General features: G+C 44.2%; 49 protein-coding genes and 3 tRNA genes. 19 read left to right on the top strand and 33 right to left on the bottom strand.

Annotation, left to right across the window (positions count from 1 at the left end; genetic code table 11):
- Nucleotides 1-197: 197 nt before the first annotated feature.
- The 21 genes from CXF65_RS01445 to CXF65_RS01335 all read right to left on the bottom strand — a co-directional run bounded on the left by CXF65_RS01445 (nucleotide 198) and on the right by CXF65_RS01335 (nucleotide 25,042).
- Nucleotides 198-707: a pilin gene (locus CXF65_RS01445; protein WP_101210768.1), complete on the bottom strand. Its 510-nt coding sequence runs from the start codon at nucleotides 705-707 to the stop codon at nucleotides 198-200.
- A 329-nt stretch (nucleotides 708-1,036) separates the two neighbouring features.
- Nucleotides 1,037-1,510: a type IV pilin protein gene (locus CXF65_RS01440; protein ID WP_101210767.1), complete on the bottom strand. Its 474-nt coding sequence runs from the start codon at nucleotides 1,508-1,510 to the stop codon at nucleotides 1,037-1,039.
- Nucleotides 1,510-2,058, bottom strand: a complete 549-nt coding sequence (locus CXF65_RS01435) for a type IV pilin protein (RefSeq protein WP_101210766.1) — start codon at nucleotides 2,056-2,058, stop codon at nucleotides 1,510-1,512. The genes CXF65_RS01440 and CXF65_RS01435 overlap by 1 nt, the downstream gene beginning before the upstream one ends.
- 12 nt (nucleotides 2,059-2,070) lie before the next feature.
- Nucleotides 2,071-5,949, bottom strand: coding sequence for a pilus assembly protein PilY (locus CXF65_RS01430; RefSeq protein WP_101210765.1), 3,879 nt, complete (start codon nucleotides 5,947-5,949; stop codon nucleotides 2,071-2,073).
- A gap of 42 nt (nucleotides 5,950-5,991) precedes the next feature.
- Nucleotides 5,992-6,849: a PilX N-terminal domain-containing pilus assembly protein gene (locus CXF65_RS01425; protein WP_101210764.1), complete on the bottom strand. Its 858-nt coding sequence runs from the start codon at nucleotides 6,847-6,849 to the stop codon at nucleotides 5,992-5,994.
- 22 nt (nucleotides 6,850-6,871) lie between these two features.
- Nucleotides 6,872-7,843, bottom strand: coding sequence for a PilW family protein (locus CXF65_RS01420; protein ID WP_227523176.1), 972 nt, complete (start codon nucleotides 7,841-7,843; stop codon nucleotides 6,872-6,874).
- A 26-nt stretch (nucleotides 7,844-7,869) separates the two neighbouring features.
- On the bottom strand, nucleotides 7,870-8,436 hold the full coding sequence (pilV, locus tag CXF65_RS01415; RefSeq protein WP_101210762.1) for a type IV pilus modification protein PilV: 567 nt from the start codon (nucleotides 8,434-8,436) through the stop codon (nucleotides 7,870-7,872).
- On the bottom strand, nucleotides 8,436-8,942 hold the full coding sequence (locus tag CXF65_RS01410) for a GspH/FimT family pseudopilin (RefSeq protein WP_227523175.1): 507 nt from the start codon (nucleotides 8,940-8,942) through the stop codon (nucleotides 8,436-8,438). Before CXF65_RS01410 ends, pilV begins: the two co-directional genes overlap by 1 nt.
- 304 nt (nucleotides 8,943-9,246) lie before the next feature.
- The gene (locus CXF65_RS01405; protein ID WP_198551940.1) at nucleotides 9,247-10,050 is read right to left on the bottom strand and encodes a ComF family protein; all 804 of its coding nucleotides are present in this window, start codon (nucleotides 10,048-10,050) and stop codon (nucleotides 9,247-9,249) included.
- Nucleotides 10,051-10,092: 42 nt separating this feature from the next.
- The gene (locus CXF65_RS01400; RefSeq protein ID WP_101210761.1) at nucleotides 10,093-11,538 is read right to left on the bottom strand and encodes a phospholipase A; all 1,446 of its coding nucleotides are present in this window, start codon (nucleotides 11,536-11,538) and stop codon (nucleotides 10,093-10,095) included.
- 663 nt (nucleotides 11,539-12,201) lie between these two features.
- The gene (locus CXF65_RS01390; RefSeq protein WP_101210759.1) at nucleotides 12,202-14,412 is read right to left on the bottom strand and encodes a protein-disulfide reductase DsbD domain-containing protein; all 2,211 of its coding nucleotides are present in this window, start codon (nucleotides 14,410-14,412) and stop codon (nucleotides 12,202-12,204) included.
- A gap of 128 nt (nucleotides 14,413-14,540) precedes the next feature.
- Nucleotides 14,541-15,110, bottom strand: coding sequence for a protein-disulfide reductase DsbD N-terminal domain-containing protein (locus CXF65_RS01385; protein WP_101210758.1), 570 nt, complete (start codon nucleotides 15,108-15,110; stop codon nucleotides 14,541-14,543).
- A 396-nt stretch (nucleotides 15,111-15,506) separates the two neighbouring features.
- Nucleotides 15,507-16,046, bottom strand: a complete 540-nt coding sequence (gspG, locus tag CXF65_RS01380; RefSeq protein WP_101210757.1) for a type II secretion system major pseudopilin GspG — start codon at nucleotides 16,044-16,046, stop codon at nucleotides 15,507-15,509.
- Between the two features lie 887 nt (nucleotides 16,047-16,933).
- Nucleotides 16,934-18,136 (bottom strand): type II secretion system inner membrane protein GspF, encoded by a 1,203-nt coding sequence (gene gspF / locus CXF65_RS01375; RefSeq protein ID WP_101210756.1) that lies wholly within the window; start codon nucleotides 18,134-18,136, stop codon nucleotides 16,934-16,936.
- 109 nt (nucleotides 18,137-18,245) lie between these two features.
- Nucleotides 18,246-19,325: a hypothetical protein gene (locus CXF65_RS01370; RefSeq protein ID WP_025651741.1), complete on the bottom strand. Its 1,080-nt coding sequence runs from the start codon at nucleotides 19,323-19,325 to the stop codon at nucleotides 18,246-18,248.
- A 301-nt stretch (nucleotides 19,326-19,626) separates the two neighbouring features.
- Nucleotides 19,627-20,562 (bottom strand): helix-turn-helix domain-containing protein, encoded by a 936-nt coding sequence (locus CXF65_RS01365; RefSeq protein WP_101210755.1) that lies wholly within the window; start codon nucleotides 20,560-20,562, stop codon nucleotides 19,627-19,629.
- Nucleotides 20,563-21,374: 812 nt separating this feature from the next.
- Nucleotides 21,375-21,450: transfer RNA gene (locus tag CXF65_RS01355), tRNA-His, on the bottom strand.
- A gap of 39 nt (nucleotides 21,451-21,489) precedes the next feature.
- A tRNA-Arg gene (locus CXF65_RS01350) sits at nucleotides 21,490-21,566 on the bottom strand.
- Nucleotides 21,567-21,674: 108 nt separating this feature from the next.
- A tRNA-Pro gene (locus CXF65_RS01345) sits at nucleotides 21,675-21,751 on the bottom strand.
- A 225-nt stretch (nucleotides 21,752-21,976) separates the two neighbouring features.
- A complete protein-coding gene (locus tag CXF65_RS01340) occupies nucleotides 21,977-23,542 on the bottom strand; it encodes an McrC family protein (protein ID WP_227523174.1) in 1,566 nt (521 codons plus the stop codon).
- Nucleotides 23,543-23,557: 15 nt separating this feature from the next.
- The gene (locus tag CXF65_RS01335; protein ID WP_101210753.1) at nucleotides 23,558-25,042 is read right to left on the bottom strand and encodes an McrB family protein; all 1,485 of its coding nucleotides are present in this window, start codon (nucleotides 25,040-25,042) and stop codon (nucleotides 23,558-23,560) included.
- A gap of 353 nt (nucleotides 25,043-25,395) precedes the next feature.
- Between CXF65_RS01335 and CXF65_RS01330 the strand changes: the two genes are divergently transcribed.
- Both CXF65_RS01330 and CXF65_RS01325 read left to right on the top strand, forming a co-directional pair.
- Nucleotides 25,396-26,109, top strand: a complete 714-nt coding sequence (locus CXF65_RS01330; RefSeq protein WP_025651745.1) for a DUF4442 domain-containing protein — start codon at nucleotides 25,396-25,398, stop codon at nucleotides 26,107-26,109.
- A gap of 202 nt (nucleotides 26,110-26,311) precedes the next feature.
- Entirely contained in the window at nucleotides 26,312-26,800 is a 489-nt protein-coding gene (locus CXF65_RS01325) for a RidA family protein (RefSeq protein ID WP_101210752.1), read from the top strand.
- A gap of 105 nt (nucleotides 26,801-26,905) precedes the next feature.
- Here the strand turns inward: CXF65_RS01325 and gspE are convergent, their stop codons facing one another.
- Nucleotides 26,906-28,444 (bottom strand): type II secretion system ATPase GspE, encoded by a 1,539-nt coding sequence (gspE, locus tag CXF65_RS01320; RefSeq protein WP_037025520.1) that lies wholly within the window; start codon nucleotides 28,442-28,444, stop codon nucleotides 26,906-26,908.
- Between the two features lie 396 nt (nucleotides 28,445-28,840).
- Here gspE and CXF65_RS01315 point away from each other — a divergent pair, with 396 nt between their 5' ends.
- Both CXF65_RS01315 and CXF65_RS01310 read left to right on the top strand, forming a co-directional pair.
- Nucleotides 28,841-29,662: a thiazole synthase gene (locus CXF65_RS01315; RefSeq protein WP_101210751.1), complete on the top strand. Its 822-nt coding sequence runs from the start codon at nucleotides 28,841-28,843 to the stop codon at nucleotides 29,660-29,662.
- A 318-nt stretch (nucleotides 29,663-29,980) separates the two neighbouring features.
- A complete protein-coding gene (locus tag CXF65_RS01310) occupies nucleotides 29,981-31,372 on the top strand; it encodes a WS/DGAT/MGAT family O-acyltransferase (RefSeq protein WP_101210750.1) in 1,392 nt (463 codons plus the stop codon).
- Nucleotides 31,373-31,561: 189 nt separating this feature from the next.
- Here CXF65_RS01310 and CXF65_RS01305 read toward each other — a convergent pair whose 3' ends face one another.
- Together CXF65_RS01305 and dxs are read right to left on the bottom strand one after the other, a co-directional pair.
- Nucleotides 31,562-32,389: an inositol monophosphatase family protein gene (locus CXF65_RS01305; RefSeq protein WP_025651750.1), complete on the bottom strand. Its 828-nt coding sequence runs from the start codon at nucleotides 32,387-32,389 to the stop codon at nucleotides 31,562-31,564.
- A 391-nt stretch (nucleotides 32,390-32,780) separates the two neighbouring features.
- Nucleotides 32,781-34,865 carry a 1-deoxy-D-xylulose-5-phosphate synthase gene (dxs, locus tag CXF65_RS01300; RefSeq protein WP_101210749.1) on the bottom strand — a complete coding sequence of 695 codons (2,085 nt, stop codon included), beginning with the start codon at nucleotides 34,863-34,865 and terminating at the stop codon, nucleotides 32,781-32,783.
- 524 nt (nucleotides 34,866-35,389) lie between these two features.
- On the opposite strand from dxs, the gene ribA reads away from it, so the two are divergent.
- From ribA to CXF65_RS01285, 3 genes are all read left to right on the top strand, one after another.
- Complete coding sequence (gene ribA / locus CXF65_RS01295; protein ID WP_025651754.1) at nucleotides 35,390-36,061, top strand: GTP cyclohydrolase II; 672 nt, start codon at nucleotides 35,390-35,392, stop codon at nucleotides 36,059-36,061.
- Nucleotides 36,062-36,069: 8 nt separating this feature from the next.
- The gene (gene hemF, locus CXF65_RS01290; RefSeq protein ID WP_101210748.1) at nucleotides 36,070-37,074 is read left to right on the top strand and encodes an oxygen-dependent coproporphyrinogen oxidase; all 1,005 of its coding nucleotides are present in this window, start codon (nucleotides 36,070-36,072) and stop codon (nucleotides 37,072-37,074) included.
- A 374-nt stretch (nucleotides 37,075-37,448) separates the two neighbouring features.
- On the top strand, nucleotides 37,449-37,919 hold the full coding sequence (locus CXF65_RS01285; protein ID WP_101210747.1) for a c-type cytochrome: 471 nt from the start codon (nucleotides 37,449-37,451) through the stop codon (nucleotides 37,917-37,919).
- Nucleotides 37,920-38,015: 96 nt separating this feature from the next.
- Here CXF65_RS01285 and CXF65_RS01280 read toward each other — a convergent pair whose 3' ends face one another.
- The 3 genes from CXF65_RS01280 to CXF65_RS01270 form a co-directional block, all read right to left on the bottom strand.
- Nucleotides 38,016-38,972, bottom strand: a complete 957-nt coding sequence (locus CXF65_RS01280) for a mechanosensitive ion channel family protein (protein WP_101210746.1) — start codon at nucleotides 38,970-38,972, stop codon at nucleotides 38,016-38,018.
- Nucleotides 38,973-39,049: 77 nt separating this feature from the next.
- Complete coding sequence (gene gloA, locus CXF65_RS01275) at nucleotides 39,050-39,496, bottom strand: lactoylglutathione lyase (protein ID WP_413772490.1); 447 nt, start codon at nucleotides 39,494-39,496, stop codon at nucleotides 39,050-39,052.
- Nucleotides 39,497-39,891: 395 nt separating this feature from the next.
- Nucleotides 39,892-40,530 (bottom strand): carbonic anhydrase, encoded by a 639-nt coding sequence (locus CXF65_RS01270; protein WP_025651940.1) that lies wholly within the window; start codon nucleotides 40,528-40,530, stop codon nucleotides 39,892-39,894.
- Between the two features lie 736 nt (nucleotides 40,531-41,266).
- Between CXF65_RS01270 and potA the strand changes: the two genes are divergently transcribed.
- The 6 genes from potA to CXF65_RS01240 all read left to right on the top strand — a co-directional run bounded on the left by potA (nucleotide 41,267) and on the right by CXF65_RS01240 (nucleotide 46,951).
- Entirely contained in the window at nucleotides 41,267-42,535 is a 1,269-nt protein-coding gene (gene potA / locus CXF65_RS01265) for a spermidine/putrescine ABC transporter ATP-binding protein PotA (RefSeq protein WP_051395110.1), read from the top strand.
- Complete coding sequence (potB, locus tag CXF65_RS01260) at nucleotides 42,535-43,422, top strand: spermidine/putrescine ABC transporter permease PotB (RefSeq protein WP_101210744.1); 888 nt, start codon at nucleotides 42,535-42,537, stop codon at nucleotides 43,420-43,422. The genes potA and potB overlap by 1 nt, the downstream gene beginning before the upstream one ends.
- Nucleotides 43,422-44,249: a spermidine/putrescine ABC transporter permease PotC gene (gene potC, locus CXF65_RS01255; RefSeq protein WP_101210743.1), complete on the top strand. Its 828-nt coding sequence runs from the start codon at nucleotides 43,422-43,424 to the stop codon at nucleotides 44,247-44,249. The genes potB and potC overlap by 1 nt, the downstream gene beginning before the upstream one ends.
- 100 nt (nucleotides 44,250-44,349) lie before the next feature.
- Nucleotides 44,350-45,240 carry a LysR family transcriptional regulator gene (locus CXF65_RS01250; RefSeq protein ID WP_101210742.1) on the top strand — a complete coding sequence of 297 codons (891 nt, stop codon included), beginning with the start codon at nucleotides 44,350-44,352 and terminating at the stop codon, nucleotides 45,238-45,240.
- Nucleotides 45,241-45,803: 563 nt separating this feature from the next.
- Nucleotides 45,804-46,555 (top strand): IS5 family transposase gene (locus CXF65_RS01245; RefSeq protein ID WP_145990073.1). Its coding sequence is split into 2 segments (ribosomal slippage): nucleotides 45,804-46,032 and nucleotides 46,032-46,555, totalling 753 coding nucleotides; the frame shifts between segments, so codons are not numbered across the junction.
- Nucleotides 46,556-46,651: 96 nt separating this feature from the next.
- Nucleotides 46,652-46,951, top strand: coding sequence for a hypothetical protein (locus tag CXF65_RS01240; protein WP_101210741.1), 300 nt, complete (start codon nucleotides 46,652-46,654; stop codon nucleotides 46,949-46,951).
- Between the two features lie 143 nt (nucleotides 46,952-47,094).
- Here the strand turns inward: CXF65_RS01240 and crcB are convergent, their stop codons facing one another.
- The 4 genes from crcB to CXF65_RS01220 form a co-directional block, all read right to left on the bottom strand.
- Nucleotides 47,095-47,466, bottom strand: coding sequence for a fluoride efflux transporter CrcB (gene crcB / locus CXF65_RS01235; RefSeq protein ID WP_101210740.1), 372 nt, complete (start codon nucleotides 47,464-47,466; stop codon nucleotides 47,095-47,097).
- A gap of 55 nt (nucleotides 47,467-47,521) precedes the next feature.
- The gene (gene tsaD, locus CXF65_RS01230) at nucleotides 47,522-48,580 is read right to left on the bottom strand and encodes a tRNA (adenosine(37)-N6)-threonylcarbamoyltransferase complex transferase subunit TsaD (RefSeq protein ID WP_101210770.1); all 1,059 of its coding nucleotides are present in this window, start codon (nucleotides 48,578-48,580) and stop codon (nucleotides 47,522-47,524) included.
- Between the two features lie 137 nt (nucleotides 48,581-48,717).
- Nucleotides 48,718-49,227: a c-type cytochrome gene (locus tag CXF65_RS01225; protein ID WP_025651932.1), complete on the bottom strand. Its 510-nt coding sequence runs from the start codon at nucleotides 49,225-49,227 to the stop codon at nucleotides 48,718-48,720.
- A gap of 84 nt (nucleotides 49,228-49,311) precedes the next feature.
- Entirely contained in the window at nucleotides 49,312-49,710 is a 399-nt protein-coding gene (locus tag CXF65_RS01220; RefSeq protein WP_227523173.1) for a hypothetical protein, read from the bottom strand.
- 405 nt (nucleotides 49,711-50,115) lie between these two features.
- Between CXF65_RS01220 and rpsU the strand changes: the two genes are divergently transcribed.
- The gene (gene rpsU / locus CXF65_RS01215; protein WP_025651930.1) at nucleotides 50,116-50,331 is read left to right on the top strand and encodes a 30S ribosomal protein S21; all 216 of its coding nucleotides are present in this window, start codon (nucleotides 50,116-50,118) and stop codon (nucleotides 50,329-50,331) included.
- 186 nt (nucleotides 50,332-50,517) lie between these two features.
- Nucleotides 50,518-50,967 carry a GatB/YqeY domain-containing protein gene (locus CXF65_RS01210; protein WP_101210738.1) on the top strand — a complete coding sequence of 150 codons (450 nt, stop codon included), beginning with the start codon at nucleotides 50,518-50,520 and terminating at the stop codon, nucleotides 50,965-50,967.
- Nucleotides 50,968-51,056: 89 nt separating this feature from the next.
- On the opposite strand, the gene CXF65_RS01205 is transcribed toward CXF65_RS01210, so the two are convergent.
- Nucleotides 51,057-52,745, bottom strand: coding sequence for a M48 family metalloprotease (locus tag CXF65_RS01205; RefSeq protein WP_227523172.1), 1,689 nt, complete (start codon nucleotides 52,743-52,745; stop codon nucleotides 51,057-51,059).
- Between the two features lie 416 nt (nucleotides 52,746-53,161).
- Here CXF65_RS01205 and CXF65_RS01200 point away from each other — a divergent pair, with 416 nt between their 5' ends.
- The 4 genes from CXF65_RS01200 to thiS all read left to right on the top strand — a co-directional run bounded on the left by CXF65_RS01200 (nucleotide 53,162) and on the right by thiS (nucleotide 55,496).
- Complete coding sequence (locus CXF65_RS01200) at nucleotides 53,162-53,653, top strand: sulfurtransferase TusA family protein (protein WP_025651927.1); 492 nt, start codon at nucleotides 53,162-53,164, stop codon at nucleotides 53,651-53,653.
- A 241-nt stretch (nucleotides 53,654-53,894) separates the two neighbouring features.
- Entirely contained in the window at nucleotides 53,895-54,758 is an 864-nt protein-coding gene (gene rpoH, locus CXF65_RS01195; RefSeq protein ID WP_198015432.1) for an RNA polymerase sigma factor RpoH, read from the top strand.
- 62 nt (nucleotides 54,759-54,820) lie between these two features.
- Nucleotides 54,821-55,195: a DUF423 domain-containing protein gene (locus tag CXF65_RS01190; protein WP_101210736.1), complete on the top strand. Its 375-nt coding sequence runs from the start codon at nucleotides 54,821-54,823 to the stop codon at nucleotides 55,193-55,195.
- 100 nt (nucleotides 55,196-55,295) lie between these two features.
- Nucleotides 55,296-55,496, top strand: a complete 201-nt coding sequence (thiS, locus tag CXF65_RS01185; protein WP_025651924.1) for a sulfur carrier protein ThiS — start codon at nucleotides 55,296-55,298, stop codon at nucleotides 55,494-55,496.
- Between the two features lie 408 nt (nucleotides 55,497-55,904).
- Here the strand turns inward: thiS and hpf are convergent, their stop codons facing one another.
- Entirely contained in the window at nucleotides 55,905-56,285 is a 381-nt protein-coding gene (gene hpf / locus CXF65_RS01180; protein WP_025651923.1) for a ribosome hibernation-promoting factor, HPF/YfiA family, read from the bottom strand.
- Between the last annotated feature and the right edge of the window lie 261 nt (nucleotides 56,286-56,546).

Here is a 56,546-nt window from a genome sequence, read left to right as displayed (position 1 = left end):
TTGAATCAAAAATCATAATGACGTTACCTAAATTAAAGAAATCAATTAGATATAGCTATTTATTAGAATAGAGATAAATCAAGATAACTGTTAGTATTCTCACATTTAGTCTATAGTACTAAGTCATTCTCCCATTAAAAAAGCCAAACGTTATGTTTGGCTTTTTTAATGGGGTAATAAAGGCTAATTAGATATTACTATCTGCAAGATGATGGTAAGTATTTAGATGCAATACCATTAGTCGCACTTGATTTACATTCCCATGCAACAACTGGCTTAACAGTTGCGCGGTTGAAATTTGCTGCTACTGCTTTATTTGTATCTACTGCAGTGTTAGCGTCAGTATATGGAATTAAATCCAAGTTCACACCAGTACCTAATTGGTTAATATTTTGAGCAGTTACGGTAATAACTCCATTTGCATCGGTAGCAATTTTCTCTACATATTTAGAAACACCACTTGCACCTGCACCCGAGCCTGTTTCACCACAGCCAAAATCATTACCTGCAGGAGTAGTTCTTAAACCTGTTTGAGAAGCTTCAGTAATAGCAGTACGACATGTCGATGCTGCCAATACTACTTCACTTACTTTTGCACGAGCTGTATAGTCTTGATATGCCGGCAGAGCGATCGCAGCCAAAATACCGATAATAGCAATAACGATCATTAGCTCGATTAGGGTAAAACCTTTTTGTGCAGTGTTCATAAGAATTCCTTTTGGGGTATATAAAGATAAAGTGGCTAATTGTTGATATTGGCGCATCTTATCATTAGGGATATGATAAATTTCTTTCTTACTATAACTGCTGCAGGTAGCGTGCCAAAACGTCGCTATTATTGTTTTTATAGCCCAAATAAGGTTATAACTCCTAATTTTGGCATCACTTAGACATTTATTGTCTTATAATACTTACATAGAGCTACCAATGTTACTGCTAACCTACTGAAAATTGTCAATCTGGCTATATTCTGGGAGTGAAAAGTAAACGCATCTGACAATTTTTGTCAGTTTCTACATTACTGATACAATAATCGTCATTTATTCCAGTCATCACCAGTGCTGCAATTGCTCCCACGGCATTTAATCCCCTGATAGTTGAGACTAAGATTGCCGTCATTGGCCATTTGACCACCAGTTCTTGGCGTGGCAGTGATTATCCATTTGTTAGTCAATATATTATTAGGGGGTGTTAGCGGGGTTGGATTAATAGTAACATCATATAGTGCAGTACCCTGCCTTGGGTATGCAGTGGCAAAGTTTGTTTTGACAGCGGCACTAATCGCACTATAACTACCTTGTGCCAATTTACGACTTTCGATCTCTGAGGCGATGTTTTGCATCTCGCTCATCATGTCAGTACGTTTAGTCTTAATAACGTACTGCTGATAACTGGGATAAGCAATCGCCGCTAAAACACCAATAATAGCGACGACTATCATCATTTCTATCAATGTAAAGCCACGCTGATTTTTTATAATCTCTTTATGACTATACTTCACTGCTATCATCACCAATCCCCCTGACCTGTGCCGCAATTAGTCGAAGCAGCGGTGATTGTTCTATCTTTGCTTTTACAGCGTACGCCAGTACTACTGAGCAGAAAAATTTGCGCACTTGAATTCTCAAGGGAGGTGCTTGGCTCGGCTAATATGCGCCATGAGCTACCCGCAGTAGAATAACCCGTACCTGCCGGAGCCAAGGTGTTACCCGTACTACCATCGACTAAGGTAATCATATAGTAGAAATTGGTACTATCACTACCTCTAGGGACATAGATAGTCTGGTTATCAGTCTCATCGTATGCATAGCTAAAAGTGCCGTCACTTGCTTGTTTTTTTGGTATAAAACCTTTATAAGTCAGAGCACTAGCACGCCAACGGTTTAGTTCTATATCCAACTGTTGCATACTTGCTTGCGCTTGTGACTCAGCATTACGTACCACAAACTGCCGATAAGATGGAATCGCGATCGCCGCTAGGATAGCCACTATCATAATGACTACCATCAGCTCTATAAGCGTAAATCCTAACTGTCGTTTTAACGCTTTCACATTCATTCGACTATCCTATCAGTCTACTTCATACCAAGTTTTAGGCTGTAGCGTATAACGTTCGTTAAATATCAACTCAGGAGCGCTACCACTGCCGAGAATCTCCTCTGCTAAGCCCTGTACTTCATTGAGCGGACTATAGGCGTCTTTTCCAGTATCCGTTCCGAAGTCCACCCGATCTGTCGCACGCTCTGCCAGTGTACGAGTACCGATGAGCAAACGCTGGTTCGACAATGTCGAGCTACGAGGGCCTAGGGTCAGCTCTTGTAGCCCTTTACCTGCTCTGACAAAGCCGCCGGTACCGTTTTTGGACTTGGGATCGGTACAGATACCGTATGGTAGGCAGTATAGCTGACGCTCTGAGCCACCGACGATTTTGGCTGAGCAAGTGTTTGTTGAGCCATAGCTCATGTCTGGATTATATGCTGTCGTATATAAGAAGCTATCGATGACTTCTGATTTACCAATACCTTTGGTATAGCGTACATTGCCATAGCCATCGAACCGAGTCAGTGGATAATACCAACCCTGCTTGGTACCCTGACGCATCAGATCACTGACTACGTTTTTTTGCGCTAGTGTATATCCTGCTGCACCGAGAGTGCCTATGCTACTCGGTAGCTCGACTAGATTACTGGTAGTGGTATTATCAGCAGTTAAGTCTGATATCATCTGACCGCCATCAGCCGCTGCTGTCGTGGTAAAGTTACTCGCATAAAAGAAGCTATCTGGTTTGGTCACATCGGTATCCATAATCCCATATAGTCTATCTGACTTACTCAGATCACGTATCTTTGAGAGTGGTGAGCTACGATCACCTGAGATGACGTTTACGAGCGCAAATAAACTGTTACTTTGAGCGTTACGATGGAAGCTGACCACCGGACGCTCATAGAACCGATGATTGAATTTGGTATCGGTACCGCTATAAGCCCCTTTGAGGATGCGCGTCACTCGCGTATTGGCAAATGCGGTCGTCGGCGTTGGTGTACCCGCTGGCGAGCCAATGGCGCTTGGCGTTTTGAACCCAGCATTGGTAAAGTCAGCACGGAACAGCTGACCACCTAAATCGGCAAAGTAGATATGATCCATAAAGCCATCATTATCACGATCGAGGGTAGTAATACCTGCGACGACACTGTTTGTCATCGTACTGATTGTCGTTGATGGAGAGCCATTACTAGATGCTGACCATATCAGGTCACCTGTGATAGCGTTGACGATGTATACGTCATTACCTTTTACATTAGTCTTACCTGAGCAAGTGCCTAAACTGGTATCGGTTACGCCAACTTGGAATTTTTCATACTCATAACACATGTCATAGCCACCGCCGAACACTAAGACATTAGTGCCTTTATCATTAGTACTGTTGCTAGTTCTTATCTTTGCCTTGGTAGGCTTAGACCATATCTGACCCATACGGCCAAAGCCTGCCTTGGCTGGCGTGATCGTGAACATCATGCTTGGGCTGGTTCTAGTCGTCAGGTCAAGACCATATAAAGCCTCGCCACCCATACGCAGACCACCATAAGCATAGAGACCTTTATTACCATCCGTTGCGATATTCACGACGTTATTGGTTAGATCGTATCTATAGTCCGCACTGACCAGCCAAGGCGCATCGATACCGAAGTTCGGTGAGCCTATCTCCGCTTTGTTTGAATCATTAACTAAGGCGAGAGATTTGCTCTTATCTATGAGCATCTCTCTTGGGATCACGACGAAATCTTCTTTTCCGCCATCTCCGCCAGCACTATAATTATCAGCATCTACGAGATGCAGACCACCTTCGCTCGAGCCAAATAATACGTAATCATCACGCGTCGCCGTGACCTTACCATTATCATCTAACGTGGCGGAATACGATACCGCAGCTGGCGTTGAGTGAATGGTTGCCCCAACCACTCTAATTGCTTCAGTTGCATTAGCAGTTGTGAGAGTCATATCTTTGACTGTTGTATTCGGCAGATTATTGAATCCTAATAAGTTCAACAGTCGTTTTAAAGTGATTTCGTCAAAGGTAGCCGTATCGCTAAATGAGGTAGTGGTCAATGCTGCATTATCTACTACGACTTTGCCCAAGGCATTCACCCCAAACCTTCGTAGTACTGGCGTCGTACCGTTTAAATCTTCGACATATAGGGTTCTGGTCGATGTTACACCAGTGTTTGGGGTGTTCAGTAGCGCATAGAAGCCACCCGATTTCACTTCATTATTGGCACCGCCATAGTCCTTGTCTGACCATAAATCCTGAGTACTTGGGTTTAGGTCGCCGGCTACATTAGTAAATAGCTTTGAGTTGCTCTTGCCATAGAGCGTGCCTTCATTTAGGAGGTATTTTTTCATATTACCACCCCAAATGACTGAGTTACCTGCCACATCGGATTGCAAGGTTGGATAGTAGGCAACCGCGAGTTGGCTGTCCGCACGATACGGATCGTCAGGGATAATGATAGTGCCTGAGGGCGTAGAAGGAAGGTTCTGATTTAAGCCACTGATAAAGCTCGTAATACTCTTGACGATATCATCTGTGGACTGCGCTGAGTAGAAGCCGCCCTCTCCATAGCCGCCAACTCCTGGCAGATCAGGATGTGCTTTTTCACCCCAGTTACAGGCATTTCTCGCATCTAGGTCTGTGATGCTTGCACAATTATAAAAGTCACGGTTGGCAGTGATACCGGTCTTGGGGTTGGTATAAGGTAAGTTGACGATATCTGATGCATTGACATTAAACACTGAACCAAAGCCCACGACTGCGGTATATATCTCTCTATCTGTGCCTAGCGGATTGATCGCCGGATTACGTAAGGCTTTGGCAAATGCGCCGACTTGTGGCATGGCATTATTATTTTCACTACCACTAGGAAGCGTAACTGATGGTATGCTAAATGAATTGGCACCTAACGCTAATTGCATTACATAGTTAGGATTAGGAGAACTGTTAGGGTTACCATCAGTTAAGAAGTAGATACCGCGTCCATCACAAGATGAGGGTGATGACAGAGGACTATTATAACGACCACCGCTTTTTGAGGTAGAAACCGAATCGTCATAACCACTATAAGAAGAAGCAGAGGTATTAGTACCTAACATATAAGCACCTACTTCTGCATAGGCATTGGCGGTTGGCGTACCCTTATCACCAATTAATTTACCAATCTCTGTCTTGATTAAGCTACGCTGTGTAGTATTCACTAAAGCGGCTGGTACTAATATCTTGCCAGTACTTCCATCAGCTCCTTCGTAATCATTATCGTCATCGCTCTGAGTCGAGTACTGACCAATACCTATCGCTACTTTATTAGGATCTAATAGGCTACTATCCAATAGGGTGAAAATAGCATCTTTTAGGCGAGTTAAACGATCATAATACTTAGTAGAGGTATAAAAATACCTGTTGTTAGAACCAGAGGTGACAAAGCTATACTCACTACCTAAGGAAGGATTAGTGATTGTAGTATTACAGATTGAAAAATTATAACTGCTATCGCCAGAGCCATTACTAGGGCCGCAGCGATACCATTGACCTTCAGGAGATAATCGATAATAGTATCTCTTGCTGTTGTTTAGCTCACAGTATCTTTTAGTATAGCTAGGCGTGGTAGTAGAAGGTTGAGTATCGACACTGACTTGGTTATTTGAAACACCTGAAGGCAAGTCACAGGCCTCTTTAGTGACATTCGCTGCCATACTACCCGAAGTATCGAGCATCATGGTGATCGTGGTCTTACCGCCTTCAGCCGCTTTATAGATCTCTAAATCGCCTATTTTTTTGCCCGCGACATCAGCTTGTGCAACAGGCAGCACCATCATCGATGCCATGACCACGACCAGATACTTGAGTGGTAATACCTTACTATCGCGAGCTGGCGATACATTATTGAGTCGTTTCATGACATCTATCCTTTTATGGAAATAATAAAATGAGTAGGGAGACTAAGGTGAGGATGCTAATACACATCCTGCTTGTCCCCCTCTACCGAATGGGATACATTCTGTAGAAGAAGATAGATTTGCAACATCTGCTTGCTCATACAGCATTTTGCTGGGTGTGCTAGCGGCCAGTAGGCATTCATTTAATGATTTTTTACCTGAAGCAACGTTGGCACTGATACTGGTCTGTTCAAAACACTTATCACTCCCTACCTTAGGCTCACTATAAGCTGGTAGCGCAGATGTTGCTCGAATATCAAACTGATACTTTTTACTGGTTCTATCTTCAATTTCTTTACCAATGACAACATGTTTAAATGGAGTAGCATCATTACTAGGAGGTGTTAGAGCAATACTCATCTGCGTCATAACAGCCTGTCTAGCACTGGTATAACCGGATGCATTTGCATAATTACAGACGCCGTTATTAAGACCATCAACATACCCCCCAGCAGGCGCTCTAACTGTCGCCACTTTTGTCAGATACCTCTGTGTACGCGGATTGAAGCAATAGATAAATTCATTTGTCTTATTATCTTCAAATAACAAAAAATGACCAAGTGCGCCCGTTGCGCTTGTGACATCTCTGTAACCTTCAGAATTTGCACCACCATTTACCATCATCTCCAGCTTTTGGTTGGCACTATCCGCTGACTGTAATAATACCGTATTGATTTGATCACTAGTCGCTACCTTGAGATCGGTCGTACTTTGTCTCACTGCGATAGCGCCTGCCAACATAATGAGCACTAAAAACAATAAGACTACTATTAGCGTCGCCCCTCGCTCGGTACTCCGATATGCCAAGCCAATATTGATACGCTTTTGTGTCGAACTTGATAAATCCTGATGTCGAATCACTTTTAGTTTCCTTACCAATAGGCTATAGGCTAGTATTTATATTTACGACACGAGCGTTACGTAACAATGTAGTAGTCTCATACGTGCTACGGACTTTCTTTTTACTACTGCTATCTGTTTTCAGTTTATTATTTGCAGGCAACTGTCCTAACAGGGCAAATTCCGACTGCTCAGCACTCCCTATAATGGGTGTACTGCCATGCACAATTAAGCCAATCTTGACAGAGGTAATGACTGGCTTATCAGTCGTTATCGCTAAGTAGGCACTACTCGGTAGATATATAAGCTGTCCTGCATTAGTCCCAGTTGTGTACTGTGCCCCTAATAACACCTTAAACTGATCAACGTTTACGATAAACTCTTGACCTGCTTGACCAAAATTTTTGGAATCAGATGAAGGTGTGAAAGTAGCTATATCACCAGTTTTATTTGCGCGTCCGGCATCACAGGCTAAGACTAGGTCCTTAATAGCGGTAGTGCTGGTGTTACTTGTTGCCAGACGTACAAAATAGCGCTCAATAACGATATCATTGACAGCAGCAGTTGCCCCTTCACAATCTATCATTGGAGCGCCTGTTATATTGGTATATTGAATTGTCAGCTGATCACTATTGGTATTGGTATTTGATATACCTGTCCACCCGTTCGTACCGACAGCTGTATCGCCTGCTCGTCTGGTCAAATACCCTGTATTGGGATAAGGAGTCGGTGCATTCGGAACGCCAATATTCAGACCCGTTAAAACAATACCGCCATTAGGAGTGGTGCCATCAATTCTAGTAGTTGGATTACCAAGATTTGCTAAGCGAATACTTTTTTCTAATTGTTGTAAGCCGAACACACTAGCGTCCTGTAACTCACTACCGCTGGCCTGAATACTGCTTGTCTTCACATTGATCAGGTATACTTGGATAACGGCTGCAGATACGATTAAACCAAGTACTAAAGAAATCATTAGCTCTATTAACGTAAAGCCTACTTGATGATCATTCATATACCTGCTTTGATAATTATATGACATCAGTAAGCCTCCATAATAAAGCACTCAGCACCATTCTTATAACTGCCATTTGCCTTGGCACAGGCCTTAGCTTCAGTATCACTTAATTCAACTGTAGTGTCTCCCCAACTTGCCACAAAGCATTGAAGTTCTTGATTGCCAGATGTACCAGGACAACCGTTTGGTACCATACCAATATTAATGTCATTAGCACTTGCATATGACTTTAGTAATAACGCATCACGCGTCGCTAATTGTTTGATATTACAACTGGCTCCAGCCGTAGGTGCAGTATTAGCGCTTGTTATACAACTATTTTTGGTTATGGTTTTGCTATCGACACTGATACTGTCTGAAGTACCGTTTATCGCTGCCTTAAAAGCAGCAATACCGCTAGGATTCGTACGCATCGTCTCTGCGCCGCCTCGCATAATAGCTAATGATCGAGTGCGCATCAGACTTTCATCTGTCGCCTTAATCGCTGACATTTGCATGGCACTAAAACCTAACACAGCCACAGCTAGCAGCAGTAATGCAACCATCACTTCTATTAGTCCTACGCCTGCCTGTGTAGATTCAATCTTCATTAACAGCTCCCAGCATTTACAACATTCACATTAGCAATGTTAGTAAGACTTATTTGTTTAGGCGTCTCGCTATTAGAGCCGCTATCACAGACGGTATATACTACTGTGGCATTATTGGCTATTTTCTTATTAGGTTGAAAAACAATACTGGTTACTGTAGATGGAGTAATTGTTTGAGTAACAGTACTTTTAGCGCTAAGATTATAGGTAGATATATCTTCACTACCAGCTTGCAACTTTATTGTTTTAGGTGTGCTAGTACTCGTGTATATAACAGTTATATTTTGACGACGGAGTATACTCTCAACCTTTGCTTCCTTTAACGCATTAGCAAGAGTAGCTGTAGTCGACTTTACGCGCTGATTGGCTAGTTGGGTACTAATACTAGGCGCTGCTATACCGACAATAATGGCAAGCACAGCAATCGTTACCATCAGCTCAATCAGGGTAAATCCTGAGCTGGTCATTCGCAATTGGTAGGGTAAAGTTTTCGCAGATGCGTTCACATCAAATCCTATTTATGGCTGTGTGCAGCTCTAATTTCTTAAAGGCAATAAATACCTAATTTTTATAGTAATGAAGCCGGTATAGCTCGCCTCATGTTTTTGATTATCTATAAGGCTTCTATACAATATTGCACTGCAATTTTTATTCCATTTAAATTGATAAATGGTGTTGTAGTAACGGTTATGTTAAAAAATACAGAGAAATAACAAATTTAGCTAAGGTATATTCATAATATAGCGGTAAGGTAACACATTAGCAACATAATAGTAGATACCAATAGAACAGTAGATTGGTGGCAATCTATCACTGATTACCGTGCGCTAATGCATAGGCAAAAAGATGATATCCATGGGAGGGTTGATGCTGATCAAGCGGTGCAGCGCCGAATGAGCTGTGCAGTGTACGTCCTAATGCTTGCAAACTAGCACCAGTGGTGGCGACATCATCGAATAAAATTAAGCGCTTAACGGGTGGCTTGTCGGTTAATGCAAAAGCGTTGTCTAAATTACTCAAGCGTTCGGCACGGCTCAGTCCTTGCTGGCTGATAGTGTTATCAATACGCTGTACCCCGTGCCACAGTGGTATCTGCCAATGCTTAGACAAATGCGCTGATAGAATACTAACGGGATCAAAGCCGCGTTTGACCAAGCGTTGAGCGGTGGTCGGCATAGCGACAATCACACTGTTATCATGATGACAGCCGTGCGGGCGTGGCAGCTGCCGCAGAGCGTGTAGCAGTAATGGCAGCTTGGTCATGTCCTCAGAATGCTTAAAAGCACGAATCGCTTGGCGCATGGGATAATCGTAATAAGTCGCGGCTTGAATAGAGAGCGTATTGCCAGCGGCAATGTCTATCTGAAAGGGCTTGGGCAACCAGCTTATACTCTGATGACAATGCGAACAGAGCAGACCGTGGTTTAAACGTTTATCAAAAAAATGACGCAAATTGGCAATCAGTGCATGATTGCTAGGCAAAGAATCAGAGAAGGAATTGGGTGTATTTGCTGAGTACTGAGAGGTGCTGCGATGAACGCGGCATAACTGGCAGCGTATACTGAGATACTCTGCCAGCCATAGTCCGGTTTGATAAGGGGCTAGGTGCTGCATACTTTGGCGCTGCATGCTTTATGGTCAGGATAAGTATTGATACTAAAAACCCTTCCAATCGTTAAGCACGATACCAAAGCCAATCGAGGTGTTTTCATGGTTATAATCGATAATAGATTCGCCATAGCCTTGGAACAGCTGCACAAAGCCATTGACGTTTTCTGATAATGGATAGGTATAGTCGATTTGTGCGGCCCCTTTATTAGTGCTTGGGTTATAACGTAAAGTACCGCTTAGGCTCTGCTGATTGGCCAAATCATATAAAAATTTGACATCGCCATAGCCCATATAATCTTCGATATCTGGGTTGTCTTCACTACTGTCATCTTCGTTATTCACGCGAGCCCATAGACGCGGTATGACCGACAATTTACCCCACTCTGCGCCTGCCATCAGATAAGCACGGTTCCATGAGCGTGATAACGGATCTCCCTGTCCATTAGAATGGTGAATAGCGCCTACCCCTAACATGCGTAAACGACCACCAAAAGGCAAGTCTGCTGTCACAGGTTGGGTCAAAAATATTTCAGGCTGATAATCAGTGGCGCGGAATTCTCGTGAGTTATCCTCATTATAGACCTGCCAGTGCGACTCTTGGGTATAACCAAACCATAAATCTGCACTGGTATCAAATAAATCTTGAGCCACTTTCGTCTTCAAAGACAACTGAAACTTCAGCTCGGTCTCGCGTATGTCGTTCGAAGAGAAAGACTCTGTTTCTTGAGACGGCGTCCCTGGGTTTAAGTTGGGATCAAAGGTATAAAATAGCGGCAACACGTAGGTTGGTCGGTACGGTCTGACCGTCCAAGTACCACGTTCGCTGTTTTTATCAAGGTCATAGGCTAAGCTTAGCGGCGTATATTTTTCAATATCGCTTTGCGTGACACCAATGTTTTCTAAGACTTTTGCTTCTCTTTGCGTCAAGCCAACCGTATCTAAACTTTCAGTAGAATCTGATTGATTGGTCAGTAGACCAGTATCTGTCTTGTTGGTCTGTACAATATTAGTCGTATTCTCTTCAGCAAAGACAACTTGCGGATTACCGGAAATAGTCGTTTTAAATGTTTTTGCCAAATCTAGCGGTTGTTTGGTATTTATGTAGCTCGGCGTTTCGCCTTGCTCAGCAACCTTATCGAAGCAAGCAAGACGGGCAGCACTGGTCTGTACTTGCGTACATTCAAAAAACAATCCCGCCTGCTTGGCGACGAAGTCCTTATCCGACAGCTTACTGCGATCAAGCAGTTTATTAGGGGTTTTTAAACGCTCAGAAACCACTTGCTGAGCATTGTCGTTTTCATAATTGTCACTTTCATACTCAACCGCGGCGTCTGCTACAGGTATCTCATTATAAACTTGACCGTTATTCGCCGCTTGTACTTGCAGAGCCGTACAACTTAAAGCAATGCCCATAGCGATGCTGAGCTGAGTCTTTGACCCTATAACCATGGTGCGCCGAGTATGATGCTGGGGTGTAAGATAGGCAAACATATATGTCCTTTGTCATGGTTGGCATTGATGCCAGCAGATTATCTAATGCAGATGGCATCAATAACAGGTAAGCTAAAGTTGGTAGAAAAAGATATTGATATATTATTGGAAATAATTAGGACGTGTGGCTCACAACCCTTCTTAGTAAAAATTGGTCACAGCGTTATTGCTTCAATATTGTTGCGTTATTGTAATAAAATTATCTTCATTATACTAGCGTTATCAGAACTTAATCTAGTACATGTTCAATTAATAACACCTTAATAACTATAATTATATTTTTGCTGCTACCAAATAATTCACACCATCATTGCTCAGATTATTATTCACCTTGTCCCTATCGGCTCAGGAATACAGCAACGCGCTCTTTGTTCGTGCAAGTGTGCTTTGCTATCCGTTATTTATTCAAGAGAAACACCAATTATTAGTCATAAGAAACCGGATTATAAGCGATAAAAAAGCCAGCATCTTTCTCAACCGGTTAGGCCGAGGGAGATGCTGGCTTTTCGCTTGTTTTTAGTTATATAGTCAGTGAAAAATAATATCGAACCATCACGCATAACTGATATCCATTTTTTTGCTTGCTGTGCCTGCGCAGACAGAGGCGACAAAAAATGGATATCAGCAGCCCCGTCGCGTTTTTAGGATATTTTGACTAGGGCGTTAGAGTGAGTTGGTATTATTCAACTCTGTTAAGGTTTGCTCAAACTCTTGGCGACCGATTTCACCGACTTGCTTATTTACCAATTGACCGTTTTGATAATACAACAGCGTCGGCGGACCAAACAATTGATAACGCGCCAAGATAGCTTTTGAATCATCCGTAGTTTCTGTGATATCTAAGCGCACCAATTGCCAATCTTGCATTTGCATAGGACGATTGTGGAATAGGTTTTTATCCATAATGCGGCACTCAATACACCATTCGGCGGTCACATCGACAATGACTTTGGGATTAGCCGCAGTAATTACATCTAGCTCTGCAAGGGTAGTAATGCGTACATCATTAGCATTACGACTGGCGTTATTCACTCCTGTCGTCTGACTTGTCGTTTGCCCCATCATAGGTGAGCTTAATGAAGCCAAAGGGTGTAGACTGTCATCATTTCCCAATGCTGCCCCGATAACCAGCGTCGTCGCCCAAATACCCGCAATCAAAGCCAATGCTTGGGTCAGCATACGACCCTTACCCATCCAGCTCCACGCCCATGTCGCCACGACCATAAACCATAACGCCCAAACCAGTAGCATCACTGGTGAGATGAAGACGCGCTCAATCAATAATAGCGCCACAGCGAATAATAATAAGGCAAAACCTAGCTTAACCCAATTCATCCACTCACCAGCTTTTGGCATGATTTTGCCCTGCGTCGCGCCAATTAAGATAAGCGGTGCCGACAGACCAAAGCCCAGCATAAATAACGCAGCGAACCCTAACAGTGGGCTACCGATGGTCGAGACCGCTAGTAACGCCCCAAATAACGGTGCAGACACGCAAGGCGATACCACCAAGGCTGATAAGAAACCAGCCACCAAGCTGCCGCCCGTACTGCCCAACTTACTATCACCGGCTTGGCTCAAGCCTTGCATCTTACTGCTAATGGCACGCGGTAAACGAATCGTAAAAACGCCGAGCATATATAGTGCCAGCAGCACAAATACAATGGCGAAGCTGATTAGAATAACGGGGTTTTGTAGCCAGCCAATGATACCTAGTGACTCGCCAAAGACGGCAATGACCGCGCCCAAAATACCGTAAGCAATAGACACGCCTATCGCATAGCTGGTGGTTAAGATTACGCCTTTTTTGACCGTTGGGTTTTTCTGCCGAGCGACGATGTTAGCAACAATGGGCAGCATCGGTAATACGCAAGGCGTCAATGCTAAGCCCAAACCTGCTAAAAATAACAAGCCTAATGCCAACCAAGGATGGGTCGACAAACCAAAGGGGTCGCTTTCTTCTAAGCCATTGGCAACCACATTTTTGCTATCAATATTAGTGACATTGTTATTGTTATTGTTATTATCGAGCGCTCCATTATTGCTGGCTATCCCGCCTACGACGCTGGTATCCGCGCCAGAGAGGGTGTTAATAGCTGTGATTTCGCTGTCTAAAGTACCTTCATCCATCAAGGCATAGTCAATAACCTCGTCATCTACCAGCGACCGCTCGGCTTCAGAGGGTACAGCATTCGCCTTATTTGCCTGAGCTGTTACGGGCAATGTGGTTGCAATGGCAGCCTTGCTATTATTTTGGCTGGCTGGATTATTAGCGTTCTTAGCAGTACCGGCAGCGGACTGTTGTAAGGCCACAATATTAACGGTCGTTTTAATCTTTTCAGGCGGATAACATAGACCGGCTTTAGCACAGCCCTGCCAGCCAATCGTCACAGCGGCGTCACTGATACTCTGACCATTACTGCTGGTTAATATCGTCGTCGCGACCATATTGGCTTGGTCAAAGACAGCTACTTTGCCATAGGTAGGATCGTCAATTGCAACCGGTGATTGGCTAAATTTGAATGGTGCGGCACTCACGCCAGCTGGTAAATTTAGCTTGATTTGATCTCTATAAACATAATGCTCAGGCGTAATATCAAAGTTAATCGCTAAGCGCGTGCCTGATGTTGTGCCTTTACTGCTGCTAGTGACTTGAAAGGCTTGATCAACCGGCAAAAACTTCGACTGTTCAGCGCTTTTATCGCTACTAAAAAGGTCGCTAAGCCCAGCCGCTTGTACCGTCATCGAGGTCGCTGTCATACTAGCAAGCAGCGAGCCACTAGCGATAGCAAATGCCAATAGATGGTTTTTGGCAGCAGACGTTTTGGCGGCAGACGTTGATGATGATTCTGTTATTGACGTCTTTTTAGACATTAAGAACTACCTTTTTATAGCGAATGTTGGGGCAGACTGGCTTTTTGAGTAAGCGGCTTAACTACTCAACTAAGGCGCATCATCAATGAACACATAGACTAATTGACGACACGCCCTAGCGTTAAATGCTATTTACGTGGCGTAGCGATATTAACCGTGGTTTTAATTTTTTCTGGTGGATAGCACAAGCCAGCTTTAGCGCAGCCTTGCCAACCAATAATCACTGGTACATTCTTGGCACCTTTACCGTTATTAGTGGTCAACGTAGTAGTCGCCACTACGTTTTTTTGGGTAAATACAGGTACCTTACCAAAAGTAGGATCATCAATTGAGACGGGCGATTGACTAAAGGTAAATGGTGTCGCGCTCACGCCCTTAGGAAAATTCAAGGTAAGCTTGTCTTTATAGACATAATGACCGGGCGTAATCTCAAAAGCGATCGATAGGCGCGTACCGTTGCTGGTTGCTTTGCCGCTACTGACGACTTGAAAGGCCTGATCGACTGGCAGAAACTTCGACTTCGCAGCACTGTTTTGATTACCAAATAAATCACTCAAACTAGCCGCTTGCGCCGTCACTGAAGTCGCCATTAGGCCCGTAAATAGCGTACTGGCCGCTAAAACAAAAGACAATAAGTAAGACTTTTTCGCACTGGCTTTGCTTGCTACTACTGTAGTGGCTGGCGTAAAAATGATCATGAGTGGCTACCTTTGATTACAACTGTCGATGTTTGGGGTCTGTTGAACATTCAAATATTAGGACTGCCAATGCCACATTTGAATGTTCAACAAACCCTAATAGTGTGCTCATTATATGCCAAACACCTAACGCTACGATTAATGCTCTTAAAGCTAAATGTAGAGACGCACCTATATTGAGTGAAAAGTAATATCAATACATCACTCACTGCTGACATCAATATTGCTTGCTGTGCCTGCGCAGACAAAGCCTACAAAAAATTGATATCAGCAATACCGTCGCGTTTTTAGGATATTTTGACTGTAGAACAAAGCATCTGCTCTATGAATAAAAAATATCAACCAATAACACCTTATTGATTGATATGCAGCACTCATTAATAGCGTCAAATGATTCTATAGCTTGGCATAAATATCCGCATCTTGACCTTCGCCGCCCTGCTGACCGTCTGCCCCTAACGAAAACAAGTCATAAGGGCGACCTTCGTTACCGGGTGCAACATATTGCATCTCGTTTTCCCAACCATCAGTCGGATAGCCACCTTTAATATAGCCACCGTCAGGATAGTTTTTGGCATCGGCAGGCGGAGTAGTAAGAGCATCTAGACCTTGCGCGGTGGTCGGATAGCGCGAGTTATCCACCTTATACATATCCAAAGCATTTGAGACGGTCGCTAATGCGGTCTCAGTGGTTTTAACGCGGGCTTTATCACTTTGCCCGACCACTTTTGGCACAACTAAACCAGCCAAAATCGCCAAGATTACAATGACGACCATGATTTCAATAAGGGTGAACCCTGACTGCTGATACGCCTTTGACGGACGGCGCTGCTCCGACAATGGCGTCTTATCATTAATTGTATCTGAATAATTATTGGCTTGGCTTTTCGCAGGTTGTGGCATTGTCTTTATTTGAATATTGTCAATCATAGTCATCGCTTTTATCATCGCTTTTAGTATCAAGATAGTATAAACCGTAAAATGGTGGTCAAGTCGTATTGATTAATTTTAAGACGATTATCACTATAGACCATGATTTTATTTTTATCCAGCTCTGCAAGTAGATTATCAATATAGACGTTGCTAATTTACCGTAAGAGACAGTGACAAGTTTTAAGCAGTATTAAAAAACAGCGACAAATTTAAGACAAATTTTAGTTAGCATTAAAAGACATGATATCTGCTTAGATGTGACTTATTGAATATGACTGTTAAATGTCACTTACTATAGCCTAATGCCTAATGTCTAATGTCTAATGTCTAATGTCTAATGTTACAAAAGCAGAGACGGCAGCGCTTCAACAATAGGCAACAGTAAGTAAATCTTAAGAAAGCTGGCGTAAGTTTTAGAAAGATATTAGGGCGTGTCCTCATTTTAAAAATGGTGATAAAAATGAGGTAAATTGCAGTCAAACAAGGAAAATAGTGCAGACAATATCGAGATATTACCTAGCTATTTGACGACGTTTGGCAAGATTTAACAATTTTTAGCCCATTTAGATTACTATCGGTTGAATTGAGGACACGCCCTAGGGTCTGTTAAACATTCAAATGTGGTACTGGCAGTGGCTATTTTTTAGACAATACGCAGTGAAATTTTTGACGCCTAGTCGTTCTAGGTTAGACAATTTCGCCATGTATTGGCAAAAAATAGCCCTGCCCCTGCTTGTATACTTGGGGCTGATACTAAAATCACCTCAAACGTTGTTGTAAACCTAGCTAAGGTCTCGACATTATCGTCGGTTTACGCCTGATTTGATAAAAGGTTTAGGGCAACTTTAGGGATCAGCAGTCCCAATATTTGAATGTTTAACAGACCCTAGCTAGCCCGCCAAATCATTCATATTCACAATCGGTAGCATGACTGCCATCACAATAATCATCACTATCACGCCCATGAAAACCAACATCAAAGGCTCAAGTAATGATAGCAAGGTACTGATAAAGTTGGTGGCTTCCGCTTCTTGCATGTTGGCCGCACGGCTGAGCATATTTTCAAGCTCGCCTGAGTTCTCGCCACTTTTGATCATCTGTACCATCATCGGCGGAAAGTATGAGGATTTTTCTAATTGACTGGATAAGCTTGAGCCTTCTGTCACTCTATCGGCAGCAGTGATAATGGTTTTTTGAATATGTAAGTTGGTCGCAACGGCTGCGCCAATATGCAGCGCCTCAATCAGTGGTACGCCTGAGCGCACCAATATCGCAAGAGTACTGGCAAAACGCGCGGCATTAAGCCCCTTCGATAGCCGCGCCAATATCGGCAGTCTTAGCACGATACTATCTATCGTCAGCTTACCTGCTTGCGTCTGGGCAAAGCGATAAAATAAGAAAGCCGTTCCTGATAATACTAGCAGCATGAGCCACCACCACTGGGTAATGAGGTTCGATAGGCTAAGTACAATTTGGGTAATCAGCGGTAGCGCCTGCTCTGACTGCTCAAATACTTTGACAATTTTAGGCACGACGAAGCTCATCAAGCCCATGATGACCCCGACCGCCATGACCATCAGTACAATCGGATAGACCATCGCCCCTTGGATTTTCTTTTGTAGCGCAAAGCGGTTTTCGGTGTAATCAGCCAACTGATTCAGGATCAAATCTAAGTGACCTGACTTCTCCCCCGCTGCAATGGTAGCAATATATAGCGGTGGAAAACTGGCCGCTTGTTGCAAGGCACGCGCGAGGCTTAGACCCTCTAACACGTGTGAGCGCACGGCGAGCATCAAGGATTTGATATGGGTTTTTGGGGATTGTTTAGCAACAGCAGCCAGCGTTTCCTCTAAAGGAATACCAGCCGCGAGTAATACTGATAGTTGACGGGTGAGCAATGCCAACTCATAAGCCGACGGTTTTTTATAACGGCTTTTATGTTGGCTTTGTCGGTCATTGACCGCACTGACTTCAACGGGCGTCCACTGCTTATCACGCAGCTGCTGGCGTACTTGCCGCGCAGAATCGCCTTCGAGTAAGCCTTTTTGGACACCGCCGTGGTCGTCGAGCGCTTTATAATGATAAGCGGGCATAGCAGCGGATATCCTAAGGTAGTCAAAAAAAGGTTGAATCAGTGCTTGAACAATAAATTTCTTAGATAATGGCTTGCTTCGATAACGGATTACTTAGATGAAAAGTAACTTAAAAGAGTGGCGTCGAGTCATTACTATCAGGCATTAGCCCTTGCAATAATAAAACATCGAGATGCTGTTGCTGCAATTTTTTATCAAAATCATTCACTTCAGCGATCAACATTCTCTCGATACGTTTGTCACTGGCAAAAACACTGAGCCGCGCGCAAATAACTGCCAATTGATAAATGCGCTTTTTACAATAACCGTCTAAGCCTTGTAGCAGACGCACCATATGCGGGGTCTCAAGACTGGCATAATCATAATCGGCAACGACCTCTTGCCCGAGCGCTGTCACGCTATAGCTAATAGACAGATGCGCGCAAAAATAACAACTGAATAAATAGCCGACCACATGGCCAATATAGTAACTGCGATCATAGGTAAAACTACTGACCCCAAAGTGACCAAGAACGTAACTATTGAGACTGGCTTGATCTAAGATAGGCTTGTCATGTTTAAGCTTACCAACCGTCGCGAGACGTAGCGGATTATGACCATCCTGAGTGGTCAGTTGCCAACCCGCTGGCTGCTGAGCCGGCATATGACGCACGATATCCGCGATAATATCGTCGACCACATGCAGCTGCTGCCAAAGGCGCTCAATGGCATCAGTATCCATTAGACCGCGCTTATCAAGCTGCTGGGCAAGCAGATATTGTTGATATTCGGCGAATTGTGCTTTTAGCGTTTGTACTAGATAAGTGGGACGCGTGGCGGTAGAAGCCATATATAGTAGTCGTGTGCGCTCGTGCTGGGCGCGATAGAGTGCCACACGCTGCGCAGCAGTATTGGTTTCGCTAGCAGCCTTTTTTTCGGTCTCTGCGCTTTCTGTCCTTGTGCTTTCAGTCTCTGGATTTTCAATTGCTATATTGTCGTTCCTAACCTCTTCTGAAGCGGGTAAGGTAAATAACGCGAGCAGCGCCGCTTTATCAGGCAAAGTCTCTTCACTATTTTTTGGCTTATCTTCTGACAGAGGCTGATTGTTTTCGACATCGTCTTTATTAATACTGCTATTATTTTCGATAGACGTAGAGATGCCTTGTTGGCTATTGGATTTTGTCGTTGGTTTTGCGGTCGGTTCAGTCATAACACACCATCAGCTTCAAAAATAAACATCGCTTGGCGCGCCACATATCAATGCCAAACAGTAAAATATAACGCGCTAAAAACAAGTGGTCGCACTTAGGCAACTCATGACTCCATAGTACCTGAACCTAAACACATTGTCAGCTGTACCGCAGCAAAATAGCCTCAATCAAATAACGCCATTTAAGTTTGCTTGTTGAACAACAATACTGAATAACCAAGTAGGCATAAGACAAAAAAAACGTTAAGGTCGAATCGTTAACCTTAACGCTTTGTCTTAACAATCAACACATTGCAAGATACTAAGCCAATAGCTGTCTTTGGTACTGCTGACGATAGGCTTTTGGCGATACCCCATAGACGCGCTTAAAAGCTTGGCTAAAGGTCGAGTCCGACGCATAACCGACCAGCTCACTAATACGGCTGATACTGTTTTGCTGCAAGCGCAAATAACGGGCTGCTAGGCGCAAGCGATAATCGATTAGATAGGTCAATGGTGGCATACCAATGGTGTCTTTAAAACGCTGCGCAAAGCTGGAACGCGACATTCCAGCGACTTCCGCAAGCGTCAAAATCGTCCAGTTTTTGCTCGGTTCATCGTGCATCGCTGCTAGCGCTTTGGTCAAAAACGGATCTTTCATTGCCTTTAGCCAATTGTCTGTGACCTCGGGGATGCTTTCGATATAAACGCGCAAACACTCAATCATCATAATACTCGCCCAATGGTTGATCACCGCCGTTTTGCCCATACGCTCATGCTTAGACTCTAAGGTTAACAGCTTAATCTCTACATCAATAACCTCAAATCGCCCATCGGTGTCATTATTAATCTCAGGCAATATCGGTGGCAATACCGATAATAAAGGACGAACCATCTCTTTGTCGTATTTGCACTCAATCAGTATCAAAGACGACTTCGCATCGCCATTGCTGGTGAGATCAAGCGTATTATCTTTGCAGTTAGTGAGCAGCTCATCCAACGGCTTGGCATCATCACCATGATGATTCAGCGCATAACTGACGTGTTGATAGGCATTGGGAACCATGATGATGTCGCCAGCATGTGCCTCTCGTAAGCCGTTGCCCACATCGATACAAAAGCTGCCTGACATCACCAAATAAAACAGAATAGTGTCTTTTCTGGTAAGCGAATACGACCAGTTACCAGCACCATTTAAACGATAGTATTTTGTCTCAAACAAATGCACATTTTGTAGCAATACACTCAGTGCGTCCATCAATAACTTCCTCAATAATCTATGGCAGTTGAACCTAACCCTGCAAAATAAACCACCTAAGAGATATTACACAAGAAAAATCACTTATTGTGGACTGCGATTAAAGTTATACGTACGCTAAACACATATCGAACGCTAATTTTTAACAATACGATTTTTTATAGCCTCTGTAAAGAACGCTAATATTGGCAACATTGACAGCGCTTAATGACTGTAAATAACTCTAAATGAGCCAAATCCTCGTAATGACCCCCACATTATCATGCGAAACTCTTAATTAACGATTTATATTTACTTAATAATTAATATTTTACCCCAAAAGCAGTAGGGAGTTATAACTAAATAAAAGTTAAGCCCTAATCAAAACTAACTGTACTCATAAAATATCCTAAAAACGCGACGCTATTGCTGATATCAACTTTTTGTAATCTTTGTCTGCGCAGGCACAGCAAGCAAGCAAGGAAAATAGATATCAGCAGTGCGTAATGGTTTGATATTATTTTTCACTCACTGTAGCGCTCATAAAACACTGGTAAGAAATTTAGCGCCTAACAAGTCCGTTGGCAACTAAAGAAGCCAACAGTGCGTGCGTAAAAAACAAGGAACAAAATAAGATTGTCTAACCGGCAAAAAACAGTCAGAGCAGTGGAAAAAATTGAAGAGATAGAAGGAATAAAATGCAAAGGTAGAAAGTACAGAGATAGGAAGTTCAGATATAAAAAGCACAAATATAAAAAACGCAGACGAAAAAAAATGCCAACGAGGGCAATTAGTGGGTATAAAAGTTATGTAGAAAATTATACTAAATAAAATGGGGCGACTGATGGGACTCGAACCCACGACAACCGAGATCACAACCCGGGGCTCTACCAACTGAGCTACAACCGCCATAACTATTGCCAAGGAAGGCAAGATTTGCAGGCTAAATGGTGCGCCTGGCAGGATTCGAACCTGCGGCCACCTCCTTAGAAGGGAGATGCTCTATCCAGCTGAGCTACAGGCGCTCTTAGAGGACTTTTATACATCTTGATTTGTTTATAATAGCAAAAACTTATAGCATCAAAACAATATCATTATACATAAAAAAAAGCCTGTAAGGCTCTTAAAATAGATGGTCGGAGTGATAGGATTCGAACCTACGACCCTCTGGTCCCAAACCAGATGCGCTACCAAACTGCGCCACACTCCGAAATTTTCTATTATCACGATAGTTAAGTTGATTAATTGGTTATTGGCAATGCCGCTAACTGCTTAATGTTCCTCGCTATCGAGGTGCACATATTAAGGGGTAAAGGTGATTGTGTCAACACCTATTTTCGAATATTTTATAAATTAGCCAAATTATATTAAAATTATCTTGGAGAGCCATTTTTCGGTGGGAATGTTTGCTTATGAACCGAAGTAATTACAGCGTCTATAACTCTTGTGGTAGTTCACCATTCAGCGTGCCACTCAGCACATCAAAAGGCATAAGCCACAGCTTTGCAGAATTTGAGTTGTGGCTATTAGCGTCACCACTTCCATGAATCTGTTGTCTGAGCGCTACAGGTTGTCTGACGTTACCTTGTACAGAATAGACCAACCACACCTGCCCTGCTTGATACGCTTGCGCATAGCTGGTCAACTGATAGGCATCGCTGGCACTGAGCGCACCTGAATGGCTCAGATGCTTCCACTTTATATCGATTACATGGCTGTAGTTACGCGTCTCTTTTGCGCTAGCCATGCTCTGGTTATCGTCATAGGGATGTTTTCTAGCATTTTTCTCCTCACGAATATCATCATTTGGGGTCTGATAAATAAGTAAATCCGGACGGATAGACAGGCACGTCTGTCCTTCTGCATCATTTAGCCACACGCTTTGTGCTTGATGCAGTGCCTGATAATTTTTATTTAGTTGCTCAAACATCGAGGCGATACGTAGGCTTGCCCATTGCTCAAAAGCTTGATTCATATCCATCAATAGACACAAGCGTGGTCGCGATAGAGGTTGAGAGGATAGGCTGGCAGCGATACCGTTGCCGGTTTGTATATCTGAGCGCTGCAATAGCCAGTAAGCCAACTCTAACAATTGCTGCGCGGCCTGTGCTTGTAGCTGACTCAACGGTTGTAGTGCTAGCTGGCGCTTTGCTTGCTGATATACCGACTCTAGGCGCTGCCGCTCATGGTAATTAAGCGCCCGCACTTGTTGCCAGAGCTGTATGGACTTGGGTGGCATGGCTGTTTGCAGGAGCGGTGCCAGCCATACCAGCGCGCTTTTAATCAAACGATTGCTCAGCATGTCTTGACTGAGCACGCTGCGCTCACAGACAAACTTATGCGGTTGTACACTATTGCGGCGCAGTTGCTCTTTGATAAGTAGCCGACCTTGTAGCGTTGCCTGATTATCCACCTGAGCTTGGTAATGCTGGGTCGGTTGATAATGCGCCAAGCGCTGTAAAAACTGGCGAGCGAGCCAATCTGATAGCGATGGTGCAGCTAACGGCAGCGGTGTTACCTGCGAGTTAAATTGACCCAAGCTTTTTGTATTGGCTGATTTACCGTTACGTTGATTACTGCTATTGATCAAATCAGACAGCATGTTTTGTACCCATTGACGGATTTGTCCAATATCGCTATCGCTGTTTTGATGGGGCTCAAAGGACTGCTGCTGCGGGCGACTGGTAGATGCTGAGGCAATTAATTTGGGTAATATCTCAAGCGTCATACCGCTCGGTAACAATACGATACCGATATAATGCCCGACCTTGAGTTGCCATTGTCCCTGTTTTCGTTTAATAGTAAATACAGCAAACTCTTGCGCCATCAACCAATGAAAGTCAGACGCTTGCCAGAAATCGTGCGCCATTAAGCGTTGATGCTCAAATACCGTCATAATATTAGCATCGAGCGCTTTTATTCTGGCGCTATTAGCAATATCGATACTGTTAGCGTTGCTACCTATCGCTTTACTCTCAGACTGTATTACTCTACTCGTCACTAGCTAGCAACCTTATCAATATAAACGCTGGTAGACGGATAGAGTGGCGAACTCGCCTGTTCTTTCGATAAGATCGGCATTAATCCGATAGCTACCAGTGTTAATCGATTGTCCTAAAAAGGCATTATGACCGTTAAATAATGGATTGGGTCGCACGTCATTCGTTTGATGATTTATCTCGTCATCCACATGATCACTAATCTGCGCTTGGCTATCTTGAATGAACTGTGCCTTCATCGGCTGCGGCTCATCTCTAAACACATACTGCAAAATAGCCACTTGCCCGCCAGCCGCTTGCGCCAATTGCGGAATAATTTGCTCCACCAATACAGTTTGTAGCTGCGCCAAACTCTTTACGTTGAACAAAAACGCATGACCCAATTGCGCCTCCGCCCCCAATGCTTGGGTTATGCGCTTGTTTAAACCTGTGAGTAATTTGGCCAAATCTATAACTCCTGCTGTTTGCGTATCTTCTAGGCTTTGCTTGGCGTTGCCAAAAGCGCTGATAATGGGTAACAGTTCGGGCTTAGGCGGACAATCAATGAAACGAAAGCGCCGACGCAAAGCCATGTCTAGTGGCGCTAAAGAATGGTCTTGGGTATTCATCGTGGCGTAGATATCGACATTGGCTGGCACACTAAACGCACGACCAGAATAGGCCAAATTTACGCTCATAGCGTTTGCCATACCAGCGCGCTTATCAGCTTCAATCAGGCTCAGTAGCTCACCAAATACCCGTGAGACGTTGGCTCGGTTGATCTCATCAATCAGCATGGCATAACGCCGTTTTGGGTCACGCGCAGCACGCTGACAAAGCTTGAGGAACGCCCCATCTTGAATGGCATAGCTCATCTGTGCTTGACTATTACCCGTCTCAGAACGGTGACTGACATGACCAGAAGCTGCCATAACGGGTCGAATACCTTCAACAAACTCTTCATAACCATAGGCTTGGTGAAAACTGACCATACTAAAACGCTGCTCGCTAAAAGCTTGGTATTGGCTTGCGGTATTGTCACGCTGCGCTTGCTGAAACTCTGCCAATTGCTGCGCTAAGTTGCTTAATAAATCCATACTTTCGGGTAGCAAGTACCAAGCGCCGCTATTGTCTTTATCAAAGTAAGCTTGGCTAGCACGGTTTTTATACGTCACGGTTTTTGAGCTGCTAGGACTGTGCATTTGCAGCACCGACCATGCCGTATTACTTAAGTTCTTCTCACGCGCATTTTGGGCAGCTTTGGCAACGAAAAATTCATGACTGACAATCTCAGGTACTTTTATAAGATCTTGTTTTTCAGAGTGAAAATCTAAAAATATCAAACATACCACATCACGCCAGCTTAACGTTTGTAATAGCTGTGCCAGCAAATCAGCATCGTTCGCTCTCGGTAAATAGTCGGTATATTGCTGAGCAATTTGGAGCAATTGGTAGGTTTTACCAGTACCAGCGACGCCGGTATAAATGATATTGGTTGGCTCATGAATAGACATCTCAGGCATAACTTCTTCCGGCAATCACAATGGAAATAAAAAATGATAAATAACGCGTGCTAAAATACCACTATCAAGTCATGGTTATTTTGCACTCAACATCGCTAGCCACTTAATCTAGCAAATAACTTCGTCTAAAAATATCTTATGATCTCTCATAACGCCCAATCAATGCTAATGCTATGGTTACGTTACTGCCATTTAATAAGCGCAGCAGTTCATGCTAATAATAGTAGCCACATCTAGGTTGAGGTACCATAGTCGCCATAGCGGCTACGATAACATGCACTACATTTGAAACTATAATGAACAATGTATCATGCTAGAAATTTTACTTAACCCATCTAAAGAAGGATTTTTGTATGTCAGGATTATTAAAAAAACTCCCTAGCAAGCTGAGCAATAAATTGCCAGCTACCGTATCTGACAGCACAAAATCGCCAGTCGAAAAGCCCAAGAGCACCCTAAAGCCTGTGAACAATCAATTTACCAAACTCTTATCAGTGACAAAATATTTACCCGCTGGTGCACGCTCTACTATTTTATCCAAAGCGTTTGGCAAGGTTGTACCTTATGTCGGCACAACGGGCGTCTATTATGAAACGGTCGACCCCAACCAAGTCGTGGTCAGCTTAAATAATAGCAAAGCGGTGCAAAACCATATCGGCTCTATCCACGCCGTTGCCATTACCCTACTGGCTGAAACCGCGACTGGCTTTATTTTAGGTCTAAACCTACCTTCTGACCGCGTATTATTGATTAAATCGTATTCGGTGAATTTCTATCGCCCAATCAAAAAAGGTCAAGTGGCTGCAGTGGCGACCTTGTCTGATGAGCAACGCTTGGACATTTTGAACACGCCAAAAGGTGAAATGGTTATTCCTTGCGTGATTCATGACCGCGAGTCTGATAGTGAGCGTGACCCTATCGTCGTTGAAATGCTCTGGGCTTGGGTGCCAAAATCAGAGTTAGAAGCACGCCGTCAAGGACAAAATAATAAGTCCAAATTCGAGACTGAGACTGCTGCAACAGACGGCGTTACAACCGAAAACGATGATAAAATCGAAAGCAAATGATAACGTAATAACAGACATAACAACGACTGCGCTATTAACGACTTTTTTTATAGCGCACTTTTAATCCATAAACTTATACCATTCACACACAAAAATGAAAGTAGCGAGTAAAACGGCTGAAAGTACTACTTACCGTAGACTAAACGCGTTTGACAAGGCTAATCATAATTTTTAGGTTTGGTATTATAATAAGGAGACAGCGATGTCCACATATACTCATAAACTTACTGCCAATTTATCCAAGGCGCTCTTAGTGGCTGCGTGCTCATTAGGATTTGCCGTTAGCGCCAATGCAGCACCCGCAACCAATAACTCAACCATGACTAAATCTAGCCCTGTCTTTTTGGGTGATGGCGGCAACTATCCATTTTCAGAAGCGGTACGCGTCGACGACACTTTATACATGTCTGGGCAAATCGGTTTTAAAGATGGCAAATTGGTCAAAGGCGGTATCAAAGCCGAAACCAAACAAGCCTTAGATAATATCAATGAAACCTTGTTAAAATACGGCTATCAAAAGTCAGACATCGTCAAATGTATGGCGATGCTGACCGACATGGACGATTTTGATGATTTTAATAAAGTCTATAAAGCTGAATTGGCTAAGCCCTACCCTGTACGCTCCGCCTTTGGTGTTGCAGAGTTAGCGGCGGGTGCTAGCGTTGAAGTTGAATGCACTGCTGCAAAATAGTAGCGCTATTAAAAGTAAGCCAAACTGGCTTTTTTCGTTACACGGTTATTGAGTCAATTGACCTGACGTTGACTCAATAACCGTTCTGCTTTATACAATCACGCTTTATACAATCATATCGTCAGTGAGTGCGCTTTCTTTGGTCACTCGCAATACTTCTTCCAATGTTGTCCTTCCTGCGATAACTTTACGCAACCCATCAGCACGTATCGATGGTGTCTGCTGGCGGGCGTACTCTTCTAGCTCGTACTCCGCCGTATTGCTATGAATCATCCGCCGCAAAGTATCATCAACGGGAACGACTTCATATATCGCGGTACGCCCTTTAAAGCCTGAATTATTACATTTATCACAGCCAACGGGTTTGGGTAAGTTAATCGTCTGTGCTATTAAACTTTCAGCATGTAACCCTATACCAATTTCAGTAAATAATTTGGCTTGTTCGCTATCAGCAGGCTGCCACGTATGGCAATGCGTGCATAGCGTACGTACCAAACGCTGGGCGACCACACCGATGAGTGATGAGGATAATAAAAATGGCTCTACGCCCATATCTTGCAAGCGCGTCACCGCACCGATGGCGGTATTGGTATGCAAGGTTGATAATACCAAATGTCCTGTCAACGATGCCTGTACCGCAATCTCAGCGGTTTCTAAATCGCGAATCTCACCGACCATCACCACGTCTGGATCCTGACGCAACATCGCGCGCAGACTCTTGGCAAAGGTCATATCGACCTTATTATTGACTTGCGTCTGCCCAATACCATCGAGCTGAAACTCAATCGGATCTTCGGCGGTCAAGATATTACGAGTTTGGTCATTGAGATCCGTCAATGCTGAGTATAGCGTGGTGGTTTTACCCGAACCTGTCGGTCCTGTCACCAAAATAATGCCATGCGGACGATGAATCAAACGCTTTAGCTCGGTGTAGTCGTTATCAGACAGTCCCAAATAGGTCATGTTGAGGCGACCCGCTTGCTTGTCTAATAAACGCATGACCACGCGCTCACCAAAGCTCGATGGTAAGGTCGATACCCGCACATCTACTTCTCGCCCTGCTAAGCGCAAGCTGATACGCCCATCTTGCGGTACGCGCTTCTCCGCGATATCAAGCTTGGCCATGACTTTAATACGTGAGACCAATAATGGTGCCAACTGGCGTTTTGGGGTAATAATTTCTTTTAACTCGCCATCGACGCGAAAGCGCACGACCAGACGTTTTTCAAAGGTTTCAATATGGATATCTGAAGCGCTAAGGCGAATCGCTTCGGACAACAGCGCATTAATCAGCCGAATAATTGGCGCATCGTCTTGCTGATCCATCAAGTCTTCAGTCTCAGGCACGCTATCTGCTAAACTATCGAGATCGGGATGATCTTCAAGCCCAGCGGCGATGTGCTGTGATTCGCCCGTATTGCCTGCATAAGCGGCGTTCATACGTCTTTCAAAGTCATCGGCACTGATGCTCTCGTAAGTCGGCACACCGCGTATGCCTTGCTGCTGTAAAAAGCGCACCGCCTCATTAATCGCTGATAACGGCGTGGCTTTGGTCAGCACTAAAGTCGCTGGCAGCTCAGGATCAATAGCAAGAATGGCCAAGAGTTGATGGCGTTTGGCAAAACTGTACGGCAGTTGCATCATATAGACGACCTGATAAATAGATATAACGGCAGAAATAAAAGCCTTTTCATGCCTCAAAAAGGCATGGCGCACTTCATTAACTAAACCCAAAAAGACTGCAAGTAAGCGCGCATGAGTTTGTTATAATAGCATTTTGTTTTGGGCGAGTAGCATTTTATGTGGCTGGCGTATTTGCTGACCACTTTATACTCAATAAGACTATCATGTGATTTCTTATTTTGCTGACAATGCGTTACTATTAGTCAGTTAGTTAGTAATTACCAGTAGTCAGTAATTACCAGCGATGAGTTAACGGCTAATCAATAACTAGTGATTAACGCTCGCTTCTTTAACGCTCATATCATTAACGTTAATTTTTCTGTCAACCTTGCACGCTCGCTATTAGGATTTTCAGTTATGTCACAGGCTCCCACTACTACCAACCCTATACCACTTTCCCAAGACACCTTCACTGTCGGTAGCCGTACGTTTTCGTCGCGGCTGTTGGTCGGTACTGGCAAATATAAAGACATGACCGAGACAGGGGCTGCCATTGGCGCCTCAGAAGCAGAAATTGTCACGGTCGCCATTCGTCGCACCAATATCGGTCAGAATAGCGATGAGCCCAATTTGCTTGATGTAATCTCCCCTGATAAATACACTATTTTGCCCAATACTGCCGGCTGTTTTGACGCCGAAACTGCGGTACGGACTTGCAAGCTGGCTCGCGAATTATTGGGTGGACATAATCTGGTTAAGCTGGAAGTCTTGGGTGATGAAAAAACCCTTTATCCCAATATCATGGAAACCTTAAAAGCAGCAAAAGTACTGATTGATGATGGTTTTGAGGTCATGGTATATACCTCAGACGATCCAATTGTTGCACAAGAGCTTGAAAGCATGGGCTGCGTGGCAATTATGCCGCTTGGTAGCTTGATTGGCTCAGGTCTTGGTTTGCTCAATCGCCACACCCTTAGCCTCATTGTTGAAAATGCCAAAGTGCCAGTGCTAGTTGATGCTGGTGTCGGTACGGCTTCTGATGCCGCGATTGCCATGGAGCTGGGCTGCGATGGCGTATTGATGAACTCAGCGATTGCCAATGCCAAAGACCCCGTGATGATGGCTCATGCGATGAAACATGCTGTCTGGGCAGGACGTCAGGCTTTCTTAGCTGGTCGTATGCCGATGCGCAAAATGGCGACTGCCAGCTCGCCACAAACGGGCTATTTTTTCCAGTAGCTATTGACTGGCTGTCATCACTTTTTAATATATATTTTTGATGAAAAGCCAGTTATAAAATAATAAGATAGAGGCAATGTAATGTAATGCTACTCGGTGCGATGACACTGGAGCTATGATACTTTAAAAGCATTGTTTTAGTCGTCAGCCAAATAGCCACTTATTAATGACGGTCAGCCCACAGTAAAGGTCGATACAAAAAAACCAAGTGCAAGCGATACCCTCGTATGGTTTGCACTTGATTAACGCTGTAGCAGCTTTATAGTGGGTAGACTCCATAATTTTTACTGATAACTTATCGCCATAAAAGGATTTATTATGCGACTTCTCACCGCTGTTGACCAGTTGTTCTTACTTCTTGAGTCGCGTAAACAGCCCATGCACGTGGGGGGCTTGTTCTTATTTGAATTACCACAAGATGGACAAAATGCGAACGGTGACTTCGTCTACAAGCTGGTGCAGCAAATGCAAAATGCCACAGTACCACCGAGCTTTCCCTTTAACCAAGTGCTCGAAAGACTGCTGTTTTGGAAGGAAGATGATCAATTCGATGTCGAACATCACTTTCGTCATGTAGCGCTGCCCAACCCCGGACGTGTCCGTGAGCTGTTGATGTACATCTCCAAAGAGCATAGCCGATTGCTAGACCGCGCCATGCCATTGTGGGAATGTCACGTGATAGAGGGTATCTTGCCTGAGTCCGAGGGTAGCCCTGAACGTTTTGCGTTGTATTTCAAAATCCATCATTCGTTGGTCGATGGTGTTGCTGCCATGCGTCTGGTCGAAAAGTCCTTGTCGCAATCGCCGACTGAACCTGTCAGTTTGCCCATATGGTCGCTGATAGCGCGTCACCGTAAGTCAGTGGATAAGTTATTACCCGCTGGACGCTCAGTGCGCAGTATCGTAAAAGAGCAACTGTCTACCATCAAGCCGGTCTTTACCGAGCTGATCGATAACTTTAAGCATAACGGTGATGAAGATTACGTCGGCACCTTTGATGCGCCAATGAGTATTCTTAATCAGCGTATCTCAGCCTCGCGGCGCATTGCCGCTCAATCTTATGACATTCAGCGCTTTCGTACTATCGCTGATGCGTTTGAGGTTAACGTCAATGATGTGGTGCTCGCTGTTTGTTCGGGGGCATTACGTCGCTACTTGCTCTCTATGAATGCCCTGCCGACCAAGCCGTTAATTGCCTTCGTGCCCATGTCATTACGCTGTGATGAGAGCGCCTCAGGCAATCAAATCTCATTTTTGATGGCCAATTTGGGCACGCACTTAGACGACCCAGCCAAGCGTTTACAATTGATTTATAAGAGTGTGAATAGTGGTAAGCGTCGTTTTAGACGGATGAATAAAGCGCAAGTTATCAACTACAGCGCCATTGCCTATGCATGGGAAGGCATCAATGTGCTGACAGGTTTATTCCCAAGGAAGCAGGCATTTAACCTTATTATCTCTAATGTGCCGGGCTCCAAAAAGCCGCTATATTGGAATGGTGCACCGCTAAAAGCGCTATACCCAGCCTCAATCATCGTCGATGGTCAAGCGCTGAATATCACGCTTTCTAGCTATCAAGATAAAATTGAATTTTGTATCACTGCTTGTAGCAAACTGCTACCGCATCTGCAAGATATGCTAGGGTTGCTCGAAGATGAGCTGAGTTTATTAGAAGGTATTAGTGACGCCAAGACTGTAGCGGCCAGTTAATAAAGCGTTTAAGTAGTAAAACGTTTAAGCAGTAAAACATGACGCAATAAAAAAGCTGGCACCATTATGGTGCCAGCTTTTTTATTGCTAAAAACTCGAAGACTAGCCCTAGAACATGCACTAGCAAAACAGTATTAATTACTCATCATTTGAGCAATCTCATACCATCACTAGCTCGTCGTTAACTGACTAGACTGCGTCGCCCCATGTTGGGACAACCACCTGCATCAACGGCTTTAATAATTTGATGTTACAAGCAAAGATAGAGCCTGAGGTCATCGAGTTGTGAGCGCCTGTATGATCGACGACCACACCACGTGCTTCGGTCACGATAAGCTCACCGGCCGCAATATCCCAAGGCTTGATAGACATCTCAAAGTAGCCATCAAAACGACCAGCTGCTACATAACACAAATCAAGCGCAGCAGAGCCTAAACGGCGAATCTGGCCACCAGACTCCGAGATTTTTAGCAGGCTTTCAAAATGCTCTTTGGCATAAGAGACAACTTCACCATTGCGTTTGCGCTCAAGCGGATGACCAGTAGTAAATAAACCACCATCAATCGTTTTGCGCTCGCTCACTTGCATACGGCGATTGTTCAAGCGTGCGCCTTTACCACGGCTAGCAGAGAACATCTCATCACGGACAGGATCATAGACAACGCCATGTTGAGTCACGCCTTTATGCTGTACCGCGATAGACACACAAAACTGCGGCACGCCATGAACGAAGTTTTTGGTGCCATCTAGCGGATCGATAATCCAGCACCAGTCAGCATCTTCGCCGCGACCTTCTTGCATACCAAACTCTTCACCCAGGTACGAGTGATTTGGATAGCTGGCTTTTAGGGTTTCAATGGTCAGCTCTTCGCTAAAGCGATCAATACGCGTGACCAATCCATCAAGCCCTTTCGACTCGATATCTAATTCAATTTTGTGGCGGTTTTGATGCGCATATAAAATCTCTTTACCAACTTTTTCAGCAGTACGCGCTGCGATGACGACCATGGGTTCCATAAATAACCTATTTGCTTGATGAATGAATAAAACATTTACTTGATGAATAACTGTCAAAAATAATACTAAATCTGTGCTCACAACATACCAATCAGCCGCCGCATCACACGACTGCTATGCGATCAAAAAGACGTCGTTTTTAAAAATCCAGCCTTTAAAAACAATAACCGCATTATACTAAAATTGTTCGATAGAGACGAAAAAACCTTCACGTTCACTAAGCCAACCACTATTTTAATGGTCGTCACAAACTGCGCAAGTTGTAAAAAAGTCAGCACCCACGGCTAAGCAGGCGTTATATCTGTTGGTTATATGATTATCTTTTTTCGATCTTTATAATTAAAACAGTAACCTTTAAAGCTTTTTATAAATCCATTTCCGCGATATAAAATTACGACAATAACGTTTGCAGTTGACTGACCACACCATCAGCGTCTAAACCACAGTCAGCCCATTGCTCGACTTGAGAGCCGTGGGCGATAAAGCGATCAGAGATGCCAATATTAGAGACAGCTGGACGATTGGCTTTAAAAGCAGCAGATTCGTTCAGCAAATACTCATTGACCGCACTACCCGCGCCGCCCATTATCATATGTTCTTCTAAAGTGGCTATATGACTAATACCTTGCTCAATTAAGGTTTCGAGCAATTGAGTATCTAACGGTTTTACCCAGCGCATATTGACGACATGTATCTGACAGTCTGATTCTATATTATCATTAATAAGACTTTCTGCCGCTTGCTGAGCCGTCGCAACCATCGTACCAAATGCCAATAATGCCAGTTTTTTAGGGGCATCAGCACTACCTAATACCGACTCTACCACTGCCTCGCCGATGTTGTAAGTTTGCGCTGGCTGAGTAATAGTAGCCCCAGTACCGACGCCGCGTGGATAGCGTACGGCTGTACATCCTTGGTACTCATAACAAGTATTAAGCAAATGGTAGCATTCATTTTCATCTTTTGGCGCGGCAACCAGTATATTGGGCACGCAGCGTAAAAAGGCAAAATCAAACACGCCAGCATGAGTAGCGCCGTCTTCACCGACCAGACCCGCGCGATCGATAGCAAACGTCACATCGAGGTCTTGCAAAGCGACATCATGAATTAGCTGATCGTAACCACGCTGCAAGAATGTCGAATAAATCGCGACAATAGGTTTAACGCCTTGGGTCGCCATACCAGCGGCCAGCGTTACGGCGTGTTGCTCAGCGATAGCGACATCGAAAAAGCGCTCGGGGAAATGACGAGCAAAGTCGATCATCCCCGAGCCTTCTTCCATTGCTGGAGTAATTGCCAGTAACTTATCGTCTGCCGCTGCTTTGTCACATAGAAACTGACCAAATACTTGTGAGTACTTTAAGGCAGGCCTAGTTTTTGGACGGTTAGTTTCTGGAATATCAGCTTTTTGAGTATTGGTTGCTGCAGCTTTATGTTCTGTAGGTTTCACTTCATCAGGCAATTTACTGATAGCATGGTAGCCGACTGGATCTAATTCTGCTGGCGCAAAGCCCTTACCTTTAGTGGTATAAATATGGACTAAGACCGGACCCTTTACTTGCTTGGCAAGCGACAATACTCGTAACAGCTCGGGGATATTATGACCATCAAAGGGGCCAAAATAGGTAAAGCCAATCGCTTTAAATAGATTGTCTTCTAACTGCGGCACTTCACGCTGCTCTGTATGGCGTTTGCGGCGGTCAAAGGCCTGCATATCAGGACGGTGACACAGCACAGGCTCGCCAGTATCAGAGATATCAACTTGATAGCCTGACTCCCATAGCATCGCTAAATGCCGGGAAAAGCCACCGATAGAGCAGGATATCGACATATCGTTGTCATTTAAAATAACGAGCAGATCGGCATCTTGTTGCACGGCGTCATTCATGGCTTCAAACGCCATGCCGCCGGTCATAGCACCATCACCAATAATACAAGCCACGGTTTGCGCGCGACCTTGGTAACGCAGCGCTAGACTCATGCCAAGACCAGCTGAGATAGAGGTCGATGAATGCCCAACACCAAAGGTATCGTAAGTCGACTCAGCCCGCTCAGGGAAAGCCGTCAAACCGTCTTTGGAGCGAATCGTTCCGAGCTTATCGCGGCGACCTGTCAGAACTTTGTGCGCATAGGCTTGGTGACCGACGTCCCAAACAATCTGATCTTGCGGCGCATCTAAGAGATAATGCAGCGCAATCGTCAGCTCAACCACCCCTAAATTGGCACCAAAATGTCCACCACTCTGACCGGCTGAATACAGCAAAAAAAGCCGCAGTTCATCAGCCAAGGTTATCAGCTGCGCGGTAGTGAGTGCTTTTAGGTCAGTAGGCGTATTGATCGCATCAAGTAGCGGCGTTTGGGGACGCGCACGCGGAATCACTGCATACGTCTGTTGCAGACTGGATAGCTTAGCAGCAGACTCAATGGCTGACGCGGATACTGACTGAGACTGTGGGGAATGAGGTGACTGCTGCATAAACCGTACGATACCTACCAATCTGCTGACAAGGGTCTATTTAAAATATTACTATGACTATAAATAACTGAGTGACGTTAATAATAGCAATAATCACGACACCATTATGGATGTCATTGACTATATTGATATCGTTAACTATAAAATTACTGCTAGCAACTATATAATCACGCATAGCAATAAATACGCCGCCATAATAGACGACGATAGTCTTAACGCTGTGACATCAACCGTTGCTATTATGCCTTATTGCCTGGCATCAATATCAGCCGTTAGTGACGACATAGTAATGTAAGGGCAAAGACTTGTCACTGTATCCGTTAAAATAGTATGGCATAATAGCATTTTTTTTTAATTGTCGCTTTAATCATCGTGCGTCGTCTGTGAACTTTGTGTGTTTTTATAATAAGCACAATAAACACACTGCCTTCACGAACCGGTTATACTGATAACACCTTAACCATAATAATATGGCTATGTCAGAATCCGCTACCGCCTCGATGATCGGCTCATGTAGGACATTAATGTCATATCAATTTATTACCAGTGCCACATTACCGACTCGTCACGGCGAGTTTGATATTCATATATTTGAAAATGATGACGGTCAAGAGCATGTAATGCTGACTGTCGGTCTGTCTGTGGTCGATCAACAGACAGAGGCCGCGGGCTTGCAGCAAAAGGATGACGCGCTAGCAGAACGACCTATTCCCTTAGTGCGCATCCACTCTGAATGCTTGACAGGCGATGCTTTTAGCTCACTAAAATGCGACTGTGGCCCTCAGCTCAATACCGCGATGCAAGCGATACAAGAGACTGGGTGCGGCGCTATTTTATACCTGCGCCAAGAGGGTCGCGGCATTGGGCTGACCAACAAGATTCGTGCCTATGCCCTGCAAGATCAAGGGCATGATACCCTAGATGCCAATCTGATGTTAGGCTTGCCTGCTGACGCGCGCGTTTATGATATGTGCAGCCCGATGCTCGCCCATGTGGGCGTTGATGCGGTGAGACTCATTACCAACAACCCAGACAAGGTCGCTTACTTGACTGGCCATGGTATCAACGTCGTGGAGCGCGTACCATTGGTCGTCGGCGTCAACGACATGAATGCAGACTATCTGGCTACCAAGCGTGATCGCATGGGTCATCTACTCGACAAAGATTTCAATACCGCCCTACACCTGAATAAATAGATATTTTTATGAGTACTTCAAATAGTGATAATTCTCCAAATCTGTCAGCAGCAGATTCAACGACCCCAACCAAAAATGACATCATGCGTGTGCGTGAATTTTTGGTCGATTTACAAGCGCGTATCTGTCAAGCCTTAGAAGCACAAGAGCGTGACGGCAGCAGCAACACTAAACCCGCTACCTTTGTGCCTGATGACTGGGAGCGCCCCGAGGGCGGCGGTGGACGTTCATGCGTGCTGGCAGATGGCGAGGTGATTGAAAAAGCAGGGGTCATGTTTAGCCATATTCATGTCCATAACTTGCCCGCCTCCGCCACCGCGCGTCACCCCGATATTGCAGGTCGCAAAGCACAAGCGATGGGCGTGTCGCTGGTAGTGCATCCCAAAAACCCCAATGTCCCTACTAGCCACGCCAATGTACGCTTGTTCGTCGCCGAAGCCGAGGGCGAAGACCCCATTTGGTGGTTTGGCGGTGGCTTTGATTTGACACCTTTTTATCCAGTACTAGCGGACTGTGTCCATTGGCATCAAGTCTGTCATGACCTCTGTGCGCCCTTTGGCGATACTGTCTATCCTGACTTTAAGCAATGGTGCGATGAGTATTTTCATTTGCGTCATCGTGATGAGCAACGCGGTATCGGCGGGCTGTTTTATGATGATGTCAATACGGAGAGTCGCGGCTGGGACTTTGACACCTGCTTCAACTTCATGCAGGCGGTCGGCAACGGTTATCTTGACGGTATATTGCCCATTTTTGAGGCACGTAAAGAGACGCCCTATACCGAAGCGCAGCGTGAATTCCAGCTCTATCGTCGTGGCCGCTATGTCGAATATAACCTTGTATATGATCGAGGCACGCTATTTGGACTACAAAGCAACGGACGCATTGAATCTATCTTAGTCAGTATGCCGCCACTGGCCAGCTGGCATTACCGCTTTGAACCTGCCGCAGGAACGCCTGAGTTTGAGCTGACTGACTTTTATTTAAAACCTCGTGAATGGTTGACTTTATAGTCCTTGTTGGCATAATAATAAACAAGTGTCTCAGTTTATAAAAAGTGACGCCACTTTAATAAGGTCAGCTTATAGAGCTGGCCTTTATTCTGTAAGCCCTACTCAGCTTTTATAATTGTCTACAATCCTATCAATAGTAGCTATTTTGACAGTACTGCTATATATAGTGATATATATAGTGAAACGGCATTTTATTTAAGATCAGTATTTGAGGCCAGCATTTGCAGGCCACTCTATAGTTGCTCCAATTTAAAAGAGGTACAAGGCAACTGAGTGCCGATATATATGCAATACTTCAAGCGAGGTTAACGCTGTAACTTTTTTAAATTGGAGCAACTATAATACTATTAATAACATTTAAAGGAGTAATATACATGGCAAAGGTTCAAGCCCACCACTCATTGAAATCTATCTTCGGCATCACTCTAATGGCAGCAGCTCTAGGTTTGACCGCTTGTAGCAGTCCCGCTGACCCTGATATCAAAGCCCGCCAAGACAGTATGAAAAGCTGGGGCGATGCGACAGGTATCATGGGTGATATGGTTAAAGCCCCAGATACTTTCGATGCTGAGGTCTTCAAAGAACAAGCTGCTTTCTTAGCAGAAGATGCGAGTAAGCCTTGGAGTCATTTTGAAAACCAAGAAGCCGTTGGTAATGCCACTGACGCCGTCTGGAGCAATGTTGAGGAGTTCCGCGCTGAAGCAGATAACTTCCAAAAAGTCACTGCTGATCTAAATACAGTCGCGCAGACAGCCACGACAGTGGAAGATATACAACCAGCCTTTAAAGAAGTTGGCGCCAGCTGTAAGTCATGCCACACTGATTTTAGAGCCAAAAAAGACTAAACCACTGGTTATGACGTTATAAGCAGACTGCTAAAAAGCCGCCCTATGATAGGGCGGCTTTTTATTAAGTTGGCTCAGTATTACAGACTGTACCTCTTATTGATTGACACGTTCCTGCTCATTGAGTTTATTTACAATCGCTTTTACAGAAGGATCACTCAAATCGATCGTACGTATGGGGAAAGGAATATTCACCCCTGCCGCATCTAAGGCATTCTTAATCTCTACGATTACTTGGTGAATAGAGGCGACTTTATTCGCTTGTGTGCCATCTTCGATGAACCAACGCACCATTAAATCGATTGAGGAGCCACCAAAACCTGTCGCAATCACGCTTGGATTGGCTTTAGTAGAGACACTATCCACTTTATCCAGCGCCCGTAAAATTTCAGCCTTTGCTGCTTCGATATCATCTTCGTAACCAATACCAACGGCGACTTGTAGACGGCGCTGCTTATAGGCGGTATTCACAGTCAATGCTGAGGTATACAAATCCGAGTTTGGAATAACCACTTGCCGACCGTCATAAGTCTTGATGGTGGTCGCACGGATTTTGATGTCTTCAACCGTCCCTTCATACTCGCCTGAAACAATCTGATCGCCAATACGAAATGGCTCTGAGATAAGTAGTAAAATACCAGATAGTAAGTTTTGAAAAATATCCTTAAAAGCAAAACCAATGGCGACCGAACCAATACCGAGCGCACCAATAAGCTTGGCAGGTGTAAATCCTGGTACGGCAATGACCATGGCAATCATAAAACCAATAAAGATAATCAGTGCACCGCCTACCCGCTGAAACACTTTAACTAAGTTTTGATGACGACTGCGGCTACCTAATAATTTATAAACGATTTTTTTGAAGACAATCGATAAAAACCAAAAAATCAGGATAACGATGAGCGAAGCCACAAAATACGGTATACGCTCAACAAAGCCAATCAGTATTCCATTCGCTGAATCGATGATGCTTTGATACGTCAACGCATCTGTCGTTGTCGATCCAGCAACTGTCTCACTACTTACTGCGGTTTCTGCCTCAGAGGTAGGCATTCAGGTGTCACTCCTTTGATTTGTTAACTTTTTAATTCAATGATACACAATCGTTGTTATTTGTCAGGTCCTAAAAACTAGCCCATCAAATCGGCTTGTACGATCTCAATCCAATAGCCGTCAACGTCTTTGATAAAGGCGATGTTTTTCATGCTGCCATCTTCGGGACGTTTTTTGAATTCGACATTATTTTTATCAAACCAAGCCACCGCTTCATCTAGGTTCGGGACGCTAAAGCAGATATGTCCAAAACCTTGTGGCTCACTATTACCATCATGATAGCTAAAGTCAGATTTAGTCTCGGTACCATAATTATGGGTCAACTCTAAAATACCGCGCTGACGGAAGGCAAAGATTTCTAAATCTTCACCGGCGGGTAAATTCTCACGCTCGCTGTCAGTCAGCTTGGCTAAGAAATATAAATCAAATTCCATCTCAGGGAACTTTTTTACTGCCAGTAGCGTCATACCGAGCACGCCAGTATAAAACTCCAATGATTTAACAGGGTCTTTTACCCGTAGCATGGTGTGGTTAAAGGTAAAGCCTGAAGTCTGTGCAGAGATGGGCTGAATGCCAGCGGTATTTACACTGCTAGCTGGCTGCGCTATCGTTGCTTCATTATTATTGGTTGAATTGGACGCTGACGTAGACATAGTTATCCTAATAGTTGACAAGTTATGGAAGTTAAAAATCAGCAAATCACGCTATTTGTGATTTGCTTAACTCTCTCATCATAATAAAAAATGGCAGGACTAATGATAGGATTTTGTAAGAACTTATAATCTATACAGTCAATCTATATGGATAGTTATATTCAATTATTAAACACAAGCGCGCTAGCCTCACCCAAAATAAAGGTAAGGCTAGCGCTATTTTATTGATAATATTGACAATAGAATAGCCATTAACTTTATAACGACTAACTATCTAAAAACCGTACCTTCCCTGTTTCTAAATCATACTCTGCGCCAACGACCAATAACTGACCACTGTTGGTCAAGTCTTCTAGCGCCCGCGAACCATGCTTAAGCTGGCTGACCGACATGCGCACGTTGGCACTTATTGAGCGATTGACCAATTCATCAGCATCGACATCTTGCCCATTGGCAGTAGCAAGCTCATGTAAGTTATAAACGCTTGGGCGGATACGATCGACGATTGACTGTAAATTGGGCGAGTAATTTTGCTCAGGGTTGATCAGTGCATCGACACAAGCAGTGACGGCGCCGCAATGCGAATGTCCCAAGACCACGACCAACTTTGTACCGAACTTTTCGGCGGCAAATTCTACTGAACCGATTTGCGAAGGCGCAACCACGTTACCTGCTACCCGAATCACAAACAAATCACCCAAGCCTTGATCAAATACAATTTCGACCGGTACTCGGGCATCGGAGCAACCCAAAATGATGGCTAACGGGTCTTGATTACTCACCAGTTCTGGTCGTCTTTGCATCATTGGATCAGTGTTGGTGAGGCTATCCATGTAGCGCGTATTGCCTTCTTTTAGCAGTTCGAGCGCTTCTTGACCTGTTTTTGGGCGGATATCAGTAGGCATAAGGGTTCCTTGATTATAAAATGATTAGAATAATAAATCTCTTTTTTTGACCATGGCTTGGCTAAGCGTTTTGCCCGACATATCAGGCTTCCTGTATTTCTTAACCACAAAATTATTGTATAGGAATAAAGGGAGAAAAATCATAAAAAAATTGCTTTTAATCTCGTTATTTAAAGATGGTCATGGCTGGTAAAGCGGCAGTCAGTCACATTAAAATAACCAATAATAAGCCTGTGACACTAGGGTCTGTTGAACATTCAAATGTGGAACTGGCAGTGGCTATTTTTTAGACAATACGCAGTGAAATTTTTGACGCCTAGTCATTCTAGGTTAGATAATTTCGCCATGTATTGGCAAAAAATAGCTCTGCCCTAAAAGGCTGATGCTCAAATCACCCCAAACGTTGTTGTAAACCTAGCTAAGGTCTCGACATTATCGTCGGTTTACGCCTGATTTGATAAAAGGTTTGGGACGATTTTAGCGATCAGCAGTCCTAATATTTGAATGTTCAACAGACCCTAAGAATGCTAAGAAGAAAGCAAAGGTTATCAGAACGAATTTTTGGCCCATAATAAAATGGTATGGCGAACTTATAACGAACTTGCACTGATTTATATCAAGGGTTTGTTATAATACGCAGCAACCAGACCACGCTTACGCTCAGGCCAGTCATCGAAATTGCAGCGATTTTATTTGGTCGCGGCCCCAGTCTATCGAGCGCTTAGGAAACTATATTATGAATGACTCATCTATGAACACACATAGAACTTCTATGCCGCCGAACGCCGATAAGGTGCTGCTACAACTGACTGGTCTAAAAAAAACCTACGATCAAACCGAAGTGCTAAAGGACATCAATCTCGATATCAAGCATGGTGAGTTTTTGACACTGCTTGGGCCATCAGGCTGTGGCAAAACGACGTTGCTGCGCTTGATTGCTGGTTTTGAGCAACCAAACGCTGGGGCGATTTATCTAGATGGTGTACAGATGGCAGGCTTGTCAGCCGATAAGCGTCCGGTCAATACCGTGTTTCAACAGTACGCCTTATTTCCGCATATGACCGTTGCGCAAAATGTTGCTTATGGTCTTAAACTTAAAAAAATTCCTAAAGACGAGATTCAAACGCGGGTGCGTGAGATGCTGGCCATGGTGCAGTTAGAGCATTTGGCCAATCGCAAACCGCAAGATTTATCCGGTGGTCAGCAGCAGCGTGTGGCGATCGCACGGGCGGTGATTAATCGTCCTAAACTATTATTACTTGATGAACCGCTGTCGGCGCTCGACCACAAGCTGCGTTTGCAAATGCAGTCTGAGCTCAAACGCTTGCAGCGCGAACTGGGCATCACCTTTGTCTTCGTCACTCATGACCAAGAAGAAGCGCTGTCAATGTCAGACCGTATCGCGGTGATGAAAGATGGCAGATTCCAGCAGATTGGCACGCCTATTGAGATTTATGAAACCCCCGCCAATTTATTTACCGCCAAATTCATCGGTGAGACCAATTTATTCAGAGCAGAAGTCAAAGGCGTCTACGCTGACCAGCCAGATCGTGATGGACAAGTCAGCAATGGGCGTATCGAAGTCGAAGTATGTGAATCGCAAGCGCAAGACGGACCGACGACATTACGTAATTTGCGTCGTCCGGACTTTGCTAATGATGTGCAAGTGGGCGATATCGTAAACTTACTGCTGCGCCCTGAAGATTTACGGATTTATGATCCCAATGATAACGCCCACGCTGGATTACTGGGCCGCGTCATCGAGAGTAATTATAAAGGTAGCACCTTAGACTCGATTATTGAACTCGCAAACGGTCATATTATTAAAGCCTCTGAATTCTTTGATGAAGATGACCCAAGTTTTGATTACAAGTTAAATGAAGCGGTCAAGGTCTCATGGGTGGATGGCTGGGAATGGGTGCTACCAGATGACGATTCAATCGACCAGTCAACCGCCAATTCGAGCGAACATCAAGGCATGTCTGTGCAAAAGGATGTCAGCTAATGGCAGCTAATAGCCGTTTCAATTTGGGCAACAAAAGTCCTTTTCGGACCGCAACGCTATGGCTGATCTGGGGCTGGTTGCTTATTTTTGCGTTATTGCCAAATATATTGGTCATCGCTGTCAGCTTTCTGACTCGCGATAGCAGCGCTTTTATTAGCTTGCCTGTCAGTATCGACAGCTATGTACGCATGATTGATCCGCTGTATTTTGAGGTATTTGTCCATTCGTTATGGATGGCAGGTATCACCACGGTCATCTGCTTGCTGCTCGGTTATCCTTTTGCTTGGCTGGTCTCTAAAGCCAATGTACGTTGGCAGCCGCTATTGATGATGATGCTCATCCTGCCGTTTTGGACGAACTCTCTAGTACGTACTTATGCCCTCAAACTGCTGTTTGCCAATAATGGCTTGATTAATAAATTGCTGCTAACGATAGGCGTGATTGATAGCCCTATCGATATTTTATACACGCAGGGCGCGGTCATAGCAGGACTGACCTATTTATTATTTCCTTTTATGGTATTACCGTTATATGCGGTCTTTACTGACTTGCGCAATGACATGCTACTGGCCTCGCAGGATCTGGGTGCTTCGAAAACGCAGACATTTTGGCATGTGGTACTACCATTGACCACACCTGGGATTATCTCAGGGGTGCTTTTAGTCTTATTACCCGCGATGGGCATGTTCTATGTGGCCGATATTTTGGGCGGCTCCCGTAACTTGTTGGTTGGTAATATTATCAAAAATCAATTTTTGGATGCGCGTGATTGGCCGTTTGGCGCAGCTGCCAGCGTATTATTGACCCTAGCGATGGCCGTACTATTACTCGCTTATCGTGCCAGTAGTCGCCGCATCGGCAAGACCGACTTTAATGAGGTGGCTTAATGTCTAATAACTCATTAAAGAACTCACCCGTGAAGAACAAGCGTCACATCAAGAAACCTAGCATCGGCAGCATAGCGGCTAAAGGCTATCTCGGACTGATTTATGCTTTGCTATATCTGCCCATTATTGTCCTAGTGGTGATGTCATTTAACAAGTCAAAAATTGGCTATAACTGGGGCGGGTTTAGCTTAAAGTGGTATGAATCGCTATTTAATAACCAAGCGATGCTCGATGCATTTTGGCACTCTATTGTATTGGGATTGGTGGCAGCCACTGTCTCGACTTTGATAGGCACGCTCACTGCATTAGCCTTACATCGTTATAACTTTCGCGGTAAAGGCTTATTAAATGGACTGTTATTTGTCCTGATGATGTCGCCTGAGATTGTATTGGCTATCTCATTATTGGCGCTGTTCTTGCTGATTGGTCTACAGCTAGGTTTTGTCTCACTACTATTGGCACACATTACTTTTTGCTTACCCTTTGTCGTCATTACTGTCTTTGCACGCTTAAGCAGCTTGGATGAGCGCTTGATGGAAGCTGCAAGAGATTTAGGCGCTAACGAATCAACGATGGTACGTACCGTGCTTATTCCCGTCATTCTGCCAGCGGTCATGGCAGGTTGGCTACTCGCCTTTACTTTATCGCTAGATGACGTAGTGGTTTCCACTTTTGTCACTGGCCCCAGCTATGAGATTTTACCGCTACGTATTTATTCCATGGTACGAGTAGGACTCAAGCCAGAAGTTAATGCTATTGGTACACTATTATTAGTCGCTTCTTTAATATTGGTCATTATCTCACAGCTACTGTTACGCAAGCGCTAGCTGTTCATGGCTCATTAATCATTAATCATACGCTATGAATGAAAGTCAGCAACATATGTACTATAATGAATTTTTCTCAACTTAGTAGGCGGGCTGTCTTATGCTAGAGCTTCGTCATCTCAATACGTTAACTGCATTACGAGCGCATGGTTCACTTGCTGCGGCTGCCGATGAGCTGCATGTGACAGCTTCTGCGGTCTCACATCAGCTAAAAGAGCTAGAGAATTATTACGATATTAGCTTGGTCAACCGTCGCACGCGTCCGCTGACTTTTACACCAGCGGGCAAGACTGTGCTGGCATTGGCAGATAGCATCATGCCGCAAGTTACCCGTACCAAATCCAATCTAAAGCGCTTAGCGCATGGTCAGGCAGGCAGATTGCGTCTGGCTTCTGAATGTCATAGCTGCTTTGATTGGCTGATGCCGATACTCAATCATTACCGTCGTGAATGGTCGGATGTTGAGCTGGACTTTGCAACGGGTTTTGAACCTGAGCCACATCATTTATTGATGGAAGGTGATATCGATTTATTAATTACCACCAGTGACTTATCAATAGAGGGTATCAGCTATCAGCCCCTATTCGAGTATGAAAGTCGCTTGGTACTTTCACCAACGCATGACTTAGCAGCGCAAGATTTTATTGAACCAAATGATTTGACTGAAGAAACCTTAATTGCTTATCCGGTGGAAGCCAAGCGTCTCGATATCATTGCCAATTTTATGACGCCAGCGCAGGTCAGTTTTGATAGTATTCGTACGACAGAGTTGACGGCGATGCTGATTCAGCTGGTCGCTAGTGAACGCGGTGTGGCAGCATTACCTGATTGGGTGGTCTCTGAATATGAGAAAAAGGGCTGGGTCGTCTCGCGACCGCTGGGTGATGGTGTGCATTGCCAGCTGTATGCAGCGACACGCACATCGAGCCAAGATACCGCTTATATGCAAGGGTTTGCGAGTTTGCTACAAGGAATAGTAAAGCCGGTTTAATATTTCGCTATTTACTAAATTATTCCAGTTAAGAAATATCGTCCGCTCTCTTACGTTATGACGAGCATTATGGTAAATGACGGTTCCCTAGTGAAGACTCGAAACTTAGGCTGTAGGCTAATGGTATCAACGTTTTAACTCGCTGAAATAGTCACAGTGTACTTCATGGTGTACTTACCATACATATTCTATCTTTGGTAAGTGTGCTATATAGGGCTTATACTCAATACGTCTATCCCAGCTACTCACACTGGAATATGGCAAATTAACAATACATTTAACAAGCTGCTACTTGGAAAAATCAGTAAATGAACTTAAGTTTTCGTGATTTATCTACCCTTGGAAAGCTATACATTGTTTTTTTAACCTTTATGGTCGTAGTAGGTACTATCTACATACTTATTGTGATAAATGTAGATAGAAAGTCTGACAAATATCCGATTAATGAATCAAGTATCTATAGCAGCGAAGGCGTTTTAACACTAGGGCGTGTCCCTAATCTGTAAAAGTAAGTATAAAGGCTTTAAAATAAAGAGACTATTTCAAACAGGGCTCTCTAAATTATGGCAAGAACAGTGCTCACCGATAATACATGGGAACAACTCCAAAGTACCATGAAGGCTCATGGCTGTCATACTTGGAAAAACGACAAACAAGTCATGGAAGCCATATTGTGGAAACTTCGTACAGGCGCGCCATGGCGTGATATACCGAGTGAGCTATGTCCATGGAAAACGGCCTACAACCGTTTTAATAGGTTGTCAAAAAAGGGGTTGTGGGAACAATTTTTTTTGACCTACGAGCAAGTATTGATGAAGAATGGGTATTCGCAGACGGAAGCTATATCCGCTGTCATCAGCATTCAAGCGGCGCAAGACGAGGAGAGCTTCGAGCTACTGGAAAGTCACGAGGTGGAACCACTACCAAGATTCATCTCGCCGTCGATTCGCATGGAAACCCGATTGATTTTAAAATCACTGGGGGTGACGTCCACGACAGCCAAGCGGTAGATGATATTATAGAGATGCTAACGGATGCGACCTACTTTATTGCTGATAAAGCTTATGATTCTGAAACCATTAGAACTAGGCTAAAGCAAGATAACATAAGCCCTGTCATCCCTAAAAGAAAAAATGCTAAACAACCAGATGTAGCGTTTGATCATTATTTATATAAACTACGACACTTAGTTGAAAACACGTTTGCAAGGCTAAAGCACTTCCGTAGTATTGCGACTAGATACGAGAAATTGGCTCGTAATTATAAGTCTATGCTGTATCTAGCTTGTACTATGATTCATTGCAAACTGAATTAGGGACACGCCCTAAGAGAAACCTATAATAATGAGTATTGGCTAAAACTAAATAGCAATGGAAGCGACACGATTATCAATTGTTATTTAGGTGCGCGAATGCCTAATGGAAATGGCGGTTGTCGCATACCTTCTGAAAAGATAACTCTCATTCAAGGTAAGGAAGTTACTGTTCATTGGTATAAAATCCCCAAATTATATTGGTACCACAACCCTTATAAGCAACTCATAAGTATTAGCGCTGATGATGAAATTATTTATCAGATACACAAAGGTAAGAATCAACTTCTCGTAAATATTGGTGATGCCTACATAATGCTCATGTTATTTATAGGAAATATCTTAATGTTTTTCGTCATTAGATATTTTATCAAATCCAATTTTGGTGAGTTTAAATAACTTAAACTAGGAAGTTTTTATAGCCTATACCCTAAGGGAACCACCTAAAAGGTGCCAAAAACCAATTAATAGATCACTTAAAATAGACTGCAATAAAAGAACTACTCAAATCAGACCATTAAACGAGTAATATCTATCAAAGCTTACAAAATCATCTTAAATAAATAAAAACCCAGTGCCGTTGCCAGTAAAGTCAGTCCTACATGCAGACCGACCAAAATCAACCCTGATAACAGGCGGCCATCATTTATTAAAGCAAAGGTCTCAGCACTAAAGGTACTAAAAGTAGTCAGTCCGCCTAAAAAACCAGTCACAACGAATAGCCTGACATTGGGCGATAGGTCACTACCTATACGCCCAAACCATACCAGCGCTATGCCTATTAATAGCCCGCCTAAGATATTGGCACCCAGTGTGCCCAAAGGAATCCAGCTGTGTTGCGGATTAAAACGCCCAAGCCATGCACGCAAGCATGCACCAATTGCTGCTCCTAAACCGATGGCGAGCCACTGCATAGATCATCCTTAGGTTTAATAAAGGTTAACGAATAGCGTATTGAGAAAGTCACCTTTAAACTGCTGGTAGCTCTGTCATCGGCCAGCGCGGCACGCAGCTCACCGCCAAATCATCTGATTGACCCGCTTGCAGGCGCTCGTAACCGGCATAAGCAATCATCGCACCATTGTCCGTACATAACGCTGGCGGTGCGTAATGGACGGTCGCATTTATTTTAGCCAACTCAGCTTCTAACGTTTCACGTAAATGGCTATTAGCACTTACACCGCCCGCGATGACTAAGCGGCTCATCTCTGCTTGCTTGAGTGCTTTGACGCATTTTTTTACCAGCGTATCGACCACGGCATGTTGAAAACTGGCGGCGATATCAGCGCGTACTTGCGGATCACTCTCAGCACCATTGCCTGAACCCCCTGAGCATGGAGTGTCTTTGATAAGGTTGTGTACGGCTGTTTTCATACCACTAAAAGAGAAGTCTAAACCACGATGTAACATCGGACGTGGTAGCGAATAAGCGTCTGGGTTGCCAGTTTCGGCAAGTTTAGCGATATTGGGACCCCCAGGATAAGGCAAGCCTAGCATTTTAGCGGCTTTGTCGAAGCACTCACCTGCAGCATCATCGATCGATTCACCCAATATTTCATATTGCCCGATGCCATGAGCAGCGATAAGCAAGGTATGACCGCCTGACACCAGTAACGACACAAACGGAAAGGCAGGTGGATTTGCACCCATCAGCGGTGCTAACAGATGTCCTTCCATATGGTGAATACCAATCGCTGGAATATCTAAGCCATACGCCAAGCTGCGCCCAAATAATGCACCCGTCATCAACGCGCCAATCAGTCCTGGGCCTTTGGTATATGCAATAGCATCAATCTCGCTTTTTTTAATATCACACTGCTCTAGCAACTCATTGAGCAAAGGTACCAGCTTACGAATATGATCACGACTGGCAAGCTCAGGCACGACACCACCATAGAGTGCATGCAGCTCTATTTGTGAATACAGCACTTGCCCGACCAATCCTTGATTGTCGCTATTGATTTGCTCACTATCAAAAATCGCCAGTCCCGTCTCATCACAAGACGTCTCTAAACCCAATACTTTCATACTCTTGCCTTCATATAGTCTTTTGCAGCGTTTTCGTCTTATGCCATTAAAAACGTGCATAAAAAAACCGCCATTGTCAGTCACAATGACGGTCAGTTTAACAAATTTCAATAGCGAATATATGGCAATACGCCCCATCAGCTCACAGACGCCAACATATAATCAACCGCAGCATGCACTTGTGCTTCAGTGACGCCATTGATCGCTTGCGCGGGCATCTTATTAAAACCTTTGGCAGAATGGCTATACAGCGTCTCTTTGTCTTTAGTAATGCGCGCACTCCACGCAGCGGTATCGCCATATTTTGGCGCTTCTAACAACCCTTGTGCGTGACACATTTTGCACTGCGCCTCATAAAGCTTGGCCCCAGCGTCCGCAGCCAGTACTTCAGGTTCGGCTTCGGCTACTGGCTCTTCTATCGCTTCACTGACCTCGCTCTCTACGGCAGGCTCGGGCGTCACCACTTCAGGCTCAGCGACCGGCGGTGCTGGCTCGACAGCGACGGCGTCAGCTGATTCGCTGACCGCAGCTGGTTCTTCAGCCGTTGTATTGTCACCACTACACGCACTAAGCGCCAGTAACGCGCTAATACTGAACACCGACAATGTCCATTTACCAAAACTCATACGCGGTTGCTTATTACTCATGATCATACCTCTATATAAGGGTTCATCTTAGCGGCTGTCATTACAGCGCATAAAATCCGTCACGGCCTTGCACATTGAGCGCTATTAATTGGCAGTTGCTTCAGCGTCAGTCGTTGCGGTATCCGCTACGGGCGTGGCGGCACTAGTATCAGTAGCTGCTGTATCCGTACTAGTACTAGTCATAGTCGCATCGGCACTGTCAGCCATATCCGTATCAGCACCCGCTTCAGCAGTGGTAGCGCCGTCAACTGCCGTACCGTCCGCTGCCATATCTGTCGCTGGCATCGGTGCGGTTTCTGGAAAATCCATCTCTTCAGCTTCAGGTCCATTGGCAAGAGCAAGCTTGGCGGCCTCATCTACCCGATCAACGGCTTTTACTTCATGCGACCCACCTTCTTTATCACTGCTACAAGCACTCACGCTAAATCCAAGAGCGACCAACAATGCGGTGCTTAAAGCCGTATTTAGTACTGTTTTTTTCATTCCAACATCCTCAATAAAATGCCCAAAAATCATTAGTGTGTCACTGACTATATAGAAATTATCATAGCATAAAGACAAGACAAACCGTTATAGACAGTAGGGATTTTTTGTTGGATTATCTGTGACGGATTTAACCAAATATAAACAAGATAAGTAAACCCAAAAACTTCCTAATAGGTTGTAAAAAATGCGCTAGCCCAAATATTTTTCAATTACTCATACTGAGAGATAAATGCATGAAAACCATTGACTTTATTCGCATTTATTATTAAAATACTCGCCCTTGTGCTATAGTACAAGATTATCCTAGTTTGAGTTGATGCCTGTAATCTTGAGATATTACGGCTAAATACTAATACACAACCAAACTAATGCCTTTATATCTCATCCTCATAAGGAGTCTTCATGCCTGCAGTTAAGGTTAAAGAAAACGAACCAGTTGATATCGCAATCCGCCGCTTTAAGCGCGCTTGTGAAAAAGCCGGTGTATTATCTGACGTGCGTAAACGTGAATTTTATGAAAAACCAACGCAAGAGCGCAAGCGCAAAAAAGCAGCTGCGGTAAAGCGTTATAAGAAAAAATTACAACGCGAAACTATTCGTACCACTCGTATGTACTAATCGATAATACGATTAGTTAAGTACAAGCGCTACATTAACGCCACTGTTATCAATCGATATCAGTGGCGTTTTTTATGCTACAATTTTTATTATTGCGGTCGATACTGCCGATAATAGCGTCTTTCATTAAAAAGACCGCTTTCGCAGACTGCCTATCGACAAACTTACCTTATAAGGATAATAACAGTGAGCGACCTTAAACAAACCCTATCAGACAATATTAAAACCTCTATGAAAGCCCGTGAGCTTGAACGCGTCAAGGTATTGCGTAACGTGCACTCCGTTATCAAGCAAATTGAAATTGATCGTCAAATAGAGCTTGATGATGCAGGCGTGTTAGAAATTTTGCAAAAGCAGCTAAAACAACGTCAAGAGTCACTTGGCATTTTTACCGAAAATGGCCGTGACGACTTGGCAACCAAAGAGCAGTTCGAAATTGATATCATCAATGAGTTCATGCCCAAGCAGATGAATAATGATGAGCTTGCTGCTCTGGTAAATGCCGAAATTGCCACGCAAGGTGCTACCTCTATGCGTGACATGGGCAGTGTGATGGGCGTATTAAAAAATAAAACCGCAGGTCGTGCGGATCCAGCGCTCATCTCTAAGCTGGTAAAAGACGCGTTGCAAGGTTGATAGCTTTGTAATAAACACCATTGTTTAATATCAATGCCTAGGGCGTGTGCTAATTTTAAAAATGGTGATTCAAAGATACACATAACCGCCTAAGGCTTAAAGTCTTTGGCGGTTTTTACGTCTTTAATTTCTGCATTTATGCTCGCTAATAGCGGACGTGCACTACTTGCTTGCCCCGTCGTTTGCATACGTTCAGCCAACTGTTTGGCCTGTGTTAAGGAAGTAAGTGCACGCTCGTAACGTCCATTCCAGAGCTGGTCATGGCTGCGATAACGTAGCGCATTAATGGTAGCAATATTTTTAAGTTGCGCAGAATCAGTGGTTTTAGCGATTTTTTCATTGGCCAGTTGTAGGCTTTGCCAAGCGTAGCGATCGGCTGGCTGCTGCTGGGTCAGAGGTTTTAACAAAGCTTGTGCCTTGGTCGGCTCATTACTATTGGTCAACGCCTCAGCCAAATACAACCGCAAATCACGGCGCTCAGGATACAGACGCTGCTGACGCTCTAATACCTCGGCGGCTTGCTGCCACTTGCCTTGCTCGCTCAGAATTTGGCTGTGGGTAATCGACAACAAGGGCTCTAACACCTGCCGCCGCGCCACTGGTAACGCAACAAGTTCCGCCAATATCTCATTGGCGTCAGTAAAGCGTTGTTGCTCGCTATACCAAGTCATCAGTGACAGTTTGGCCCCTAAGCTGTTTTTGGCGGCTGCCGTCAAGGTGGTCTCAGACGCATGCTTACCGGTACTTTGTACACGCCAATAAAGCAGATCGAACAGCGCTTGATGACGCTGTTGCTGGCTTAATGACATGGTTGGATACTGCTGCGCACGACTTTGCGATTCACTCAAGCGCTCATTGCTCAAGGGATGTGAACGTACAAAACTGGGTAAAAACCGATTGGCTGTCTGATTCAGCTGGCTTTGTTGATTCATCGTCGCAAAAAAGCTGGGCATCGCCCGTGGGTCATATCCAGCTTGGGTCATGATTTGCATCCCTACCCGATCAGCCTCACGCTCATTATTGCGACTAAACGCCATGCTGCTATTCATCGTCGCCGTTTGGCTGCCCATCATCACTGCCGCTGCCGCATCACCATCGACCGCTGATGCGGCAATCGCGGCCAGCATGCCACCTATTTGCATCAGCATGGCTTTTTTACGTTCATCAACGCCGCTTTCGTAATGGCGTTGGCTAATATGCGCGACTTCATGAGCGACGACGCTGGCCAGCTCATCCATACTACTCGCAGCCAGTATCGTCCCTGTATTGATGCCGATGACGCCGCCTGGCGCGGCAAACGCATTGATACTGGGATTGTCGATAATGACCACGCCCAAGGGTGCTTGCTGACGCGCTTGCGCATTGAGCCGCCACGTCATCTCCTTGACCGTTTCTTGCACCCAAGGATCGTGCTCCATTTTGACACGACCATTGATATTTTGTAGCGACCATTCGCCAAGTAGCTTATTTTGATATTGCTCCGCAAAGCTCAGCCCTTGCCCGCGTAAGTTAGGTAAATCGAGCGCTTCTGAAGCTGGGTCTTGCCACGAGTCATAGGCAAATGGCGCAGCGGTACTTTCGCTACTATTGGCGACAGTTGCCATTGTCAATAAGGCAGCTGATACGACAATTTTTATGGCATGGGGCATGAGCAAACGACCCGTTTTTTGCTTGGGTGTAGACGATATCATTTTTGGTGCGCCCTTAACGGTGAAACACTGATTCGATGTATTGATGTCTTTATTACCAAATAGCGACTGTCTATTAGAGTGATACAAATGCGCATCCTATCTGATTGATAACAACGTAATTTTGACTATACGAGCTTGTTTATACAAGGTCAATTACAGTCTGTACTTAACTACCAATAACTTGACTGAGCGTCACGATTGTGCAACATAACCATGTAATTATTAGAGCTGAATTTCAGCCTGTTTATTGCTAGCAATCTGCACAGATCACCATGAAAAGACACCTTGCTTAGTTATTCTAGTGAGCCAAACATTACGATGACTATATTCAACTGCAACTACATAGCGGCAATTTGCTATAATGATGCACGGTAGAGAGACTTTGCCATTATTGTTTTTTAATTAATGGCTCAAATCTATTGATAAGTTAATATTAATAATAATAGGCTATTGAATTCTCTATAGTTGTAAACGCCAGTTTTAATGTTTTAAGGGTAGGTTTTATGTCCGCTGACAGTCAGTTAATCACCGTAACAGGCTCTTATTCTGTCTGTTTGCCAGCCAGTTTGTCTGATACGCAGCAGCATGTTATTCGCCAATTATTAGATTTATTGTCTGCCTCTTATGAGGGTGATACTGAGTTGAGTGCTACGATCGACTCAAAGCAGCTACCCCTTATTATAAAGAACTTGGTAGACGGACGTGGACTTGCCTGCCCGATGCCATTGTTAAAAACCAAAGTAGCATTACGTGAGGTGGCAGCGGGCGAGTCGTTATATGTGGTGGCCACTGACCCTAACTCGCAAGCGGATATCACCGCTTTTTGTCAACAAAGCCAACAGGCTGGAACGACTCCTAGCTTAAAATTGATGGTTAACGAAGTCACCAATAAAGACATTAAGCCAGTTATCAACGAAGCGCTGGCTGATGGCATATCATCCCAGCATTGCGATACAATATATCACTTCATCATTACCAAAACTGATAGCAACTAAGCGTCGCTATCCTTTACAATTACAACAATAAAGATTTTTATCTGACTGTTTGTTTATCTATTTAACCAAGGTCAAGAATATGGCTACTACTGCTAATGATGCTGCGAAAACACGTAAAAGAGATGGCGCAGCGCCTGAAAAAAACGAAGCGCGCGATGCAGCTCTAAAAGCTGCTGCTGCGCGTCCACCTTATGATGCGAGTGCATTTGAAGATACGAGTACGCGTGACTTAGTGCCAGCGATGCCGACGCATCTATCAGCGCCTGGGGTCAATCTGGGCGCGTATATCAATACAGTGCACCAAATCCCTATTTTAACCCCAACGCAAGAGCAAGAGCTTGCCCATCGCTATTATGATGAAGGCGACGTGGAAGCCGCACGCTTACTCGTTATGTCGCATTTGCGCTTTGTAATTCACATCGCACGCAGTTACTCAGGCTATGGTTTACCACAAGCGGATCTCATTCAAGAAGGCAACTTGGGGTTAATGAAAGCGGTCAAGCGTTTTGATCCAAATAAAGGCGTGCGTTTGGTCTCTTTTGCGGTGCATTGGATTAAAGCGGAAATTCACGAATTTGTGATTCGTAACTGGCGCATTGTCAAAGTCGCGACCACCAAGGCGCATCGTAAGTTGTTCTTTAACTTACGCAGTCTCAAAAAGACCAATAATCAGCTAACATTAGAAGAAGCAGATGCCATTGCCAATGACTTAAATGTCACTCGTAAGCAAGTGCTTGAGATGGAATCGCGTCTCACCTCTTATGATGCTTCGTTTGAAGCGCAATCTAGCGATGATGATGACGGTCGTTATGCGCCGCAGCTGTTTTTAGAAGATGGTATCGATCCTGCTGAGATGGTAGAAGAATCGGATTGGGAAGAGAACAACTCATCAGCACTGATTGCGGCGATGGATACCCTCGATGATCGTTCACGCGATATCGTTGAGCAGCGCTGGCTGTCTGAGCAAAAATCTACCTTGCACGAATTGGCAGCGGTTTACTCTATCTCGGCTGAGCGTGTACGCCAAATCGAAAAAAATGCTATGGATAAAATTCGTGATGCTATGACCATCGATAGTGTCATTTTGCCCGATGACATTCAATAAGGCGGGCGCAAACATTCTATTCTGCACTATTGATAGGCTTGGCTAATGATAAGAGTTTGGGCATGGTAAATTGGATAGCTATTGCAGCGATTAATATGGCCGTCGCCGTTGCTTTAGGCGCGTTTGGGGCTCATGGTCTCAAAAGCATGGTTAATACTCAGCATCTTGAATGGTGGCACACGGCAACGCTCTATTGGTTTGTCCATGCCCTTGGTTTGTTGCTCGTTGGCATCCTTATTCGCCTGAACTATACGACTCAGACGAGCGCATGGTTGCTACAGGTTGGCGTGATTATATTTGCTGGTAGCTTGTATGCAATGACCTTGGGCGCGCCGCGTTGGTTTGGCGCAATCACGCCTATTGGAGGTGTCTTAATGATTGTAGGTTGGCTATGGCTGGCTGTTTCGGCGTTTCGCTTGAGCAAGGTAGTTGTTTGACGTACACAGTTATTAACAGCCGCGAAAAAGATAGATAACAATGATGTCACTGAACGATATGGCGAAAAAAGGAATTTTAACCAATTAAGGAGTACATTTTATGAGTACCATTAGTGTTAATGGTAAACACCTACAGACCACCCATCAAACCGTGCAATTGGTCATCAATGAGCTAGGACTTAGCGAAGGTCGCTATGCGGTCGAGGTCGATGGAGATCTAATCCCAAAGAGCGAACTTGGTCAGCTACGTATCGTAGAAGGGATGAATATTGAGGTGGTACAAGCAGTTGGTGGCGGCTAGCGGTTGATTCGTTAGTCGTTTTAATATAGTCACTTGAAGATAGTCACTTGAAGATAGTCACTTGAAGATAGTCACCTCGAAAAAACTAGTAGCTAAGACAAACTGAACCTTATTAATTACACTATCTTTTGCGTTAAAGAATGACGATATGATAGCCAATAAAAAGACCTCAACGTTACATACGTTTGAGGTCTTTTTATTGCTTATTACGTCATTACTCAATCGATGGGCTATTTATATTATTTATTCATATAGTCGATTCAATTTAAAAGTAGTACAAGGCAACCGAGTGTAGATGTATATGTGATACTTCAAGCGAGGTTAACGCTGTAATACTTTTATAGTGGAATGACTATACTATTTATGGGTTTATTAGCCACTATATATTGAGCGTCAATCATAATAAAACTAAACGGCTGGCGCTACATCAGCGGTAGTAAGGTCTTCATAGCGTCCATCACGCCCTGCACCCTGAGTTTTTTTACGCTCTTGACGGGTTTTGTATTTACGCACTTGTCTATCAAGCTTGTCTGCCATCTCATTAATGGCTTTATACATATCATCCTCAAGTGCTTGGACAAACATTTCTTGACCTGAGACTCGCATAATCGCTTCGGCTTTATGGCTTTTTTTACCACCATCACTTGCGCCGCTATTGTCTAGCGATAAGATCACTTTAATACTTTGTATCTGATCGAAGTGACGCTCTACTTTTTCAAGTTTTTCGCGAACTGCTTTGTCCATCGCATCGGTAACACTGATATGGTGACCACTGATAGAAACATTCATATTATTGTCCTTTTATTTATGACTTACAATCAACAGATGAGATAGCATTCCTGCCTTTATCATCTTGCCTTACCAACGACCGCTACAAAATTTTCGGTAAAAACTGACGTATTATTGTATTGCCAATTTAGTATCGCCAATTTTTTACCAAAATAAAAATCTGCTTCGTTTTGATCCTTGGTATGACTCTAATTTGTCACGAAAGCAGGTTAGTAGCAAGACAGTAAATTGTAATTAAATGTAATAAAAACTGTTGTTTCT

The sequence above is a fragment of the Psychrobacter sp. Sarcosine-3u-12 genome, assembly GCF_002836005.1.
GTDB lineage: Bacteria > Pseudomonadota > Gammaproteobacteria > Pseudomonadales > Moraxellaceae > Psychrobacter > Psychrobacter okhotskensis.
This window is presented reverse-complemented; position numbering and strand designations above follow the sequence as displayed.

Excerpts from the sequence above, each read along its gene's own strand:
- CXF65_RS01445 (WP_101210768.1), bottom strand. The coding sequence starts at position 707 with ATGAACACTGCACAAAAAGGTTTTACCCTAATCGAGCTAATGATCGTT.
- CXF65_RS01440 (WP_101210767.1), bottom strand. The coding sequence starts at position 1,510 with ATGATAGCAGTGAAGTATAGTCATAAAGAGATTATAAAAAATCAGCGT.
- CXF65_RS01435 (WP_101210766.1), bottom strand. The coding sequence starts at position 2,058 with ATGAATGTGAAAGCGTTAAAACGACAGTTAGGATTTACGCTTATAGAG.
- CXF65_RS01430 (WP_101210765.1), bottom strand. The coding sequence starts at position 5,949 with ATGAAACGACTCAATAATGTATCGCCAGCTCGCGATAGTAAGGTATTA.
- CXF65_RS01420 (WP_227523176.1), bottom strand. The coding sequence starts at position 7,843 with ATGAATGATCATCAAGTAGGCTTTACGTTAATAGAGCTAATGATTTCT.
- pilV (WP_101210762.1), bottom strand. The coding sequence starts at position 8,436 with ATGAAGATTGAATCTACACAGGCAGGCGTAGGACTAATAGAAGTGATG.
- CXF65_RS01405 (WP_198551940.1), bottom strand. The coding sequence starts at position 10,050 with ATGCAGCACCTAGCCCCTTATCAAACCGGACTATGGCTGGCAGAGTAT.
- CXF65_RS01400 (WP_101210761.1), bottom strand. The coding sequence starts at position 11,538 with ATGTTTGCCTATCTTACACCCCAGCATCATACTCGGCGCACCATGGTT.
- CXF65_RS01390 (WP_101210759.1), bottom strand. The coding sequence starts at position 14,412 with ATGTCTAAAAAGACGTCAATAACAGAATCATCATCAACGTCTGCCGCC.
- CXF65_RS01385 (WP_101210758.1), bottom strand. The coding sequence starts at position 15,110 with ATGATCATTTTTACGCCAGCCACTACAGTAGTAGCAAGCAAAGCCAGT.
- gspG (WP_101210757.1), bottom strand. The coding sequence starts at position 16,046 with ATGACTATGATTGACAATATTCAAATAAAGACAATGCCACAACCTGCG.
- gspF (WP_101210756.1), bottom strand. The coding sequence starts at position 18,136 with ATGCCCGCTTATCATTATAAAGCGCTCGACGACCACGGCGGTGTCCAA.
- CXF65_RS01370 (WP_025651741.1), bottom strand. The coding sequence starts at position 19,325 with ATGACTGAACCGACCGCAAAACCAACGACAAAATCCAATAGCCAACAA.
- CXF65_RS01365 (WP_101210755.1), bottom strand. The coding sequence starts at position 20,562 with ATGGACGCACTGAGTGTATTGCTACAAAATGTGCATTTGTTTGAGACA.
- CXF65_RS01335 (WP_101210753.1), bottom strand. The coding sequence starts at position 25,042 with ATGCCTGAGATGTCTATTCATGAGCCAACCAATATCATTTATACCGGC.
- CXF65_RS01330 (WP_025651745.1), top strand. The coding sequence starts at position 25,396 with ATGTCAGGATTATTAAAAAAACTCCCTAGCAAGCTGAGCAATAAATTG.
- CXF65_RS01325 (WP_101210752.1), top strand. The coding sequence starts at position 26,312 with ATGTCCACATATACTCATAAACTTACTGCCAATTTATCCAAGGCGCTC.
- gspE (WP_037025520.1), bottom strand. The coding sequence starts at position 28,444 with ATGATGCAACTGCCGTACAGTTTTGCCAAACGCCATCAACTCTTGGCC.
- CXF65_RS01315 (WP_101210751.1), top strand. The coding sequence starts at position 28,841 with ATGTCACAGGCTCCCACTACTACCAACCCTATACCACTTTCCCAAGAC.
- CXF65_RS01310 (WP_101210750.1), top strand. The coding sequence starts at position 29,981 with ATGCGACTTCTCACCGCTGTTGACCAGTTGTTCTTACTTCTTGAGTCG.
- CXF65_RS01305 (WP_025651750.1), bottom strand. The coding sequence starts at position 32,389 with ATGGAACCCATGGTCGTCATCGCAGCGCGTACTGCTGAAAAAGTTGGT.
- dxs (WP_101210749.1), bottom strand. The coding sequence starts at position 34,865 with ATGCAGCAGTCACCTCATTCCCCACAGTCTCAGTCAGTATCCGCGTCA.
- ribA (WP_025651754.1), top strand. The coding sequence starts at position 35,390 with ATGTCATATCAATTTATTACCAGTGCCACATTACCGACTCGTCACGGC.
- hemF (WP_101210748.1), top strand. The coding sequence starts at position 36,070 with ATGAGTACTTCAAATAGTGATAATTCTCCAAATCTGTCAGCAGCAGAT.
- CXF65_RS01285 (WP_101210747.1), top strand. The coding sequence starts at position 37,449 with ATGGCAAAGGTTCAAGCCCACCACTCATTGAAATCTATCTTCGGCATC.
- CXF65_RS01280 (WP_101210746.1), bottom strand. The coding sequence starts at position 38,972 with ATGCCTACCTCTGAGGCAGAAACCGCAGTAAGTAGTGAGACAGTTGCT.
- gloA (WP_413772490.1), bottom strand. The coding sequence starts at position 39,496 with ATGCTACGGGTAAAAGACCCTGTTAAATCATTGGAGTTTTATACTGGC.
- CXF65_RS01270 (WP_025651940.1), bottom strand. The coding sequence starts at position 40,530 with ATGCCTACTGATATCCGCCCAAAAACAGGTCAAGAAGCGCTCGAACTG.
- potA (WP_051395110.1), top strand. The coding sequence starts at position 41,267 with ATGAATGACTCATCTATGAACACACATAGAACTTCTATGCCGCCGAAC.
- potB (WP_101210744.1), top strand. The coding sequence starts at position 42,535 with ATGGCAGCTAATAGCCGTTTCAATTTGGGCAACAAAAGTCCTTTTCGG.
- potC (WP_101210743.1), top strand. The coding sequence starts at position 43,422 with ATGTCTAATAACTCATTAAAGAACTCACCCGTGAAGAACAAGCGTCAC.
- CXF65_RS01250 (WP_101210742.1), top strand. The coding sequence starts at position 44,350 with ATGCTAGAGCTTCGTCATCTCAATACGTTAACTGCATTACGAGCGCAT.
- CXF65_RS01240 (WP_101210741.1), top strand. The coding sequence starts at position 46,652 with ATGCCTAATGGAAATGGCGGTTGTCGCATACCTTCTGAAAAGATAACT.
- crcB (WP_101210740.1), bottom strand. The coding sequence starts at position 47,466 with ATGCAGTGGCTCGCCATCGGTTTAGGAGCAGCAATTGGTGCATGCTTG.
- tsaD (WP_101210770.1), bottom strand. The coding sequence starts at position 48,580 with ATGAAAGTATTGGGTTTAGAGACGTCTTGTGATGAGACGGGACTGGCG.
- CXF65_RS01225 (WP_025651932.1), bottom strand. The coding sequence starts at position 49,227 with ATGAGTAATAAGCAACCGCGTATGAGTTTTGGTAAATGGACATTGTCG.
- CXF65_RS01220 (WP_227523173.1), bottom strand. The coding sequence starts at position 49,710 with ATGAAAAAAACAGTACTAAATACGGCTTTAAGCACCGCATTGTTGGTC.
- rpsU (WP_025651930.1), top strand. The coding sequence starts at position 50,116 with ATGCCTGCAGTTAAGGTTAAAGAAAACGAACCAGTTGATATCGCAATC.
- CXF65_RS01200 (WP_025651927.1), top strand. The coding sequence starts at position 53,162 with ATGTCCGCTGACAGTCAGTTAATCACCGTAACAGGCTCTTATTCTGTC.
- rpoH (WP_198015432.1), top strand. The coding sequence starts at position 53,895 with ATGCCGACGCATCTATCAGCGCCTGGGGTCAATCTGGGCGCGTATATC.
- CXF65_RS01190 (WP_101210736.1), top strand. The coding sequence starts at position 54,821 with ATGGTAAATTGGATAGCTATTGCAGCGATTAATATGGCCGTCGCCGTT.
- thiS (WP_025651924.1), top strand. The coding sequence starts at position 55,296 with ATGAGTACCATTAGTGTTAATGGTAAACACCTACAGACCACCCATCAA.
- hpf (WP_025651923.1), bottom strand. The coding sequence starts at position 56,285 with ATGAATGTTTCTATCAGTGGTCACCATATCAGTGTTACCGATGCGATG.